The 57671-nt window shown below is 46.0% G+C and carries 45 protein-coding genes (1 of these 45 running past the window's edge); 21 read left to right on the forward strand and 24 right to left on the reverse strand.

What is annotated here, in order from left to right:
- The first annotated feature begins 99 nt into the window (after nt 1-99).
- Entirely contained in the window at nt 100-780 is a 681-nt protein-coding gene (locus AZI85_RS12145; protein ID WP_063244282.1) for a TorF family putative porin, read from the forward strand.
- On the opposite strand, the gene AZI85_RS12150 is transcribed toward AZI85_RS12145, so the two are convergent.
- Both AZI85_RS12150 and motA read right to left on the reverse strand, forming a co-directional pair.
- Nucleotides 752-1714 carry a flagellar motor protein MotB gene (locus AZI85_RS12150; RefSeq protein ID WP_063244283.1) on the reverse strand — a complete coding sequence of 321 codons (963 nt, stop codon included), beginning with the start codon at nt 1712-1714 and terminating at the stop codon, nt 752-754. The two genes, AZI85_RS12145 and AZI85_RS12150, sit on opposite strands and share 29 nt — an antisense overlap.
- A gap of 97 nt (nt 1715-1811) precedes the next feature.
- Nucleotides 1812-2678: a flagellar motor stator protein MotA gene (gene motA / locus AZI85_RS12155; RefSeq protein ID WP_081111000.1), complete on the reverse strand. Its 867-nt coding sequence runs from the start codon at nt 2676-2678 to the stop codon at nt 1812-1814.
- A gap of 104 nt (nt 2679-2782) precedes the next feature.
- Here motA and AZI85_RS12160 point away from each other — a divergent pair, with 104 nt between their 5' ends.
- Nucleotides 2783-4591: a protein-disulfide reductase DsbD family protein gene (locus AZI85_RS12160; RefSeq protein ID WP_063244284.1), complete on the forward strand. Its 1809-nt coding sequence runs from the start codon at nt 2783-2785 to the stop codon at nt 4589-4591.
- A gap of 53 nt (nt 4592-4644) precedes the next feature.
- Here the strand turns inward: AZI85_RS12160 and AZI85_RS12165 are convergent, their stop codons facing one another.
- Nucleotides 4645-5148, reverse strand: coding sequence for a hypothetical protein (locus AZI85_RS12165; RefSeq protein WP_063205063.1), 504 nt, complete (start codon nt 5146-5148; stop codon nt 4645-4647).
- 106 nt (nt 5149-5254) lie between these two features.
- On the opposite strand from AZI85_RS12165, the gene AZI85_RS12170 reads away from it, so the two are divergent.
- The 6 genes from AZI85_RS12170 to AZI85_RS12195 all read left to right on the forward strand — a co-directional run bounded on the left by AZI85_RS12170 (nt 5255) and on the right by AZI85_RS12195 (nt 14801).
- Nucleotides 5255-6304: a hypothetical protein gene (locus AZI85_RS12170; RefSeq protein ID WP_063244375.1), complete on the forward strand. Its 1050-nt coding sequence runs from the start codon at nt 5255-5257 to the stop codon at nt 6302-6304.
- Nucleotides 6259-7125, forward strand: coding sequence for a pseudouridine synthase (locus tag AZI85_RS12175; protein ID WP_063244285.1), 867 nt, complete (start codon nt 6259-6261; stop codon nt 7123-7125). Before AZI85_RS12170 ends, AZI85_RS12175 begins: the two co-directional genes overlap by 46 nt.
- A 3-nt stretch (nt 7126-7128) precedes the next feature.
- Nucleotides 7129-8016: an EamA family transporter gene (locus tag AZI85_RS12180; protein WP_063244286.1), complete on the forward strand. Its 888-nt coding sequence runs from the start codon at nt 7129-7131 to the stop codon at nt 8014-8016.
- Between the two features lie 111 nt (nt 8017-8127).
- Nucleotides 8128-11871 carry a tail fiber domain-containing protein gene (locus AZI85_RS12185; RefSeq protein WP_063244287.1) on the forward strand — a complete coding sequence of 1248 codons (3744 nt, stop codon included), beginning with the start codon at nt 8128-8130 and terminating at the stop codon, nt 11869-11871.
- Between the two features lie 42 nt (nt 11872-11913).
- Nucleotides 11914-12513, forward strand: a complete 600-nt coding sequence (locus AZI85_RS12190; RefSeq protein ID WP_063244288.1) for a pentapeptide repeat-containing protein — start codon at nt 11914-11916, stop codon at nt 12511-12513.
- Complete coding sequence (locus AZI85_RS12195; RefSeq protein ID WP_063244289.1) at nt 12510-14801, forward strand: PQQ-binding-like beta-propeller repeat protein; 2292 nt, start codon at nt 12510-12512, stop codon at nt 14799-14801. The genes AZI85_RS12190 and AZI85_RS12195 overlap by 4 nt, the downstream gene beginning before the upstream one ends.
- Here the strand turns inward: AZI85_RS12195 and AZI85_RS12200 are convergent.
- The 6 genes from AZI85_RS12200 to AZI85_RS12225 all read right to left on the reverse strand — a co-directional run bounded on the left by AZI85_RS12200 (nt 14728) and on the right by AZI85_RS12225 (nt 22390).
- Nucleotides 14728-16566, reverse strand: coding sequence for a hypothetical protein (locus AZI85_RS12200; RefSeq protein ID WP_063244290.1), 1839 nt, complete (start codon nt 16564-16566; stop codon nt 14728-14730). The two genes, AZI85_RS12195 and AZI85_RS12200, sit on opposite strands and share 74 nt — an antisense overlap.
- Before the next feature lie 86 nt (nt 16567-16652).
- Nucleotides 16653-17207, reverse strand: coding sequence for a hypothetical protein (locus AZI85_RS12205; RefSeq protein ID WP_155724010.1), 555 nt, complete (start codon nt 17205-17207; stop codon nt 16653-16655).
- A 46-nt stretch (nt 17208-17253) separates the two neighbouring features.
- A complete protein-coding gene (locus AZI85_RS12210; RefSeq protein ID WP_063244292.1) occupies nt 17254-17643 on the reverse strand; it encodes a PulJ/GspJ family protein in 390 nt (129 codons plus the stop codon).
- Between the two features lie 2 nt (nt 17644-17645).
- The gene (locus AZI85_RS12215; RefSeq protein ID WP_063244293.1) at nt 17646-20507 is read right to left on the reverse strand and encodes a hypothetical protein; all 2862 of its coding nucleotides are present in this window, start codon (nt 20505-20507) and stop codon (nt 17646-17648) included.
- 34 nt (nt 20508-20541) lie between these two features.
- Nucleotides 20542-21837: a hypothetical protein gene (locus AZI85_RS12220; RefSeq protein WP_063244294.1), complete on the reverse strand. Its 1296-nt coding sequence runs from the start codon at nt 21835-21837 to the stop codon at nt 20542-20544.
- Between the two features lie 217 nt (nt 21838-22054).
- Nucleotides 22055-22390, reverse strand: a complete 336-nt coding sequence (locus AZI85_RS12225; protein WP_063244295.1) for a KH domain-containing protein — start codon at nt 22388-22390, stop codon at nt 22055-22057.
- Between the two features lie 125 nt (nt 22391-22515).
- Between AZI85_RS12225 and AZI85_RS12230 the strand changes: the two genes are divergently transcribed.
- From AZI85_RS12230 to rfaE2, 10 genes are all read left to right on the forward strand, one after another.
- Nucleotides 22516-23268, forward strand: coding sequence for a TIGR02147 family protein (locus AZI85_RS12230; protein ID WP_063244296.1), 753 nt, complete (start codon nt 22516-22518; stop codon nt 23266-23268).
- Nucleotides 23269-23369: 101 nt separating this feature from the next.
- Nucleotides 23370-26957 carry a tail fiber domain-containing protein gene (locus AZI85_RS12235; protein ID WP_063244297.1) on the forward strand — a complete coding sequence of 1196 codons (3588 nt, stop codon included), beginning with the start codon at nt 23370-23372 and terminating at the stop codon, nt 26955-26957.
- 121 nt (nt 26958-27078) lie between these two features.
- The gene (locus AZI85_RS12240) at nt 27079-31209 is read left to right on the forward strand and encodes a tail fiber domain-containing protein (protein WP_063244298.1); all 4131 of its coding nucleotides are present in this window, start codon (nt 27079-27081) and stop codon (nt 31207-31209) included.
- A gap of 54 nt (nt 31210-31263) precedes the next feature.
- Complete coding sequence (locus AZI85_RS12245; protein WP_253720972.1) at nt 31264-31554, forward strand: hypothetical protein; 291 nt, start codon at nt 31264-31266, stop codon at nt 31552-31554.
- Nucleotides 31555-31665: 111 nt separating this feature from the next.
- Nucleotides 31666-34050 (forward strand): hypothetical protein, encoded by a 2385-nt coding sequence (locus AZI85_RS12250; protein WP_063244299.1) that lies wholly within the window; start codon nt 31666-31668, stop codon nt 34048-34050.
- 99 nt (nt 34051-34149) lie between these two features.
- The gene (locus tag AZI85_RS12255; protein WP_063244300.1) at nt 34150-34863 is read left to right on the forward strand and encodes a hypothetical protein; all 714 of its coding nucleotides are present in this window, start codon (nt 34150-34152) and stop codon (nt 34861-34863) included.
- Nucleotides 34820-35758 carry a 50S ribosomal protein L11 methyltransferase gene (locus tag AZI85_RS12260; protein WP_253720973.1) on the forward strand — a complete coding sequence of 313 codons (939 nt, stop codon included), beginning with the start codon at nt 34820-34822 and terminating at the stop codon, nt 35756-35758. The genes AZI85_RS12255 and AZI85_RS12260 overlap by 44 nt, the downstream gene beginning before the upstream one ends.
- Complete coding sequence (locus tag AZI85_RS12265; RefSeq protein ID WP_063244302.1) at nt 35755-36516, forward strand: RsmE family RNA methyltransferase; 762 nt, start codon at nt 35755-35757, stop codon at nt 36514-36516. Before AZI85_RS12260 ends, AZI85_RS12265 begins: the two co-directional genes overlap by 4 nt.
- A gap of 11 nt (nt 36517-36527) precedes the next feature.
- Complete coding sequence (locus AZI85_RS12270) at nt 36528-37307, forward strand: RDD family protein (RefSeq protein WP_063244303.1); 780 nt, start codon at nt 36528-36530, stop codon at nt 37305-37307.
- Nucleotides 37308-37311: 4 nt separating this feature from the next.
- Nucleotides 37312-37779 (forward strand): D-glycero-beta-D-manno-heptose 1-phosphate adenylyltransferase, encoded by a 468-nt coding sequence (gene rfaE2 / locus AZI85_RS12275; RefSeq protein WP_063244304.1) that lies wholly within the window; start codon nt 37312-37314, stop codon nt 37777-37779.
- Between the two features lie 59 nt (nt 37780-37838).
- Here rfaE2 and AZI85_RS12280 read toward each other — a convergent pair whose 3' ends face one another.
- Complete coding sequence (locus AZI85_RS12280; protein ID WP_063244305.1) at nt 37839-38681, reverse strand: hypothetical protein; 843 nt, start codon at nt 38679-38681, stop codon at nt 37839-37841.
- A gap of 204 nt (nt 38682-38885) precedes the next feature.
- Here AZI85_RS12280 and AZI85_RS12285 point away from each other — a divergent pair, with 204 nt between their 5' ends.
- Nucleotides 38886-40241: a hypothetical protein gene (locus AZI85_RS12285; RefSeq protein WP_063244306.1), complete on the forward strand. Its 1356-nt coding sequence runs from the start codon at nt 38886-38888 to the stop codon at nt 40239-40241.
- 1 nt (nt 40242) lies between these two features.
- On the opposite strand, the gene AZI85_RS12290 is transcribed toward AZI85_RS12285, so the two are convergent.
- The 11 genes from AZI85_RS12290 to AZI85_RS12340 form a co-directional block, all read right to left on the reverse strand.
- The gene (locus AZI85_RS12290) at nt 40243-41028 is read right to left on the reverse strand and encodes a polyphosphate polymerase domain-containing protein (RefSeq protein WP_063244307.1); all 786 of its coding nucleotides are present in this window, start codon (nt 41026-41028) and stop codon (nt 40243-40245) included.
- Nucleotides 41025-42176: a hypothetical protein gene (locus AZI85_RS12295; RefSeq protein WP_155724016.1), complete on the reverse strand. Its 1152-nt coding sequence runs from the start codon at nt 42174-42176 to the stop codon at nt 41025-41027. The genes AZI85_RS12290 and AZI85_RS12295 overlap by 4 nt, the downstream gene beginning before the upstream one ends.
- Nucleotides 42173-43954: a biotin/lipoyl-binding protein gene (locus AZI85_RS12300; protein ID WP_253720974.1), complete on the reverse strand. Its 1782-nt coding sequence runs from the start codon at nt 43952-43954 to the stop codon at nt 42173-42175. Before AZI85_RS12300 ends, AZI85_RS12295 begins: the two co-directional genes overlap by 4 nt.
- Nucleotides 43954-44637, reverse strand: coding sequence for a DUF4956 domain-containing protein (locus AZI85_RS12305; protein WP_063205088.1), 684 nt, complete (start codon nt 44635-44637; stop codon nt 43954-43956). Before AZI85_RS12305 ends, AZI85_RS12300 begins: the two co-directional genes overlap by 1 nt.
- A 161-nt stretch (nt 44638-44798) precedes the next feature.
- The gene (locus tag AZI85_RS12310; protein ID WP_063244309.1) at nt 44799-45527 is read right to left on the reverse strand and encodes a hypothetical protein; all 729 of its coding nucleotides are present in this window, start codon (nt 45525-45527) and stop codon (nt 44799-44801) included.
- A 63-nt stretch (nt 45528-45590) separates the two neighbouring features.
- On the reverse strand, nt 45591-46646 hold the full coding sequence (locus AZI85_RS12315) for a hypothetical protein (protein ID WP_063244310.1): 1056 nt from the start codon (nt 46644-46646) through the stop codon (nt 45591-45593).
- A gap of 148 nt (nt 46647-46794) precedes the next feature.
- Nucleotides 46795-47169 carry a YkgJ family cysteine cluster protein gene (locus AZI85_RS12320; RefSeq protein ID WP_063205091.1) on the reverse strand — a complete coding sequence of 125 codons (375 nt, stop codon included), beginning with the start codon at nt 47167-47169 and terminating at the stop codon, nt 46795-46797.
- A gap of 7 nt (nt 47170-47176) precedes the next feature.
- The gene (locus AZI85_RS12325; protein ID WP_063244311.1) at nt 47177-48307 is read right to left on the reverse strand and encodes a polysaccharide deacetylase family protein; all 1131 of its coding nucleotides are present in this window, start codon (nt 48305-48307) and stop codon (nt 47177-47179) included.
- Between the two features lie 9 nt (nt 48308-48316).
- Nucleotides 48317-49738 carry a hypothetical protein gene (locus AZI85_RS12330; RefSeq protein ID WP_063244312.1) on the reverse strand — a complete coding sequence of 474 codons (1422 nt, stop codon included), beginning with the start codon at nt 49736-49738 and terminating at the stop codon, nt 48317-48319.
- Nucleotides 49739-49999: 261 nt separating this feature from the next.
- A complete protein-coding gene (locus tag AZI85_RS12335; RefSeq protein ID WP_063244313.1) occupies nt 50000-51295 on the reverse strand; it encodes an O-antigen ligase family protein in 1296 nt (431 codons plus the stop codon).
- Nucleotides 51296-51297: 2 nt separating this feature from the next.
- Nucleotides 51298-51849, reverse strand: a complete 552-nt coding sequence (locus AZI85_RS12340) for an SLBB domain-containing protein (protein ID WP_063205095.1) — start codon at nt 51847-51849, stop codon at nt 51298-51300.
- 198 nt (nt 51850-52047) lie between these two features.
- On the opposite strand from AZI85_RS12340, the gene AZI85_RS12345 reads away from it, so the two are divergent.
- Nucleotides 52048-52992, forward strand: a complete 945-nt coding sequence (locus tag AZI85_RS12345; protein WP_253720975.1) for a hypothetical protein — start codon at nt 52048-52050, stop codon at nt 52990-52992.
- Nucleotides 52993-53050: 58 nt separating this feature from the next.
- Here AZI85_RS12345 and AZI85_RS12350 read toward each other — a convergent pair whose 3' ends face one another.
- Complete coding sequence (locus AZI85_RS12350; protein ID WP_063244315.1) at nt 53051-54043, reverse strand: 3D domain-containing protein; 993 nt, start codon at nt 54041-54043, stop codon at nt 53051-53053.
- A gap of 284 nt (nt 54044-54327) precedes the next feature.
- On the opposite strand from AZI85_RS12350, the gene AZI85_RS12355 reads away from it, so the two are divergent.
- Nucleotides 54328-55497 carry an Hsp70 family protein gene (locus tag AZI85_RS12355; RefSeq protein ID WP_253720976.1) on the forward strand — a complete coding sequence of 390 codons (1170 nt, stop codon included), beginning with the start codon at nt 54328-54330 and terminating at the stop codon, nt 55495-55497.
- 1 nt (nt 55498) lies between these two features.
- On the opposite strand, the gene AZI85_RS12360 is transcribed toward AZI85_RS12355, so the two are convergent.
- Both AZI85_RS12360 and AZI85_RS12365 read right to left on the reverse strand, forming a co-directional pair.
- Nucleotides 55499-56800, reverse strand: a complete 1302-nt coding sequence (locus tag AZI85_RS12360) for a class I SAM-dependent rRNA methyltransferase (RefSeq protein ID WP_063244317.1) — start codon at nt 56798-56800, stop codon at nt 55499-55501.
- Nucleotides 56800-57671, reverse strand: the 3' portion of a protein-coding gene (locus AZI85_RS12365) for an esterase-like activity of phytase family protein (RefSeq protein WP_063244318.1). Its footprint extends 235 nt past the window's final position; only the last 872 of its 1107 coding nucleotides appear in the window; the start codon falls outside the window, past its right edge; the stop codon is at nt 56800-56802. The genes AZI85_RS12360 and AZI85_RS12365 overlap by 1 nt, the downstream gene beginning before the upstream one ends.

Here is a 57671-nt window from a genome sequence, read left to right on the forward strand (position 1 = left end):
TGTGTCAGCGACCAGAGCCAAAAGTCCAGTCCCCGAAATCCCTGCAAGTGAAGTCTTTGTTTTTCAATCGCGATTAGTTCAGAATGAAAGCACTTATCTATGCGAAGATACATTGCTTTTATAACTATTCTTATCAGTTCGTGGACAGCTCAAGCCGCCGATGGAACATCGCCGACGTTTGATCTTTCCGGAGACATCAGCCTGTTATCTCATTACGTGGAAAATGGTTTGTCCCAATCGGACAGATCCCCTGCTCTGCAAGGCGCTTTTTGGTTTAACTTCGGTTCCCAATTTCGCTTGGGTGTTTGGGGTTCCAATACGAACTTTGAAAATAGTGACGATCACTTTAATTTAAGACTTCTGGGCGATATCAAGGTCAGTTTTTCTCAGAACACCAACTTGATTATCAGCTACGCGCAAAGCCAGTACTATAACGGTGGCGATCGTAACGGAAATATCATCGGCCTGCGCCTGAATATGTTTGATTACCGCATTATGTACGACAGCTTTAGCAACTGGGAAGGCACGGACGAAAACTCCAAGCGCTTTGCTTTCGGAAAGTTCTTTAATGTTTTCAACGGTTGGAAGTGGGATAACGAAGTTGGATATAACACACCCAATATCGATGAAATAAATCCTTACTTCGATGCGCGGACGGGATTGGGAACAAAATGGGGAGTGATCTTTTTTGAAGGAGCTCTCACTGGTACCAGCGAAAGCTCCCAATTTAATGGTGCCGGAGATTTGTTTTTTATTCTGTCGGCGTCGACGGAGTTGTAATTCCCGCCGCTTCATTCAGCTCTTGATCCACTTGTTCTTTCAAGTTCTTCGGAGCTTCTTGTTCTTTTTTACGATTGCTGATCTGATTCACGAAGTTGTCATACACAGACATATCCACACGTGAAGGACCAAACAAGGCTTCTAACTTACGTGGCTTACGACCGTCCGAAGTGATTTCTTTCTGCGCGATCTTCACGCGGATGAAACCCACAAGCTTCGCTGGATCAATCTCGCCTCGTTTTTCTTTCACACTGATTCCACCGGTGACAGAAACGGTGTTTGTTTCCAAAGAAGCTAAGATTTTATTACGAACTATATCAAATCTTTCTGCCGCCACTTTGTTTGCCGTCATCACGTTGCCATCGGCAACCGCTTGAACAAACAATCCTGACGTCAACTTGATATCCGCATCTTTCAAACCTGTCGTGATGCCTTTGATTTTATCCATGACCTTCACGAAACTTGCGTTTGGTGTCGCCGTGCCTCTTTCAAAAAGCATGTAGTCTGGAATATCAAAGTCATAACCTTCCGGAGTGACTTGTACGTTTTTCGCAACATCATTCATCTGGTCTGCCAAATAAGCAGCCACCACTTTTGTTGAACCCATATCCAAAAGATTTGGAGTTTGATCCGCTGGCTCCATAAAACTTTGGAACGCCTTCAAAGGTTCATTCAAAATATCTAAGAATAACTTTTCAAGAGTGATCTCGGCACCGAAGTTCTGGAAATTGTATTCAATCACAGACGGCGTTGAGAAATAATCTGAAACGGCTTTCTTCGTTTCTTCGGATTGACCTAAAAGCCACATCACCAGGAAGAAAGCCATAAGGGCCGTCATGAAGTCGGCCAAAGCCACCTTCCAGGAACCGCCATGATGGCCGCCTCCTGAAACGATGATCTTTTTGATGACAATGGTTTGCTTTTTTTCTGCCATTTCCTATCCAATTTTCTTGAGGTTCCGTCCTCAGTACTTATTTCTCAATCTGTTCAGCTACGCGGGCTGAAGCCCGCTTCGCCCGTTTGACAGTCGATTACGCTGCCTTCTTAATTTCTTTAGTTGCTTTATCAACTTCGTCAAATGAAGGACGCTCTTCCGGCATGATTGTACGACGAGCGTACTCTACACACACAATCGGAGGCGCGCCTCTTTGCAGAGCGATCATTGCCGCTTTAATACAAGCTAGGTAACGACCTTCAGCTTCAATATCCGCACCCATTTTTGATGCTGTTGGAGCAATCAAACCGTAGGCACAGAAAACCCCTAACATCGTTCCGACCAGGGCGCCGGCAACCAAGGAACCGATCTTTTCAACCCCTTCAGTCAAGTGGGCCATGGTTTTAACGATACCAAGAACGGCGGCAACGATACCCAATCCAGGGAAACCGTCGGCGACTGTTTGCACCGCGTGCGCGGCCATGTGTTCTTCGTGGTGAATCGCTTTGATATCGGCATCAAGAAGATCATCCACGTCATACGGAGACATCTCTGCTGACAACGTGATTTTCATCGTGTCACACAGGAAGTGAACGGCGTGGTGATTGTGCATGAAACTTGGATAAGCTTTGAAGATGTCGCTTTTCTCTGGTTCCTCGATGTGTTTCTCAATCCCTTGCGGTCCTTCTTTTCTGAACGCTTGGAAAAGTTGGAACATCATCTGCAACAATTCGACATATTCCTGCTTCTGAGGACCTTTTGCCGTCATCGCCTTGATACTCAATTTGATACCAGATTTAATAATTTTCATCGGGTTCGCAATAATATACGCACCGAGTGCGGCTCCCCCGATAATCATCATTTCGATAGGCGCTGCTTTCAAGATAACGGACATGTGACCGCCGGCTATAATGAAGCCCCCGAACACCATCACGAATACGACTATGATACCTACAAATCCCATAAGATATGACCTCTTCAGTTTCTCTATCGGAGACAGTTGTGGTAATATTGAGTCATTGCCGAATAAACTTGCCCATGGTCCGGACTGGGACTAAGAGGAAAAGCATGAAACGCAGCCTGAAGCACATTTTAGTATTCACACTTTTGCTTTTGACGAGTCCTTGGTCTTGGGCACAGCTGAACACCAACGACACCGATCCTCTTCTGGTTGAAACGAAAGTCATTCCTTTTGAGTGGAACCCCGGCCAGGGTGGAACTCTTGAAATTAAAATGAAACTTCCAGCGGGATATCACGCTTACGATGATCAATTCAAAGTCGTTATCTTGGAGCCCGATGGATTTCAGGTGGCGCCACTGAATGTTGCACCCTTAAAAAAATGGTTCGATAAGTTTTCAAAAAAAGAGCGTCTGGGAATTGAAAATGAAGCGACCTTGCAAGCGCACATTGAAGCTCCGAATCGTTTCTTGAAAAAACATGACAAGATGAAACTTGAGCTGACTTATCAAGCTTGCTCTGAACAGTTTTGTCTTTTCCCAACAACGAAACTGATTGAAGTTCCAATCACTGTTACCGTTGTTGAAGGTTCTCCGCAAATCGTGGAACAAGAAACCACGCCGGCAATGACCTCCCCTTCTTTCTTTGACTCTGGAAGTTTTCAAAAACTTCTAGGCGCAAGTATGTTCACCGGGCTTCTCTTTGTTTTCTTAGCGGGTGTATTCACGAGCTTCACACCTTGTATCTTCCCAATGATTCCAATCACCTTGGCGGTGTTGGGCAATCACGCCAATGAAAAAACTCGCCTGCAAAACTTTATCACTTCGTGTGTTTACGTTTTAGGTATTGCCACGACTTACTCTGTCTTAGGACTTGTGGCTGCATCGACCGGCGGTGTTTTCGGAGCGACCTTAGGAAATCCTTATGTCTTAGCCGTTATCTGCTTGATCTTCCTAGCGATGGCTTTAAGCATGTATGGTCTTTATGAGATTCAAGTGCCGGCGGCGATTCGCAATCGTTTCGGTGCGGGCCAACAGAAAAAAGGTTTAGGCGGTGCTTATCTTACGGGGCTCTTTGCTGGTATCGTAGCCAGCCCTTGCGTGGGTCCTGTGCTGGTTGCAATTTTGACTTACGTCGCTTCCACACAAAACAAAGTGATGGGATTTCTTTTCCTATTTACTTACGCCGTCGGTTTGGGATTGATCTTTATCGCGATGGGAGTGTTCACCGAACTCAGCCGGGCACTGCCTCGCTCGGGTCCATGGATGAACGCATTCAAGTTCATTCTTGGAACTTTGATGTTAAGTGCTTTCTATTATTACTTAGAACTTCTTCTGCCAGAGCGTTGGTTTGACCTAGCGCTGGGTGTGGGCCTGATTATTTTAGCCAGCGTTTACGGTGCCTTCCTGGCAGCAGATCAAGTGGCTTCGCCTTTGAACAAAATCCGCAAAGGTCTTATGCAAGCCGTGCTTTTGGTCGGCGTGGGTTACATCGCTTTAGCAGCTTTTGAACTTCGTCCTTATATCCGCGGTCGCATCATGGCGAACGACAGCTTAAATCAAATCCAAAAACTTCAGTGGCAAGTTTACTCGGAAGATCTTTTGGCAGAGGCTGCAAAAAACGGAAAACCTGTGATCATCGACTTCTGGGCAGAATGGTGCGCGGCTTGCCACGAACTTGAAGAGAATACGTTTTCAGACGCTCGCGTGCGCGCGATGGGACAAAACTTTGTCTTCTTAAAATTTGATGCAACAAAAGACTCGGATAAGTTGCGCGAACTAAAAAAGAAATATGGGATTCAAGGACTGCCAACCGTGATCTTTATTAATCCTAACGGCGTTTGGATTGATGCCCTTACACTGACGATGTTTGAAAAACCGGATGCGTTTTTAAAACGCATGGAAAAAGCAGCCCAATAAAAAAAGCCGGTGTAAAAACCGGCTTTTTTATTTTGAAAAGCTGCGCGTTTCTTTTACAGACGTTTCAAACGCGCGATTTCCATTTTGGCTTCATTCAAAGCGGCTTGTGAAGAAATCATCTGCGCTTCTTTTTCCGCCAAAAGTTTTTGCAAGTGGTTCATGCGAACTTCAAAACTTTTGATCACGTTGTTGTGGCGATCGACCATCTCTTGAACTTTCAGATCCAGGCTTTTGCGCTCGTTCACACGTTGCGCTAGTTGCGTGATCTTCTGACCGGCTTCGGTAGCAAGCCCATTATGGCTTTGCTCTAGACGACCCAAAAGCTGACTTTGTTTTTCAAATTTGATGTTGGAAGATTTAATCAATTCATTCACCGTCGCCACCACCTTGTTCAGCTGGTCTGCCAAGGCTTGATTCTGAGCTTTCAGCTCGAAAATCTGACGATCTGTGTTCAAATAGTTGTTTCCTACTGTGCTCATGTTCGTAGGAATTTCCATTGTAGGACTCTTGGCGACTTTCTTTTCCCCAAATAGTTCCGGATTTAGTTCTTTCTGCATAAGACGCCCCTCCTAGGACTTAAAAAAAATCTACGTCTTCTATCATATTTTTTCTGGACTAAAATTTCAAATGTTCATACTTTATGCGCGAAGGGGGAACCGCATTTTGCTTAAGGTTGGACAACTTTTAAAATTCGTATCTGATCTAAATCCGCAAAATACGCCCACGCGTCTGTCATTCTTCAATTTTTTGCGTGGTTTTCCTCATCCTGACGACGTTTTGACCCCAGAATTGATCGAAATGTTTTTTAACTACTGCATGGATTATCCGCACTGGGCGTCCAACAAACAGCAGCTGGGTCACGAAGTTCAGTTTTTGTTAGAGAATTTCAATAGCTTCTACCAGCAGAAGTTTGACTTGAGTCCAATCCGTTTCCCGCAAAATATGCAGCTGATCGAAATCGAGCATTTCCATGACTTGATTGACGCGGTTGGTACTTATGTTAAGACGCTTTGCGGCGAAAATGACAAGTTCCGCGTTCTTCCAGATCAGAACAAACGCGTGATCGTGATTCTTCTTCGTGAAGATAAATCTTTGGAAGTTCGTAGCTTCGATCGCAAATTCACACTTCGCAATGGTCAGTTGGAGCCTCTTCGTAAAGATTTGGTTCTTTACTACAATTCTGAATTGGAATTGAGCAGCCAGCACACCCACAAAATCGAGGTGGCTCCTTACATTACGGCACAGTTCCGTGTGATGGGCGAAAAGGTCACAGGTTCTTTGCTTCGCGGGTATGTTTTTCAAAAACTTCAAGAAATGAAAAGCGAGCCTCTGGCAGAACAGACGCGCGTTTTATTCCCAATTAAGCGCCTAGAGCAGTTCTTTGTCGATCGCCGAACAGATCCTTACTATCAAGATTTGGTCAGCCAACTTGAAAGAACTTGTGCTTTAATCCAACAGGGTGACTCTGAGGCATTAAAATGGTCTTCGATCGTCTTGAACAAAGCCGAAACCGCTCTGGATAATATCTTTATGGGAGACAAGCTCATGACTCTTCTAGTACGTGACCTCCGTCACGCCATCGGAGAGTACGGCCGTAAGAATATCTCCTCTTCTGACCTCACTGGTGGTATATTGTCTTCACAACAATTACCCGAGGCCGATGAAGAATGTCTGAAAATAACTCCGCTCAAAGAGTTCGACTTAATAAACTAATAGCTGATTCAGGATTAGCATCCCGTCGTCATGCCGACCGCATGATCGAAGAGGGACAAGTCACTGTAAACGGAAAGCGCGTTTACGAGTTGGGTATCAAAGTTGATCCTACTGCAGACCGCATCATGATTGACGGTAAACCTCTTCGCAAACCTTTGTCGCAAAAGTACTACCTTGTCTTTAATAAACCTCGAGGTGTCTTGACGACAATGGACGATCCTCATGGTCGCCCGACAGTGGCGGACTATTTGGGTGAAGTGCCAGCACGTGTCTTCCCTGTGGGTCGTCTGGACTGGGACTCTGAGGGTATGCTGCTTCTGACGAACGATGGTGATTTTGCTAATAAAGTCATGCATCCGAAAGCTGAAGTAACAAAAACTTATCTTGTAAAACTAGATGGTCAACCGCAACCTCACCAAATCGAAAAGCTTAAAAAAGGTGTTTCGATTGTGGGTGGTCGCGTGTCGGCTCGTCATATTGAAAAAATCAAAAAATCCGGCGACAACAAATCTGATAAATACGAGTGGTACAAAATCGTGATCACTGAAGGTAAAAACCGTCAGATTCGTCAAATGTTTGCCAAAGTGGGCTTCGACGTTTTGAAACTTCAACGTGTGGCGATCGGTCGTTTGCGTATGGGAGCTTTGAAATCCGGCGAACTTATTTTCCTTAACGAAGTGGCTGTCGAGCGCGTCTTCTTGGCGGATGATCCGGAAGAAGTAAAACAAAAGCGCACCTACAAAGGGCGCGCGGCTTCTCCTAAAAAGACGGCGAAACCCGCTTCTCGTATCCGCGTAAAAAAAGAATCCAAAGGCAGATAGTCCATGGCTTCCATAAACCCACGCTTAAGAGGCACGATCGAGATCTCTATTGCCAGCGTGGGTTTTGGATTTTTAGGCATCTTCGGTAAGTGGGCTTTTGCTTCCGGTCTTTCGGTCGGAGAATTCCTTTCTTACCGATTTACTTTAGCCGCCCTTCTGATTTGGATTTTTCTTCTTTTATTTAAACCTCAGTGGATCAAGCTTACTCGTCGCCAGACGATGATTGCCGGCCTTTTAGGGGTTTTCGGTTACGCTTTATTCTCGACTCTTTATTTCGAAGCCATCGATGGCCTGAGTGTCACACTCGCGGCTTTGTTGTTATACACTTACCCGTTTTGGGTGAATGTGTTTTCTCACTTTTTCACCCACGACAAAATTTCGAAGAAAGAAGCATTCTGCCTGGTGGGAGCTTCTTTGGGACTGGTGCTTTTACTTTGGGGTCATATCGAGGTTCGTAACATCTGGGCAATTGCGGCAGGATTAGGTTCGGCCATCAGTTACGCGATCTATGTGATGTTATCTGGACGATTGCAACAAGGTGTGCGACCGATTTCTTCAAGTCTTTATGTGATCACCTTTGGTGCGATCACGCTTTCGTTGTTTCATCGCACGGATTATTCGCACGTACAAAGTCTAACAAGCTTTCAAGCCAGCTGCATTTTTGGTATTGCGGTTATCTGCACGATCTTGCCTTTAACCTTAGAACTCGCGGCCCTTCAAAAGTTGCGCAGCAAAGAAGTCGCGCTGCTGATGATGATTGAACCTCTGACCGCGGCTATTATGGGTGCGATGATCTTTCACGAAAGCCTTAGTCTTCGTCAACTTTGTGGGGCTCTTTTAATCGCCGGTTCTTTAGTCATCAATACTTTTAGCAAGCAAGACTCACCTTAGGCCCCCCAGAAATCTTTAACAGTCGTTTCAGTTTGAGACGAAATACTTATAGTGACGCAATATCACGTCTTTTCTCTTACAAACTGTTGTTAAGAATCCGATAAGAAACACATGAGATCCGGAACGTCCATCATATTCATTCTCATGATTTTCTTTGTTTTTTCGGCCCACTCTTCGCCGAGAACCTTCACGTATCAAGGACGTATTCTTAAATCCGACGGAACTCCTCTTGAATACAATAATGTTAGCTTTGCCTTTGAAATTACAAACGCCTCTGGAAATTGCGTTATCTATAAAGAGCAAAGAAACAATATCAATATGCAAGGTTCCGGTGGGGTCTTTGATGTTCCCATCGGCTCGGGAGTAAAGCTTTATCCGACGACAGCCGGTTATGATTTAAGAACTGCTTTTAACAATGCGGTTTCTCATAATTGTGAAGGCGGATCGACTTACCTTCCGCAAGAAGATGACATTCGTATCCTGCGCGTGCAGTTTCATGATGGAGTCGGCTGGAAAGCGATCACTCCCAATAATGAAATTCGTGCCGTGCCATTTGCTTCCTTTGCAACATCGGCCTCTAAATTAGGCGATAAAATCGCCGATGATTTCGTTTTAAAAACATCCGTTGGTGCGTGCGCCATTGGACAGTATCTGACTTATGATGGCACAAGCTTTTCTTGTCAGAACGATGCCGGTGGCGCGGGAATGGTCAGCGACGTGAACGTGACAGCCCCGCTGACAAAGGGCGGAACGGCTTCTATTCCAAGTATTGGCATTTCTGTAGGCACAACCGCGGGAACTGTTGCCGCTGGAAATGATTCGCGCTTTTTGAATGCCGAACGTCTGCGTGGAGTGAATGTATCGTCAACACTTCCGTCCTCGGGGGGACAAGTTCTTCAATATGATGGCAGTCAATGGGGTCCGGCAGCTTTAGGAATTTCGAGTATCACGGGATTGCAAACGGCTTTAAATGACAAAGTCGCCGTCACAATGTTTCCAACATCTTGTTCGGCGGGACAATCTTTGGTGTTCGTCACACCGGCAAATAAATTTGATTGCTACAATATTCAAATCTCTGAATCGCAAATAACGGGAACGATTTCGGGCGCAAAAATTTCTGGAAATATCACGGGAAATGCGGCGGGCTTTACTGGGAGTTTGAACGGCGATGTCACCGGAGCTCAAGCTGCAACGGTTGTTGGAAAAATTCAAGGTGTCGACATTGATACGACGACACCAACCGCTGGTCAGGTTTTAAAATTTGTTGGTGGCAAGTGGACTCCCGCTGCCGACATTGGTACCTCCAATGCGGTTACTAACAGCGGCAACGCTACAAATATTAAAGTCGACACCAATGCCAACAGACCTGCAACAGGTGCTGTCGGCGATATTTACATGGCTTCAGATATCAACACCACTTTCGTGGGTTCCGGCACCGGTTGGTATACTGTCGGGACCTCAAACTTAGCTTACACTTCAGGAACACTGCCTGTTGCACGCGGTGGAACGAATAGCACTACGGCTTTGAATAACAATCGCGTGATGATGTCCTCGGGTGGTGCCATTGTTGAAGCGCCTGCCTTAACAGATGGACAGCTTCTCGTCGGTCGAACCGGAAATTCTCCAGTCGCCGCGAATCTTGTCGCCGGCACTGGTGTGACGGTGACGAATGCTGCGGGTTCAATCACTATTTCTGCAAATGGAGGACTGGCTCCAGGTGGAACTGCTGGCGGAGATCTGAGTGGCACTTATCCAAACCCGACCGTCGCCAAAATCCAGGGAACTTCCGTTTCAGCGACCGCTCCTTCAGGGACGGGACAAGTCTTACGTTACAATGGAACGAACTATGCAGCGAACTTTTTAAGTCTTGCGGATATTCGTTCGACGGTAACACCCGCGAATACTATTTTTCCTTCTTCTCCATGTGCCGCTGATAAAACTTTGAACTGGTCGGTTCTAACGGATACTTTTACCTGTCAGAATATTGGAATCGCCGATTCGCAAATCACCTATTCTTCTAAATCCGCAAAAACTTTTTTAGCCGCGCCCACGGGTGCTGCGGGGGCTCCAACATTTAGAACCTTGGCGTCCACAGACTTACCAACAAGTGGCGTGACTGCCGGAACTTACACATCAGTTACCGTAGATACATATGGTCGTGTGACGGCCGCAACGAATCCAACAACCGCTTCAGGTTATGGCATCACTGACACCTTCGTTCAGAACGGAAATTCATTCGGTGCAGCGGCGGTCTTAGGGACTAATAATGCACAGCCCTTAAGTTTTGAAACGAACGGAACGACTCGCATGAATATCCTTTCGACAGGAAATATTGGTGTGAATGTCGCAACTCCCCTGTCGCCTTTGCATGTCGACGGAATATTCATGGCCGGTGAAAATAGCGAACGCGCTATTTCATTACAACCTGATGTGAGTTCAGGATTAACCGGGGCCGCTTCTGCCGCCCAAATTCGTATTTCCGAACCCAACTTTGATGAAGGGACCGCGGGTTCCACGTTTCTGACTCACGAGTCCGATGGATCCACCATTTTGGGAAATACAAGAAACAATGCAGGCCTCTCGAGCGTACGTTTTGTGACGACGCCAGATGCGGGTTCGCCCACGGAAAGAATGCGCATTCACTCGGATGGTTCTGTGAGCGTGGGCTCAACAGCCGCTCCGGTATTTATGACGGTGAATGCCGGTGGAACTGTGGCTCCTTATGTTCCAGCAACAGATCGCTTAGCTGTGATCGGTAATGCCAACACGGTCATCCAAGTAACAAGTCCCAATACGGCGGCAGGTGGAATTTATTTCTCGGATCCCGAGGATCGCGATCCGGGTGGAATTGCTTATTCACATCTTTCAAATGCTATGTCATTCAGAGTGAATGATGCCACAAGCATGTACATTGATTCCAGCGGCAACGTCGGAGTTGGTACCACAAGCCCTGGTTTTAAGTTTGAAGTCAAAGGCGGCAATGCTCAGATCACCTCGAACACCACGATGGCCAATACGGGTGCGCTTGGCGGACTTCGTATTTTTAACTCTCAATCTTCCAATTCTGCGGACTACATCAATATTGGTTGGATCGGTGAAAACAAGTACGGAATTCAATCGGCTGACGAGTTGACCAATCGCGACCTCTTTCTAAATCCCTACGGTGGAAAAGTCGGTATCAACACCACGGCCTCAAGCCATGCGTTGACCGTCGCGGGACAAGCTTATGTCACTGATGGCGCCGGATTTGTAGAAATTCTGTCTCGCGCAGATTCTGCACTTAATGTCACTAATGACAATGGATCTAAGCGTGGCTTCACTGTCCATCACAATGCCACGACACTGTTATCCCAGTTTTACTATTGTCCCGGTGGGGCCTGCTCTTCAAAGATGACTTTTGATTACAACGGAAATATGTGGATCGCGGGAACTTTAACTCAGGCTTCGGACCTGCGACTTAAAACCAATGTCGCACCTCTAGAAAATAGCTTGGATAAAATTCTTTCTTTGCAAGGTGTGAGTTACGACTGGAAAGATCCGCAAGGGCGTGGACACCAGATCGGTCTTATCGCTCAAGATGTCGAAAAGGTTTTTCCCGAAGCCGTCGAGACCAATAAAGAAGGCTGGAAGGCCGTCGCCTATCAAAACCTAGTGGCTCCTTTGATTAATGCTATCAAAGAACTTCATGCCTTGGTTATGACTCAAAATGAGAATCAAGATCGCGCTATTGCATCCTTGCAGGAATCTAACGAGATTCTGAAAACCGAAGTTCAAAACCTTTCAGAACAAAATCGCCTGCTGAAAGAGGCCCTGTGTGAATCTCATCCTCAGTCCAAGATCTGTCAAAAGAAGTAAATTGCTTTGCTTCACGATACCAACAGCTTAAAATAGAGATATATGCACGTTCTCACTGTGACCTTGCTCTTAATAACCTCTGTAGCAGCGGCGGATGTTTGTCCCGACGGTCGCAAAAGTTCCGACTTTATCCAAGGCCCCTTGCAGTTTGTTCGCTGCCAGAACATTCAAAATGCTTACTTTGAAAAAGATCTTTTAAAGGGAGCGGACGCTTCTGGAAGCCATTTCTATAAAGTCGGATTTAACAAAGTAAATTTTGATCACGTTCAAATGACATCGGTAGAGTTCCGGGAAAACACTTTTGAAAAAGTAACGGGACTGAACTGGAATATTCAAAATTCTCGATGGATGGGTGGAATAATAAAAGACAGCCATCTATCCAAGAATCGCCTCGACGCTTCCAAGTTGGGTGGAGTTAAAATCTATCGTACGAATTTAAGCGAAACCTCCTTAAAGGACACAACCTGGAGCAACTGTTATTTCGAAGACGTAAATCTGGAAGGCGCGGATCTGCGCGGAGCACGCTTCGACATGTGTGTCTTTTTAAATGTACGTATGAAGGGAGCTTTATTTAACAAATACACGAAGCTTCCCATTTCTGACGCTCAAAGATCGCTTCAAGGCATGGTGTATTCACCATGAACAAGACACAACGGCTTTACGGCTTCTTTTTGTCTTTGACCCACATTGTGACCCTTTGGTTTTGGCGGGCCTTTGATTTCAACTACGGACTGTCGTACAAGCTTCAGAATTTAGAATGGAATCCTTGGCCATTTATTCCTGAAGGGCACGTCTTATTTATTCAGGAACATGCGGTGGCGGTTACCAGTGTCTATATACTTTTGTCCCTTCTGACACCTTTACTATTTCTGTTTGAAAAGCCTAAAGACCCCGTTCGTCTTGGCGCATTCACACTGACCCTATTCGCTAAGCTTGCGATCTTTTTTTCCTCTTATGATTTTATGGGTAACTATCACTATATGGGCAACTTGTTGTTAGCCCTTTATGTGGTCTCTGGCGCCCATCTGCTTTTTTTACAAATATCATTAGCGCTTTTTTATTTCGGCGCCGGACTTTTAAAGTTCAATGCCGAATGGATCACGGGTTCGGCTCTTCTTCGTGAAACATTTTTGCAAGGATTCTGGTTACAGGCGGCCTGCGTTTACGTCATCTTGCTGGAAACAGTCTTGATCTGGTTTTTATTTGCCAAAAAAAAATATCTTCGGCTCATTACTTTGGCTCAACTGGTTGTCTTTCATATTTTTAGCTGGCACATCGTCGGATTTTATTATCCGTCGGTGATGTTTCTATTACTGACTGTATTTCTTCTTTATCGGCCAACGGATTTTAATTTCAAGAACAACCTTCCGAAGTGGGCTCCTGTCTATTTTGCCCTTTTCTTAGCGGCTCAGCTTTATCCAAAGCTGCTTAATAAGAATGAAGCTTTGACCGCCGAGGGACGAATGCTTTCTTTGAATATGCTTGATGCCAAAACAGAATGCCTGGCATCGTTTGAGCTTCCAACCCAAGACGGATATTTGTACCTGGATCAACCGCTTTCTTATGCGATTCGCATCCGCTGTGATCCGTTGGTTTATTTTAATTATGCAAAAAAACTGTGCGCGCAATCTTCACATGTCACTGTCCCGAGTGTTAAGATAAATCTGAAATCACGCAAACAGACCGATTATCAAGACACCTGGGTCATTCGTGACCAAGAAATGTGTGACAAAGAACTTACCTATTCGATCTTCCTGAATGATTGGGTTCACGCAAGTCGCGAACTTTCGGCGCCGACATCAGCACCGGAAAAAGCTTACTCTCATTGGCGGGAAAATCCGCAACGGACCGGAGAATCTCGTCATCTGATGAAGGCCTCGTTTACCACTTCCTTGCTGCCCTTTCCTTTTCAGGAAAACATTCACTCTGCCGGTAAATCCAGTCCTATAGCTTTTAAAAACCTTTGGTTCGTAGGAAGCGACAGCGGTTCCTTGTACGCCTTTGATAATTCTTCTTTTCTTTGGAGAGACTATTTCCCTAAGCCTATCTTTGGCTTTCATGGGTCCGGTGTGACCACCGAAGATGGAGATCTCTATCTAGGTGCTTACGACGGAATTCTGCATAAGATCCGCAGTAAAGATGGAAAAAGAATCTGGTCCGTTAAATTGGGAAGTGCGATTGGATCTTCTCCCCTATTGGTAAATGGTTTGCTGTATGTCGCGGTCGAAAATCTGCCTGATAGCAGCACTTTCTTTGCGCTGGATCCGCGCAGTGGGGCTATTCGCTGGAGCTCAAATAAAATCAAGGGACTTGCTCACGCTTCGCTGAGCTATCACGCCAAAAGCGAGCAGGTATTCGGGGCTACGGGTACCGGTGAAGTGATTTCCTTTCACTCGCGGTCCGGGAAGGAAATGTGGCGTATAAACGTCTCGGGAAAGATTATTTCTACGCCTTTAGTCACTGACGAATCCGTGGTCATTGTCAGTACAGAGGGAGATGTCCAAGCACTGAATGTCCGTAACGGAACCTTGCGCTGGCATCATCAGTTAGGCTCGGGATCTCGGGCCTCCCCTTCTTATCATTCTAAAGAAAATATCTTGATAGTTCCCTCTGAAAATGGCGACATCACGGCTTTGCAAGCCGCCGATGGGGCCGAGCTTTGGCGGAAGATGAATGCCCACCTTCACGTATCGAGCGGAATCATTGCCCGTTACGGTAAGGCCGATGTTTATATAGATCAGTGCCAGGAAAAAACTTTGTGTTTTCTAAATGTGAAAACTGGCACCGTGCTAGAAACTTATTCCCTGCCAGACAGTTTTTCATCAACGCCTATGCTGAAAGAAGACGGTCTTTATATCACTCTTGATGGGTCAGCGGGCTTATGGCGCTTGGGTGAGAACGTAAAGACTGCAAAACAGTCTGCAAAGTAGCCCGGTTAATTTCTTGTGCCTTTTGCGAAGGCTCCGCCTTTTGCAAATTCTCGACGACCGTGCCTAAGTATTCTGCGCGATTTAAAGTTGTCCGATGTTGATACTGCGTAAGTTGATAAAGTAAGGATTCGTAGCTTTCAGGTATCGCCTCTGTCATGTTCGCTTGCAAAGCCAAATCTGCATGCAAAAGCTGCCCCGCTATGGCCACAAGAGGATGATTATTTTCTACTCCACCCGGCAAAGGGGAAGGCTTTTGAATAACATCCAATGGAAAATGAATCTGAAAATGATCGCGAATGTAGGTCATCGTCAGATTTCGACAGAACAGCTCTTCTTCTGTCATCGGTTGGCTGTTGACCTCTCGGTAAGCCTTTATAAGATTTTTTTCTTCACAGTTATTGGACGTTTCAAGGCAGTTTAAAATCTTTGGAAGAACGTCTTTACAGACGCCCGGTGTTGTCCACACCAAGTGATCCGCAGACCTGGCGGAAACAAAGTTCAAGCGGGTTTCCAGCTCCGTTAGTTTTTCGTCCATGGATTTAGACGAAAAAAGATTTCGTTCAAAATTTCGAATCAACGTGTCTGAGGACGGAATCATCAAAAGCAGCGCGGTCAGAACAGCACCCAGCGAAAGAGGTCTTTGCAACTTAGAAAGGTTTTGGTTCGCGATGTATGCAAAGTTAATGGCTAATACCGGAAGGAAAGAATAGATAAAGCGAGCTTCTCCGGGGTTCGAGAAGAAAACGGCCGCGCACTGACAAAGAATAAATAATAAGAAAAGGCGGGTTATCGGGTTCGAAAGAATCTGCGATATATAGAAAAGTGTACAAAGAAATATTAAAAGATAAAGACCGCTGAAGATCTTACTGAGGGTCGTCATTCTTCCTTTCATTGGATCAGGATAGAAAGGCCCGTCAAAGATGTTCAGCAAGCTGCGCGATTGCAAGGCCGCCACCCACGGTCGTTCTTGCACACAGGCCTTCGCCGTTTGCACATAGTAAAACGTATCGCGAAAGTCATTTTCTAAAAATAAAGACCGCGTTTCTCTAAGAGACCAAAATGATGGCGGTCGAAACCAGAATGAATTCTGCTCATTTTTAAAATCCAGCGTGGGTGCTTGACACCAGGCCTGAGCGATATTGGCGCCGCGGTTTAAATTCAAAGATGCTGTTCCTTGCCGATCAAATCGACTGTTCAAAAGCGAAAGACCCGCTAACAGAAACACCATGAGCGCAAAGCCAACCAGACTCTGCTTCCGAGACATTCTTTTTGCCTCAATCGGAAAAGTGAGCGCGTAGAACGAAAAAAGCAAAAGGAATGGCAGAATAATATTTCTTAACGCAAACGAGATACCTAATAAAACGAAAATGCCTAAATGGCGTGTCCACGATGACACTTTGAAAACTTCAAAGTAAAGCCCCAAAGCCAACACCGTCAGGAACTGAAAAAGGCTTTCGCTTATGTTTAACGAATTCAAATAAATCTGCATGGGATTAAGCAACAAAAAGAGCCCTAAAACCCAGTTTTGCCATGGCGAAGCGACATGAAGATGACGCAGGAATCGATAGACTAGATAGGCGGTGCCCAGCCCGAAACTCTGATTCAGCCAATAAAGAAGACTCAAGCGATATTCTAAAAGACCAATAGTATCTAAGATTTTATAAATAAGGGCCAGCCAAACCGGATAAGAACCCCATGCCGCAAAATTTCCGAAAACTTCGCCAGAAACCACGGCCAACGCTCGCTCATCGAAGCGAAAGGCCATGTGAATGTTCCACGCCTCGCTTTTATAAAAAAATACGAAGAAAGCGAATCGAAGAAGAATGCTAAGAAGAAAAAGTCCCCGTAAGGTTAAAGAGATATCACACCCGTCCTAAGAATGTCGTTACTGATCGTCGTGGAAATACTTTTCGAAGTGATACGAACCAGATCTGTGTAAGTATCAATCATTTTCAGAAATTGTTTTAACTCAATTTGATTTTCACAGGCACCGGGAAAGGCATTCTTCCTTAAGTAACAGTTGTTTTGCACAGTGAAAGTTTCAATGGCAACGTTCGTTCCCTCGACATTTTTAAAGAACATTCCAAACCCCGCGCCTACGACAGGGTTTCCAGTATTGGATTTAGGAAATTCTTGAACGGAAATCACTCTTTCATTGTTATCAAGGTCGATGGAATAAGCCTTAAAGAAAAATTTAGAAACTGATCCTTCCGTGCAATTGGGCGAGTTCGGAAGACAACAGGTAACACTTATCGTGCCATCACTGCGATGAGTGATGAATGGACGACGTTTCATCGCACCTAAAACATACAGTGCCGTGATACCGGGGAACTTATTGTCCATCTCAAAAGCATTATCCGCCTCATCACATCGAGCGACCATAAGGCGTTTGGTTCTTTTCTGCATTCCACCCTGGCTTCCGGTCAGACGATGTTCTTCCAACAAAAAGGAATCAAGAATAATCTCGTATGCCGTCTTCTGCTATGGCTTCCGTGGCTTTTTCATACAGGTGACTTCCCTGGGCATTCTTAGCCCATTCTTGAGGATTTATAATCATTGAAGGCGCAGGTGAAACTGCATTGCTACCTAGACTCGTTGCCCCCGTATTGAGGGTTTGATAAAAAGTTGTCGGCATATTCAAACGGCTCATGTTTAAGTTTCTTGCCGAACGACGAATAAACATATCCATTTCTTGAATTTCACTGACCACTTCTTGCTTTTTTTCAATGCGCTTCATCTCTTTTACAAAGACAATCGTCGCCTGACTTGATGCCAAAAGCAGAATGGCCATGATGGCACTAACCACCATGACCTCAACCAATGTGAATCCCTTCTTATCCATAATCACGGTTTCACCTTAATAAACTCCTGATACCCCAGTTCAAAATTCGACTTCTTCATTACCCACAACATTGAAATCAAAGGCTTTTGTAAATCGGCTTCTAGCAGGCGGTCTTCATCCGTACTGCAGCCTTGCGCTACGTCCTTAATGGCAATGTTTCTATTTCTGCTTGAATAACATGCGACCTTGATTTTAACCGAAGGATCTGGAACCCATTCAAACTCCTCTTGCTGTTGCGCTTGAGGCGAACTTTGCGGTCCTTGGTTACTCTTATCCACTTTGACTTTTTTCAGCAGTCGGCGCGCTTCAATAAAAGAACCGTCTCTATCGACAAGCTCCTGGCTGAGCTCCTCAAATCCCGGTTTTTTAAACGCCAGCTTAGAAAACTCTCCTTGAAGCGCAGGGGCTAGATGCGCCCCTTGCAGAGCGACCCATACAGCACGCGGTTCGGAAGCTAACTCTGGAAACGGATAATAGTTTCCATGAGGTGCCACCGCCATGAGCGAACTCAACCAACCCGAAGAAGAATGAGGCGCAACGAAAAATCCATTCGAAGACTCACAGGCGTTACCACCATCCGCAAAGTTTGGCGATGACTTGCCGCGAGTGATGAAGAATCCTCCGCCCTTATTCTGACAGAGGAATTCATGCGAGCTTGTTTGTTCAGAAGCCACGGGAACAACGCCGCGGAATTTAACGTGATTGAAAAGCACGTAGGCAGTCCCGCCACCGGCAGGCGCACGCACGTAAGAATAAGGTGTTTCCGAAATAACCGTATGGGTCTGTACACCTGCAGGACTATAATAAAGCATGTGACGTTGATCGACGTCATTTGAAAGCATTGCTCTAGGCACGTCTGCCACGATGCCGGCGTCTTCAACTTTGAGCGCCGTCCAGAATTCGCTAGAAACTTTATTTCCAAAAGATTTTTTCAAATCACTTGCAGCCCGAGAACTTTCTTCTTCTCCTTGTGGAGAAACGAAGAAGCCCATTTTTGCTAGATTCAGTAACTGATAACGATTGGACGCTTTAGGAATCTCATCTAAGCGGGCCACAGACCCGCCCTGTTGCAAAATACCTTCGCGCAACTGAGTCACCGGATGTGATTCGCGTCCCATATTTCGGCAGGCCTCCGGAGCCTCGGCAAAACTCACGGAAGGAATCGTCGAAGTTCCCAGAGTTCGCGCCAAAGTATACTCACCGAAAGCAAAACACATCGCAGGAAGCTTATCGTTGCAGTTTCGCGACTGATAGATCAGTTTTCCATTTTCAACTTTAGCCGAAATACAACGGCCTCCTCCCGCCAAGGCAATGTTTTGTTCGGCGTAAGGCAGGATTCTTTCGGCTTCGTCTTTATTTTCAGCTGCACACTCAGGAATCTGCGCATCTAAAGGTTCTGGTGGTAACTCGTTCAACGGACCAAAGGTTTCTAGTCCCATGCGAGTGCATCCTTTAACAAAACACATCGTACAGTGGAGTGGCATTGAAGCGGCGCCGATTTCTGCCGCCCACTTATCTTCGTTATCTAGGAAGTCTGGAGTCGACACGGTTAAAGAAGGCCGCGCCGAAATAGGATTGGTTTCCGAACACACTTTGCGACAAAGCGGCTCTGCATTATTCACTTTCACCTTCAGGCCATTGCCGCCCGGACTGAACGACATAGGAGCACTTGTATCCATTCCGCCTTGAGCATCTATCGGGTAAAAAAGCTGGTTGGAGTGTTGACGATAAGAAGTCGTCGCCGAGTTTGTGTACTCTATCGACGTTCCCGAATTGTTCAAAATATTCTTCCCGTTGGTATCTAAGAATTCCAGCTTAGGACTGACTCGGACTCGTTCTCTATAACCATACTTGTTTTTAGAAAAATAATTCGCAAAAGCGGTGACGTTTATAAACGGCTTGTAGTCGCGTGTGTGATTTCGGGCCGGGCAACGAAAACGGGTTTCTGTACAAGCAGCCACGACGTTTTTAGTTCGATCTGCGGAAAGACGACCATCAATGTACCGCCCTTGAACCACTTCCGTAGCAGAAAATGAAATTTCAAAAGGACTGACACCGGACTCTTCAAAAATAGTATTATTATAAATAGTCCGTCCCGAAGGATCTCCAACACCGGTGCCTGCGGGTGACATTGACAGAATCACCCCATTAGCATCACGAACATCACACGAGCCCACGTCCAAAACTGAAATAAGATCTTTTGAATCTGCGGAACGCTTAGAGCGCTCTCCGTTGTCTAGAATACGGTCATAGTTCGTGACCGCCTCAACCATGAAGACGGCGGTTTTTGAATCGACTCTCTGCAAACCCATAGGTAACAGAGAAAATACGGCGCTGGATTTCGTCGGATCCATTGTACGAATGCTAATACTTAAATCGACTTGTAAAGTTTTGAAATCAATAGCTTGGCTGGTCGCTAACGTATTCTTGCCCTGAACGGGTGCCAATGAAATTTTGATTTCGCCTCGATCTGAAACTTTATAATCTGATACTGACCACTCCGGTGCAAAAACCTTTTTCCACACGGTCAAAGAAAACGCCGTGTTAAGTCGCGCCTTTGTTGTCACAAGATCAATGGGTTGAATTCCAGGTTTAATCTGCTTTGGCTCTAATAAAGAACAAATGCCTTTTGTTTTAAGTCCTCCGGAAGTTTCAGCAGTTTCTAAAAGAGCCGCCCGCGTGCGGTTTAAAACGTCCGTTCCGATTCCAGGTAGTTCCTGTTTCGCAACAGAACTTTTCGCCATCGTCGAATGCTGAGTGACGATCGCGGCGATTGAAAGTATCGACAGGGCCACGATGCCCGCGGCGATCACGCCTTCTATCACGGAAAAACCCTGTATAGATTTGATGTTCTGAGTTTTCATAGATCTCCCGCAAAAAAACGTTCAAAAAAAGAGACTAGTTGTCGCCGTCACCATCGCCGCTGGACTGCATGACTTCAACAGGGCGTGGTCGCACCACCATCGTAGTGACCGTTGTCGTTTCCGTGACGGACTCCTGTGGAGACGTCACTTCGATTTCAGGAAGCTGAACGCCCAATCGCTTGGGTTCGATCACAGACAAAGTGGGATTCTTCACGAAGGTACTTGCGACGTAAGGATTATAAGTGTTTCTAAACTGGGGCTTCGTGGCTTCCATCGGCGAATATCGAGAGACGCTGATATCAAACTTTTCATAGGAAAGACTTTTAAAGCTACTAGCCACAGTCACAGACGTCGACGTAGAACTGCTTGCGGAATCCCCTTCCACTTCGCGGCTGAGTCTTTGAGTTTGAAAGACGCGAACCGGTGAATAACACTTACGCTCGACTTCGGCGTTGAGTTTTTCCCCTGGCATGAAGACTTCCTGCTTACCCATCGCATCGACCAACATAACGTCTTTTTGGCGATTGGGGTAAATTTCGTTATTGTATGTCGTTGTTCTTTCATACTTAAGCTTATAGATCGCTCCCGGTCCCAAATTCGTGATGCGCACCCCGATCATAGCCGAAGCGCCGTCTTGAGGTGCTCCCAAGGGACCACGACATTCTGGGTTGTTCGTTAGCACGCTGCCGGCTTCACATTCGAAAATGCAGGACTCTCTTCCGGTATTACTAATAACCTGCACGTCGGGAGTACCGATAGGACGGCGGATCGCACCGCTTTTACTGACCTCTTTAGCTCGGCCGTCGGTTCCCATGAACTGGGTTACCGCCGTCATCACGACCATAAATCGATCGTCATCGGAAAGAGAGTTGATAAAGGGAATTTCACCCACCAGAGACCGAAATGAACTTTGTTTTGACCAGTCCACGAGGTCCATCTTTAATTCCGTAGTATAGACCTTCTTATTATCATCTTTGTTTTCTACGACAAGAACCAAAACATCGTCCTCATGACGAACAGATTTGATATTGTACTTACTTTCAGGAATGCGCGGAGTATGGTATCCGCCGCCCCAGCGACATTTTTTATTACTTCCTAAATCTTCCCACCCATCTTCGCGACACAATACCAAGTTATGAGCGACAAAATAGCCGCCCAAGCCCAAGGCTTTTTGATTACCCAGATTTGTTTCCCATTCGGAATAGGCGTAAGACGATCTTCTAAAGATATCCAGTCCCATTTGAGACATGGCAGCGACACCTAATACGGAAATAACCGATATCCCTGCGACCATTGGCAGAATGCCTGCGCCAGAGTGATTCAACTTCACAAAAACCTCCGACCGAAACGCACAAATGAAGCATTTTACTGTTGATTCCCTGAATTTATCGGCAACTTTAGGCCGTGAATAAACCCTGGGCTCATTACGATGTGTGGCTTAAACTTTTTTTGACTTCTCGGTTTGCTTCAAAAGTAGACGTCACTTCAGACTCTTTTAAGAGTTCGTAATGTAACTGTCTCACTCATAAAAATGATTTGTTTCTAACTTAGTAAAACTGATCTTCATTCTCTACTTGCAAGATGGCCCGAAACCCATGGCGTCCCGCTATGGCTGTCACAAGATGGCGAAGACAATTGATAGTCCTTCCTCCACTCCCCAGAACTCTGCCGAAATTATCTTGATTCGTTTTTATGTAATAGACAGTCGTCTGCTCCCCGACGGAGTAACGGAGACCTACACAATCCGGATCAGTTGCAATTTCTTTGAGAGCCAGTTCAATAATGCGCTGGATATTTTCTCGCGCGATATTGAATCTTTCTGAAGCTCCATCTTCCATCTTTCGCACTTTAATCACTGCCACTTGCTTTCTTAGCGAACTCATTCCTTGGCCCCTTTCGTGACATAGTTCTTCATCTCTTGTGAAAAGTCGTTAGGCACGCTTAAGTTACTGTGTCGGACTCGACTGTATGCCCACAGATTCAAAAACTGCGATCATGCGAGGAACGGATGAACGAACTTTCAAAAATCTTGATTCGCGAATTTGAAGTAAAACGCCAACGAAATTTAAAGTTCTCTTTGAGAGCCTTTGCTAAATTTTTAAAAACAGACGCCAGCAATCTTTCAAAGATAATCCGCGGTGAAAGAATTCCTTCGGCCAGCTTTGCCTTGGAGCTTCTTCAACGATTAAGTATTGAGGCGGATGAAAAAAACGCCGTTTTAAAATCCCTTGTCGAAATCAAAAGTCATCTTAAAGAAGAAAGAAAAGAAAAATCTAAAAACCTGGAAGACAAAGTCGTAGCATCGTGCCATTGGCTTCACCTTATTTTGCTGGAAATCTCGCAATTAATGACTTTAACGCCAAAACAGTTAGAAAAGATCAGCCACATTTTGAATGTCTCATCGTATGAACTCCAAATGGCTTATGATGAATTGGCAAGATGGGACTTATTAAATGAAGACGGAATTGATAACTACAGCACCATGTGCGCGCCGATCACTGCTGAAAATCTTCGCGCCATTCAACGGCAATTTTTAAAGATGGCCGTAGAGGCGATGGAAACTTACGATCTTTCGGAACGAGAAAATACGACCCTGACTTTCTCAATCCCTAAAGCTCACATCCCCGAAGTTAAAGAGATCTTAAAAAAGACTCGCGATCGCATCAATCGTTTATCCAACGTGAATAAGAATCAGAAAAGCTGCATCTACAACGTCTCTATGGCTCTTTATCCGGTTTGCGATAGTGCCGATTTGACTTAGACTTGTATCAAGTTGAGACAAGATTTATAGGAATTATTACGTTTTCTCTATAATTCGCGTTCGCTCTCCGACTTTCCTGTTAAGAATCCGATAAGAAGAATATGAAACACGGAACGTATCTTGTCTTGGTTCATATTCTTCTGGCCTCCTTAGGAAGCTTCGCCGCTCCTAATCTGCTGACTTATCAAGGCCGCATTGTGAAAGCCGACGGTACGGCACTAGAATATAACAACGTTAGCTTTCTTTTTGAAATTACGAATAATACCGGTGCCTGTGTCATCTATCGTGAACAGAAGAACGGAATCAATATGACTAACAGTCATGGGGTTTTCGACGTTCCCATCGGTGCAGGTACGAAGCTTTTCCCGTCTTCTCCGACGAAAACTCTTTTAAATGCTTTCAATAACAGCACGACGCATGATTGCGCCGATGCGGATAACAATGTTGCTGGCAACTACACTCCTGCGGTAGGTCACACGCGTTTGCTTCGTGTGCAATTCCACGATGGTACGGGATGGAAGGTTATTAGCCCGGACAATGAAATTCGTTCTGTTCCTTTTGCCGCCTATTCGCAATCTGCAGAGAAACTGGGAGATCTAGGCGCAAATGATTTCATCGTGAAAACCGGAATTCCTTCTTGTAATGCCGGAGAGTTTTTAACTTGGAATGGAACGGCCCTTACTTGCGCAGCGGTGTCAGGTGCAAGTGGCGGCACGGTGACTAATGTCACTTCCGCCAACTCTTATCTTACGGTCGCTAGTAATACATCGACTCCAGTTCTAACTTTGAATGTGGGTTCTACGGCAAACACCGTTGCTGCCGGCAATGACCCGCGTTTATCAGACTCTCGTCCGCCGAATGGCGCCGCTTCCGGCGATTTAAGTGGAACTTATCCAAATCCAACTGTGGCAAAGATTCAGAATGTCGCAGTTGCTACGGCGGTTCCGACAACGGGGCAGTTTTTTAAGTTCGATGGTTCCCAATGGGCGGCTTCAGCCATTGCGATTTCGGATGTGACAAACTTGAATTCCACATTCTCTAATTATCACACCACCGCGGCCTTCAATGCCGCTGTAGGAAGTGCGAATTGCGCCGCTTACCAAACTCCTTACTGGAATTCGGTTTCGGGCTCTTTTCAGTGCCAAGCGATCAACGTATCCGTCGCCGGCGATGTCAGTGGAAGTATTGGTGCCGTATCGGTTAATAAAATTAAAGGTGTCGATGTTGATACGACCGGATTATCTTCAGGACAAGTTTTGAAATACGATGGAACGAAGTGGGCGCCTGCGAATGACAGTAATGCCGGTGGTACAGTTACAAATATTGCAACCGGCACGGGTCTTAGCGGCGGCCCGATCACTTCGACGGGAACTATTTCTTTGGCAAATACGACAGTCACCGCGGGTTCTTATACGCGAGCCAATATTACGGTGGACGCTCAGGGTCGTTTAACTGCAGCGAGCAATGGATCGGCCGTGAATCTTGCCACGGATATCACAGGAACTCTTCCAATAGCGAACGGCGGTACTGGCCAAACAAATGCGACAGACGCCTTCAACGCGCTTTCTCCTCTGACAACTAAAGGTGATATTGTCGTGAATGACGGAACCAATGACATTCGTCTTCCAGTAGGTATAAATGGCCAAGTTCTTTCCGCGAACTCGGCCCAGGCCTCGGGCTTACAATGGGTGACTCCCACTAATGGAACTGTCACCAATGTTTCAGGCACGGCACCTATTTCGGTTTCATCCGGTTCAACAACTCCTTCAATTTCAATCGTGGACGCGACGACCTCAGCAAAAGGAGCTGTGCAAGTAGGCGCTGGTATCGCGGTCTCTGCGGGAACTATCAGTGCGGACCCTGCTAACTTCCCTTCGGCTGTTCCGGTTTCTAAAGGTGGTACGGGCGCAACCTCTTTGACTGCAAATAGACTTCTTGCTTCCAATGGAAGTGGCAGTGCGATCACAGCATTTAACTGTGCGACGGGACAGCTTCTTACTTTTGATGCCACAGGTATGATGACCTGTACATCTTTCGCAAATGCTTCGGTTTTTGTGAATGGCGGAAACTCTTTCGCAGCGGCAGGAACTTTAGGAACAAATGATTCCAATGCATTGAATTTAGAAACAAACAACACGGTTCGACTTACGATCAGCGCGGCAGGTGACCTCGCCGTCAATACGACGGTCGACACAAATGCAAAACTCAAGATCCGTTCTGGTTCGGCGACTCAAGCACCTCTGAGTTTAGACAGTCCGGCCTCAGGTATTCCTAGTATTGATTTTCTTCGCAATGGAACTTGGAAGGGAACTTTTGGATTCACAAATGGTGCTGGGGATGAACTTTATGTCTCTAACGGCGTGAATGGCCCTGTGATTTTTGATACCAATAACGACGAAAAAATGCGCATTCAAGCTGATGGTAAAGTGGGCATCGGTTCAAGTGGTCCAGGGGCCTTGTTACAAGTCGGTGCTTGGGATGCCCAAGCGACTTACAATAGCATTTTCGTAGGAAGTTATCACAACACTTTAGGACAAGCTCAGTTCGTTGGTAACTGGAACAGCACTGGATATTGGGGTATTGGCCCTGCGACAAATCCAGCTAACGGTGTCGTGCGCATTGGTAATGCAAATACGGCTGGTGATTGGAGAGCTACGCAGGATTTGGCGCTTCAAGTTCCAGGAAGAATCGGTATCGGCCCGACGGTCACAGCTCCCGAAAGAGTGTTGCACATCAAAGGAACTGGCGGGCTTGATGATGATCTTTATATTCAATCGCAGCACAGTGCGAGTGGCGAAGGTTCCGTGATTATCACGCGTGCGCGTGATTCTGCCGGAACGCCCGCCGCTGTTCTTACTAATGACAGTTTAGGATTTCTTGCCTTCCGTGGATATGACGGCTCAGCCTTTGTAAATGCCGCAAGCATTAACTCCTATGCCGCATCTGACTTTGCGACTTCAAAATCATCAACGATGATATTCAGTACAATAGCGTCGGGAACATCTGCTGAACGAATGAGAATTCATTCTGACGGGAATGTCGGGATCGGAACAACGGCACCTCCGGGACACCTTACAGTCTCATCTGCGGCGGCGTATACGATGATCTATAATACCAACACTTCCGCCGGCGGTCAGGCTTGGCGTTGGTTATCTTCATCAACAGCAGCGCCTCTTGGTGCGAACGCAATGTGTTTTGCTTTGAATGTTTGTTACTTCAGTCTCTACTCTACGGGTAATGCCACCCTCTCTGGCACTCTCACTCAAGCTTCGGATGTCCGTCTTAAGAATGATATTAAACCCATCCTGAATGCGCTGGACCGAATCACAAATATCCAAGGTGTGACTTATCAATGGATCGACAAAAATAAAGACCAGACAAAACAAATGGGTCTTATCGCCCAAGAAGTTGAAGCTGTTTTCCCTGAAGTCGTGAAAACGGATAGCAACGGCTTTAAGTCTGTCGCTTATCAAAATCTTGTAGCTCCGATCATCGAAGCCATTAAAGAGTTGAACCATAGATGGTCTTCAGATTCGGAAGTCATTCACAAAGAATTAGTCTCACAAAAAAGAGAGATCGCTTCACTGAAGGAAGAAAACGAAAAGCTGAAAACCCAGGTTCAAGAAATTTCTTCTATCAAAAAGGCGTTGTGCAAACAGGATAAGAGTCTCGACTTCTGTATAAAGTGATTTTCTAAAGACTCATAACCCCTCGTCTTATTTCGAGACACATATCTTAGACTCTCTTACGTTCGAATAATTCTGGCCCTAAGACCTTCGAAAAAGTTGTCAAGATTCCGATAAGATAAGTATGAGAGCCGGTACGTCACTTATTCTATGTCTCGTTTTTTTTGCCATGTCTGCGGTCCATGCGGCGCCGGCCTTATTCACCTATCAAGGGCGTATCTTAAAAGCAGATGGTCAGGCCTTAGAACACAGCTCTGTCAGTTTTATTTTTGAAGTCACAAACCCTAACGGCACTTGTGTAATTTATCGTGAACAAAAAGACGGCATTAACATGGTGAACTCCAAGGGCGTCTTTGATGTGCCTATTGGTTCAGGCACAAAACTTTTTCCTGCCGATCCTTTCTATTCTCTCTTAGACGCTTTCAACAACGCCAAGACACATGATTGCGTCGGCGGGGCAACTTATTCGGCGTTATCCGGGGACATTCGCCTTCTTAAAGTTCAGTTTCATGATGGCAGTGGCTGGAAAGTCATTTCACCGTCGAATGAAATCCGCACAGTTCCTTTTTCCGCGTATGCTCATTCCTCTGAAAGATTGGGTACTAAAACGGAAAATGATTTCTTCGTCAAAACGGGATTGCCAGCCTGTTCTGCAGGTGAGTTCTTAAGCTGGGATGGAACGGCTTTAGGATGTGCACCCGTCTCAGGAGCCAGCGGTGGCACCGTCACCAACGTGACTTCTGCTAACTCTTACATCACTGTTACCAGCGGAACTTCCACACCCCAACTGACGTTGAATGTGGGCACGGGAGCGGGCACTGTCGCTGCCGGAAATGATTCACGCTTGAGCGATGCTCGTACGCCCACGGGAACTGCGAGTGGGGATCTTAGTGGCACTTATCCCAATCCTTCTGTTGCAAAAATTCAAAATGTGGCAGTTGCAAATGCGGCCCCTTCTGCAAATCAGTTTTTTAAATTTGATGGGTCTCAGTGGACTGGCTCTTCTATTGCAATTTCAGATGTTACGAACTTAAGTGCAACGCTCGCGACCTATAAAACGACGGCTTCGTTTAATACCGCCGTCGGCAGTGCGAACTGTGCGGCTCACCAAACTCCTTACTGGAATTCAGTGTCTGGTTCATTTCAGTGTCAGGCGATCAATGTTTCTGTTGCTGGAGACGTCAGCGGAACAATCGGCGCCGTTTCGGTTAATAAAATCAAAGGTGTCGACGTCGATACGACAGGCTTAACTTCGGGACAAGTTTTAAAATATGATGGAACTAAGTGGGCTCCGGCTAATGACAGCAATGCTGGCGGCACCGTTACTAATATTGCAACGGGAACAGGTCTTAGTGGCGGACCTATTACTGCAACTGGAACTATTTCGTTAGCGAATACGGCTGTGACTGCTGGATCTTATGGCTCGACGACCCAGGTGGGAACTTTTACGGTGGATGCTCAAGGACGCTTAACGGCGGCAAGCAACACCGCGATCGCATTCCCCGTCACTTCGGTGGCAACAAAAACCGGAGCCGTCACTCTTGATTATGGTGATATCACTAGCGCTGCTTCAAAATATCTGACTTATCGTCCTAACAATGTCGCCTGTACCGACGGTCAAACTTTGAAATGGGTGACGGCGAATTTACGCTGGGAATGTGCGAACGATACGGATACATCAAGTGGCGGAACCGTCACCAATATCGCCACAGGTACGGGCCTGAGTGGTGGTCCGATTACTTCCACCGGAACTATTTCGCTTGCAAACACCGCAGTAACGGCGGGCTCCTATACTCGCGCAAATATCACTGTCGATGCCCAAGGCCGTTTAACTTCGGCAACAAATGGCGGCGCAATCAATCTTGCTACTGAAGTCACCGGCACCCTCCCTATTGCTAACGGCGGTACGGGACAAACTTCAGCAACAGCCGCTTTTAACGCTCTTTCTCCTCTGACAACCAAGGGTGATCTTGTTGTTAACGATGGCACAAATGACATTCGTCTGCCAGTGGGCACCAATGGACAAGTTCTTTCTGCAAACTCGGCACAAGCATCAGGCTTACAATGGGTGACACCTCCTAATGGAACTGTGACCAGCGTTTCAGGAACAGCTCCTATCGCCGTCGCAACGGGAACTTCAACGCCTGTTATTTCTATTAGTGATGCAACAACGAGTGCAAAAGGTGCCGTGCAAGTAGGCGCTGGTATTGCGGTCACTAGCGGTACTATCAGTGCCGATCCAGCCAATTTTCCAACGACAGTTCCCGTTTCTAAAGGTGGTACGGGAGCTACATCACTGACTGCAAACAGACTTCTCGCATCGAATGGAACCGGGTCCGCGGTCACGGCATTTAACTGCGCGGTCGGACAGCTTTTAACGTTTGATGGCACGGGAATGATGACATGTACGTCGTTTGCTAATGGTTCCGTTTTTGTAAACGGTGGTAATTCATTCGCAGGCACAGCAACGTTGGGTACAAACGATGCGAATTCACTTGTTCTAGAAACTAACAACTCCGCTCGCATAACAATTCTTTCGGGCGGCAACGTCGGTATTAAAGAAGCTTCTCCGGCCGGCAACTTGCATATCACTGACGCCGCCGGCGCAGATATTCGCTTACAAGACAACAACGCAACAACTCCTGCGGCTCTTCGCATTCTTTCTGAAGGCGGTGTTAACTACATCGAATCCGGTGCAAACTTCACCTCGGGTTCCGCGGCGGATCTTCACTTCACGGATATGATGGGACAAAAGCGCTGGATGACGGTGAAAGCCAATGGTTGGGTGGGTATCGGTGATACAACACCGTCCTCTCAACTAGAGGTCACAAGTCTGAGTACTAGTCCGACCGTCGTTGCACGATTTAATATGCTCCCGGTTCCAACAGCCGATGTCGCAGGAAACCTTCACGGCTCTTGGTCTACGATCACTCCTAACAATGGCTTCAACTATTCGGGATCTATTTATGGAGCCGTAAACCGAATCGAAACTGGAGCCAGTCAGACAGGTTCCATTAATGCCGCAGTAGGTACTACAGCTGACGTGTATAACAAATCGTCTTCCGCTATTGGCACTGCATCTGGTGTGTACGGAGCCGTCTTAAATACTTCAACCGGTTCCGTATCAGCGGCAAGAGCCGGCTACTTTACAGTTACTAACTCCGGAGGCGGGACCGTCAATAACGCCTATGGTATTTACATTGACGGCATCGCAGGTACATCCAAATACGGGCTTTATCAGGCTGATGCCGCTGCCAACAATTACTTTGCTGGAAGATTAGGTGTGAACACGAATGCCCCTCTCGGCAACCTCCATATCGGAAGTAGCGGAACTGGCGCTTTCGCTTACTCTTCCTTTCAGATGGGAAGTGACGCCACAGCAACTCATAACTTCCATTGGGCAAACGAATATACGAATGGCGCGCGGTCACTACGTCTTTATAACGGCAACTTGGGTTCAGGCACTCCTTTAATGTCCGTGAATGCGGCTGGTGGAGTCACGATGGGTGAAGGAACAGGCGGAGCCGGACTTCTTTCATTGAAACCAGGAAACATCGACCACGTTTACTTGCAGTTATTCGCGCGAACGGCTTCTCCCAACACACGTTCTGCCTGGATAGGTTTTGGCGCCAATGCGACCATTGACCTTTCTGTGACCAATGAACTTGAAGGTGGCCAAATTTATTTCAATACAAAATCCGGTGGAGCTCAAAGTGCTCGCATCATCTTCGCGGCAGATGGAACCGCTTACAAACCAGGCGGAGGCTCTTGGGCCGCCACTTCCGACGCTCGCCTTAAAACCGACATCAAAGATTTTAATCCGGGCCTTGACGAACTTCTTAAGGTTCATCCCGTGAGCTTCCGCTATAACGGTAAAGGTGGAACTGTTGACGATGGAAAACACTATATCGGGGTTATCGCACAAGAGTTAGCTCCGATTGCGCCTTACATGATTCAAAAAGAAAAGACGAAGATCAATAAGACGGACAAAGAAGAATCTGAAATTTACAAAGTGGATCCTTCGGCCTTCACTTATATGTTGATCAATTCAATCAAACAACTGACTCAGAAGTTTTCGTCCTTCGAAAGCAAAGTGAAATCCTTGTTTAACAATCATGAAGACCGCTTGGAAAACCTCGAAAAACAAATGGTTTTATTGCAAAAGCAAAATGAAGAACTGAAAAGACAGAACGAAGAACTTATAAAGCATTTGAAGTCTCAAGGTGAGACGCGTGCTCCGGCTTCTTCTAAGTAAAGTGCTTAGGAAAACATCAAATTCAACCGATAAGTATTATGTCGGAGGTGGTACGTGAAAAATCTGATTCTCCTGACACTCTTGGTGTCTACAACTGTCGGTTGTTCGATGGAAGCTTCCTTAGAACAATTAGCGAAAGAAATTCCGACAATTAAATTTCAAGATCCTGCAAAAACAACGGGCTTAGTCTCTGGTTCTACGCAAACAGGTACAGCTTCCGGTGGTGGCGTGACCTATCACGTACAAAGCACCGTCGGTAACTATATGTCGGGAATTGAACAAACCACTTCAGACAACACTTATAAAGTCTATAGCTCCGTTCAAGGGGCTATCGTCTCTAACTAACTTAAAGTCCTTCTTGTTAAATTCATTTAAAGACAATAGATTCGTTCTCTTAGAGTCGTTACCCGGTTGTAATATATAGAATCCCTCATAATAAACCGATAAGTCTTTAATATGAAAATCTTGAACGTTTCGGTTTTTTTCATGTCTCTAGTAGGGACTGCAACGACCTTCGCAGTTCCAGGTTCTCTAACCTATCAAGGAAGAATTAAAAATTCCGACGGACTTCCACTTGAAGTTAACGGCGTTCGCTTTGAATTTTCCATTACCAATCCCTCGGGCTCTTGCGTTCTCTATAAAGAAATATCTTCGGCGATTGATATGCGCAATTCTTCCGGCGTCTTTGACGTCCCTATCGGCACAGGCACAAAAAATTATCCCGTCGACCCAGGCTTCAAGCTGTTGAATGCCTTTAACAATGCCGTCACGTTAAATTGTGAAGGCGGAGGCACCTACGTCCCTATCGCTGATGACAAAAGACTTTTAAGAGTTCAATTCTATGATGGCACAGGTTGGAAGCTCATCAGTCCCGACAGTGAGATCCGCAGTGTTCCTTTTGCCGGTCACGCACAGTATGCTGAGACCGCGCAAAAACTTGGCTCAAATACAGTCGCCGACTTTATTTTAAAATCCAGTGTGCCTCTTTGTGGTGCTGGTGAGTATCTTCGACATATTGCTCCCGCCGGCACATTTCAATGCACAGTTCCCGTTGTGAATGGAAATGACGTCAGCGGAAATATTTCCGGTAGCTCTGCGGGCTTTACTGGAAATTTAAGCGGTGATGTTTCGGGAACTCAAAGTGCGACAAGCGTTGATAAAATCAAAGGCGTCGCCGTTAATATGACGGGCCTTGCTTCTGGAAAAGTTCTTAAATACAACGGAACAAATTGGGCACCTGCAGATGATACGGATACCAATACCGATGATAAAATCCGCGGTGTCGATGTTTCTGCAACCACGCCGGTCAGTGGACAAGTTTTAGTTCACAACGGATCGGCTTGGGCTCCCCAATATTTTGGCATGGGACAATTGCGATCGACAGTCACGGGCACAGCTCAAGTTCCCGCTTCGTGTTCTACTGCCGATAAAACTTTGACTTGGAATTCAATCACGGACTCATTTGCTTGCACCACGATTGCGATCGCGAACACTCAAGTAACAGGCCTTGGAACAGCGGCTACGAAAAACTTCGGAACCTCTTCAGGAAATCTTGTAGAGCTTGATGGCACCGGAAGGATTCCGGCTTCACTTCTCCCCGCTTCTAGCGGAAACATTCTAGACGGCGGCAACAGCACTGGCGCCACCGTGAACGTCGGAACCAACGACGGACAGGCGCTAAGTTTCGAGACCAACAATTCGGCGCGAATGACTATCACCAGTGCCGGAGATATTGGAATTGGCACGGCATCTCCCGGATATAGACTGCAAGTCAATAAAACTTCCAATGCTACGGCCGCTGGCAATATCGCCGCTTCTTTTAATTTCATGTGGGCGGCACCAACAAGTTCCAGCGCAAGCACTTTTGTCGGTCAATACAACGGCGCTGAAAGCGATGGAACATCCGCCGCTATCACCGGTGGCATTTTAGCGCAGATCAACTACACACATCACAACGGCTCAAACGCTTTAGATAAACTTGTTGCTTCATGGTCCGGTACTTACAATAAATCCTCAGCGACGGTGGGATCCTCACTAGCAGTTCAGGGTGAAGTGAATAACGATGCCTCGGGAATAATTTCGCAAGCGATAGGACTTCACTCACGCGTTAGAAATAACGGCAGTGGCTCAATCACAAATGCTTATGGCGTCTATGTCGATGGCGTGCAAGGAACAAACAAGTGGTCCATCTACACGAATGATCCTACAGTGCCGTCGTACTTTGCCGGTTATGTGGGTATCGGAACGAACTCTCCAACAGCTCCACTGGATGTCGTCGGTGGCTCCGCTTATTTTACGCGCTCTCAGAATGACGCCTGGGGAAGTAACTTTGTTGTTCGCAAAGATCGAGCTGGCGCCATAGTTCAAAACGCAGATGAAGTGGGATACGTGAACTTTGCAGCGCATGACGGATCTACCTACAGAACCGGAGCTTCGATTGCCGCATTAGTTGACGGCGTTCCTGGCCTTAACGATATGCCGACCCGTCTTATCTTCGCCACAACTTCAGATGGTTTCAATGCTCCTGTCGAACGCATGCGAATCACCAGTGGCGGTAACGTCGGCATTGGAACGACGAATCCTACAGAACGGTTGGACCTTGGCGGAGGTAATATCAAAATTGGCCACGAAATCGTCAGTGTAGCCCAGCCTGCGGGGGCCGCAGTAGGTTGGTATTTCGCCAGTTGCCCTGCGGGAAAATATGTGACCGGCGGTGCCTGTACGAGCGGATCTGGATCTATGGTTTTAAATTCGGACCTCACCCAGACTACTTACGGCTGTTATAAGCCGGATACTAGTTCCAACATCGTCGTTAAAGCGATTTGTATGAACGTTCGCTAAACTCAAGTCGAGTCGGGGCCGGCATTTCAGCAACGAGCCTTAAGTTTCATTTTAAGACAGCCGATAAAGCTTTTAGACAAACCATGGAAGGGTTTTCTTATGAAGTTATTAACTCTTGTTCTGCTTCTTGCCGGTTTCACGATGAAATCACAAGCCGCCGATATCGCCATCGTGGATGTTCGCCGCAATATCACGATGTCTGAAGATGACACCGTCTACAAAGACTTCTACATCAACGCGGGTCCCTCTTCAGGATTGAAAAAGAATCTGGTGGTGACAGCCGTTCGTAAACTCAATATTCGTGATGCCAGTGGTGCCAACGCTGTTGGTGAAATCACGGTGCCGGTGGGACAGCTAAAAATCATCGCTGTTTACGACAAAGTCGCCGTGGCTCGCGAGTACACTCTTTTATCTCGTGATGAACTTCCGATGTTAGAGCAAATAGGAATAATGACTGGGGACCGCATCGACCTTCAGGGCTCGTTCATTGATAATTCTAAGCCCAAAGCAAAACGCAAAGTGGCAGAGTCCTCGGGTGAAGGGCCTACAGCATCGGCAACGGTGGTCGCGGTCACTGTCGCTCCTTCAGCAACGGCTTTACCCACAGTGACGGGAGCTCTTTCCCCTGCCACGGCGGCCCCTACTGGAACAAACCCTGTAGTTTCTGCCAACACGAAAGCGAATAGTCTCCTTTCTGCCGCAACTAATAGCAGTTCAGCCTCTGCTGCCCCTGCGGCCGCGGCATCCTCGGCTCCGGCCGGGGAAACCCTTGAAAAAACGGCGGATTCTGGTAACAACACTCTTCATGAGTGACAATTCTTATTTCCGCGTTCGTCTAAGCCAAGTTCCAGCAGAGCTGGAAGACATCATCACCACACATAGTTTTGAATGTGGAGCCTCTGGAGTGACAGAGGCTTTGGCTTTTATTCAGCCAGATCTTACCTACGATCCTAAACTTCTTCACGTCCGCTCTCACGAAGTGGATGTGTTCTTCCCCGAAAAACCAGCACAGAATTTCTTTGATGGCCTTCTTGAAATCAACGGCGGCATCAAATGGAATATCTTTGAAGAAGAAAACAAAGACTGGCTTGAGGAATGGAAAAAAGGTTTTAAACCTTTCAAGCTCGTCGGTGATTTCTGGGTTGTTCCAAGCTGGTTGCAGCCTCCTGAAGAATGCAAACACGCGATCTTTATCGATCCGGGCATGGCATTTGGAACCGGCACTCATGCGACCACACAGATGATGGCTTTCTTTATTCATAAACTCGCTGAAAAATATAAAAACGACGTGAAAGAGTGGGCTCTTCTTGATGTCGGGACAGGCACCGCGATTTTGGCGATGCTTGCGCAAATGAGCGGCATGGGTCTTGTTACTGGAATCGAGATTGATCCGGAAGCACGCCGTGTGGCTCGTGAAAATGTGAAGTTGAATAAACTTGAACAAATCGACATTCCCGAAACACAGATTGAAGATATGCGCTCTCAATACGATGTCGTGGTTGCGAACATCATCGATGGTGTTCTGATCAACATCAAATCGGATCTTCTTCGTGTGCTAAAACCAGGTGGTCATATTCTTCTGACAGGTATTTTAGAAGAACGTGATAACCACTTCTTTGAAAAGTTCATGGAAAACTCAGGCCTCACCGTTCTTCGCCGTTTAGAAAAAGACGAGTGGGTTGGATACTGGGCGCAGTCAAAAGCATGAGACGTTATTGGATAGAGAAAAAAGATTTATTCCAAGATCAGGTGAACTTCACTGGGGACGTCTTTCATCATATTTTCGATGTCTGTCGCCAAGAAGTAGGTTCAAAGTTTGAAGTCCTTACTGAAGACAGTAAAGCCTACTTCGTTGAAGTCACGCAAGTCTCAAAGAAAAATGCCACGGCAAGAATTCTCGAAGAGCGGACGATTCCTCCTTTGAAGGAACCGCATATTCATTTAGCACTTTCTATTTCGCGCTTCCCCGTGATGGATGCCATCATGGAAAAAGCCGTGGAGATGGGTGTGAAAAGCATTCAGCCTTTCTTTTCTGAATTCAGCTTCCTGCGCTCGGGCGAAAAACTTTCTGATAACAAGGTCGAGCGTTGGGATAAGATCGTCCGCTCCGCCACCCAACAATCTGGCCGCGGCGACCTCATGAAAGTTCAACCGGCAATCTCGTTTGAGAAAGTATCAGGTTTGATTAACCGGGACGCTGGTCATGTGGGTCTATTTGCTTATGAGGGTCCGTCGACTCTTAGCATCAAGGATTATGTTCAACAGGTGAAGTCTCTAAACCCTCAAGGCGTCAAAGCCATCTGGATTATCGTGGGTTCTGAAGGGGGATTTTCTCACAATGAAGTCGAAAAATTCCAGGAACTAGGCCTTCGCCCAGTCACCTTGGGACCCCAGGTTTTGCGAGTTGAAACGGCTTGCATGGCTCTGGTATCAGTCCTAAAGTATGACTTTGATCTGATGTGTTGAAAGGAGAGGGAATGGATCCCTTCGAGGAATTTGAGTTTAAGCCGCTCACGGACGGTCTAGGTTTTCACAAAAAGAAAACAGCCGGCGCAGCCAAAGACGAAGCTCAGACAGAAACGTTTTCTAAAAACCGTATGATGGATCAAGGCTTGGAATTGATCGAGGAATCCTCTGTCGATCCTTTGCGTCCTCCTCTTCCACGCAAAAACCGCAACTCTTCAACACAAATCCAACCAACTCCGGGTGCTACGGAAGTGGGTGGTGATGGCTCTGCGGCCGTTGATGAAATTCTTAAGACGCTTCAAAAGAACCGCCGGTTGGATTTCGACAACAGCAAACAAAAAATCTCTCAAACGGCTGTTAAAGAAGAGTACAAAAAAGCGACTTGGAGTTTTTCAGCTGCCATGCTTGATGGCATGCTTGTCGTAGCTTCGAGCCTTCTTTGCATGATCATTCTTTTGGTTATCACCAAAGTCGATTTGATCGGCAACCTTACAAACCCAGACTCTCAGGGTATGATCTATCTTGCGACACTGTCTTTGTTCGCGATGGTGAGTTTTGCTTACCTGACAGTGAATCGTCTGTTCATGGGCTGCACTCCGGGTGAATGGGCTTTCGATCAACGCGTGGGTCAGCCTGCAGAGTTGAACAAAGCTTCCTACTCCTTGCGTGTGGTTGCTCGTTCATTCTTAGTGATTACGACAGGATTTATTGTATTCCCGCTTCTTTCGACTGTTCTGGGACAGGACCTTGCGGGTTCTATCACAGGCGCTCGCCTGTATAAAAAGGCATAGTTTTATGGGCCAAGTTCGTAAATTTGATGATATTGAAACCAGCTTGGCTCCGCTTCGCACTCAAGGAAAAAAAGTCGTCTTCACAAATGGATGCTTCGACCTTTTGCACGTCGGCCACGTTCGTTATCTTCAAGAGGCCAAAGCCTTGGGTGACGTCTTGGTTGTTGGTGTAAACTCCGATGCCAGCGTTAAAAAACTTAAAGGCCCTACTCGCCCCGTGCAAATTGAAAATGACCGTGCCGAGATCTTAGCGGCTTTAGGAGCTGTGGATTTCACGGTGATCTTCACTGAGGAAACGCCGGAAAACCTGATTCACAAAGTTCGTCCCGATATCTTAGTAAAAGGCGGCGACTGGAGTATTGAATCCATCGTCGGTGCTCCTTTTGTGATGTCCTATGGCGGGAAAGTGATGTCACTTCAATTCGTTGATGGCAAATCAACAACAAAACTGATCGAAAAAGCGCAAAAATAGTTTTTAAAAATTAAAGACATAAAAAAAGGGAATACAGATTTTGTATTCCCTTTTTTATTTTAGTTCGTAGGACAGATAGCCGCGCGTTCAGCCGCGGTGATTGAAAACTTCACGTAAGGTTTGAAAGACTTTAAGCGATTGCGAATCGTTGTGAATCCCGAAGAATTTCCGTCCGTGTTTTTCACCCAATAGGCATCCACTTTTTCATTGCTCCAGCCACAGAACTGTTTCAAGGCCATGCCCGAAATCAGGCCGGAGGAATGCCAGCCGTTCCAGCAATGCGCATAGATCGGACCATTCATTTTTCCTTTGATACGGTTGTAAACCATTTGCAGGATGGCTTCGTTTTCTCCCGCCGCCGCGTACTGTTTGTACTGCATGGTGTGGCTTTGGTGAGACGTGTTTTGACAAGACACACTTCGAGGTGCTGTTTCGTAGTTTTCTGAATAAAGATAAACGGAAGCTCCGAAATCTTCTTTACAAAGATTATTCAGACCGACAGTTGGCAAAGGGTTTACATTGTTTCTTGGCGTGCTGAGATACTTATTATTAGCTCCTCCGCGGTACATCACACCGTGAAGAACTACACGGAAATTGCGAGTGCCCCAAAGTTCGTCAACACCATCACCTCTGTTATCAGTGAGTTTTGCGAAAGTGTCAGACAGCTCATAACGGTCTTTGTACTTCTGAGCTTCTCTTTGAATGCTAAAGGCATTTGCACCAGTATCAGGCGTAGATCCGGATGAATTGGAATCGTCAGGTATTTGATTGGGCTCCTCTTGACCCACATTTCCTGAAGCGGCGTCTTGCACGCCTTTCATGAGCGCAGCTTCCATACATCCAGTAAGTTGAGTAACGGCAGCGAATAAAATGATTGCGGTTTTGAAATATCCTGTTTTCATTCTCTTGATCATGCTGAAGTTTTGTCGAAACACACAATCAGACTAGACCCACTTTTCTCTGAATACGAGGGCTTCGCAGATTTCCCTGTCCCTTTGTAAAGCCTGCGACTATGTAGATAAGAATATTCTCTTTTTTGTAAGGTGCCGTTGCTGCCGTTCCTCTTTATAAATGGCTCATCACCCTAATCAGAAAAGAGCTTTAATATGAGTAAGAAATGGATTTCCGTCCTATGTGTGACTGCGTGCGCGTCTTCTTCCTTCGCCTTGAATCTCTCCGAGCTGCAAGGTGAGCGCCGTGTAGAGTTTAGATCGCCTCAAGGTTTGGCAGAGGTTTGTGTTGTTCCAAAAAAATGGCCAGGAGCTTCTTATCGCGCCGATGACGTAGAAAAAGAAAATGATCTTTGCAGCTACGACTTTCACACGAATATGGGAATTTGTCCGAAGTACACCTCAACAAATCCCGCAATCCTTTTATTAAAACCAAATGCCTCTTATTCTAAGGCGGCGATTGATGCCTCCAACTGCGACGTTAAAAAGATGAATGTGAAAACGGAAGCGAAGTTTAAACAATCTGTGACCTGCTCCTACACTCCAGCCATTCTTGCTTACTATCCTGTTTCCAGAATTCTAGGTAATGTCGGTCGCGTCCCTGTAGCCGTTATTCGCTCCATGGATCGTGACGTCCACTCTCGTCAAACTGACAAGGCTATTGCTCACTTTCAAAATAGCGCGGATGACATTAAATACTCCTGGAATGCCATGGGAAAAGTTCATAAAAATCCCGCGAACTATCCAACTGTGATTGATGGAACTTTGAGCCAGATTTACGGAGCTCTTTCCGATAATATTAAGAACGAAGAGCAATATGTTGAAGTCAGTGGCAAAGGTTCGTATGACACGCGCTATGAGCGTTTTTTGCAGCAGCCTCCATTTTTAAAAGTTTCCGGCTCTCAAACAGTGGAACAAATGTTGGGAACAAAAGACTTTGCAGCCGTGGCGCAGACGGTGACGCAGATGAAAGATGTGTCGGATTTAGTTCTTTTAGACACTCTTATGAATCAACAAGATCGTATTGGAAACATTCACTATAAATTCTATTGGTATGCCGCCCACCCATCGACCCAGAAGATCGAACGCATGAAATCCGAAGCAAAATGGGTGGGAAATCAATTGCAAGTCCCGCAAGCGGAAAGAGACTTGATGACTGGCAAGCAGGCGGCTCTTATCAAAGAAATGGTTCTTAAGGACAATGACTGCGGCATCGTTAAAACAAACATGATGAGACGAGTGAGCGCTCTGGAAAAAGTCCGCCACATGAGCTACAACACCTACCGTCGCTTTATGGCTTTTGAACGCACTTTGAAAGATGCCTACACCAAAGATTATTTCATGAAAGAGATGCTTTTCACGTCGAGCGACTATGGTGTGCTAGTAGGAAATGCGACGAAAGCAAAACAAATCCTGCTTTCAAAATGCCAAGCGGGCGAATTGATCTTCGACGTGGATCTTGAAACATACATCCCCGGTGCGACGAAACCTTCTTATCGCTGTGACCTTTAGTTTATCGATAAAGGATTCCTGACGAGACCACGTCAGGAATCCCTAAGTGAGTCGCCATAGAGTTGCCAAACTTAGAAAACGACCCACCGACCAACCCGAACTTACGAATCAGATCAATCATCCAAAGCGGAATTTTCTTTTCGCACTTCAGTTCTAAAACTACGCACTTTCCCGGTTCTTCAAAAGATTCCGGGTGATCGTAATGCGACAAAAGCTTTTCGTTGGGCGTAACAGTCCAAGTGTTCGCTTCGTGAAAACGCAGGTCGCGGTCAAAGGTCACACGGGCATAGTCGTCGACGTGGGATATGTACGCCTTGCGACGATACTGAGTCAGTATGACAGGGCCGACGTTGTAAGTGATTTTTTGTCTTAGAAAATCCTCAAGATTGCCTTTGGATCCTTCCTCGACATTATCCGGGATAGTGTCGTATTCCAAAATATCCGACCAGTTGGGAATAGACACCTTTGCTCGTTTCTTTTTAACGAACTCTCGCACCTTGTACTTCACCTCAAAAAAATACGGTGGCGCTGTTCCAGCTCCATAAGACCTGATTCGCATATTAAAACTAAAGGCATTAGCGCGTTCTTTAAAATGAAGAATAAAATAAGACGGCGAATCCAGATAAAGACTGTTGATCGTATAATACTTGTCGTCCGCGATCTCAGAAAAATGATCCATGTAGCAATAGGCTTCAACAAACCGGGAGATAGGTTCGACCATATCGGGAGAGATCAGGTACTTCAATTCATACCGCTCTAAGTTTAAAGGCGAAACCTGAATGCTCATAAAAGGGCTTTCAACGACTTATCCAGATAGTTTTTCTCTGGCGAGTTGTTTAAAATCTCTGACTCTAGTAAGTACTCAAGATACAAACTTAAGATTTCTTGCTGCTGATTTAATAGGTCTAGTTCCTCTTGCTGTTCAACGATTTTTCGCTCGATATTTGCCAATGGATCCAAACTGCTCGCTTGAATTTTACTGAGCTTCCGTGTATCTTTATAAATTTCAATCAGATTTAAAACCTGCACCCGCAAAGTTTCTAAGCGATTCCCGGTCTCTTCAATATCTCGTTGTTTTAAGGCACGCTTTAAAATCAGCTCGTTCTGTTTTTGTTTTGCCAGGTCGTCCGAGAAAAGAAATGGCAATTGCACCGTTACTTCAACTTCGTAAGAAATATCATCATTCTTGCGGTTCTGACTGACATCCAATCCCTTAAACCACTGCTTTTCTCGTCCCTTAACAATGGTCAACTCTTGGCTGATCTGCTCGATTTCTTCATTAGCTATTTTCTTTGTCAGTGAATCACCTTTCACGGCAGTTTCTTTCAGGCTCTGCTCAACATCGTCGATGCTGATCAGATTTAGATTGTCGAGCTCGCCTTCTTTCCAAGAAGGCACCCATACTTGAATCTTCGTTTCTAGCATCTGTTTTTCCTGTTGCAACAAAGCCAGCGTGCGCTTGAGTTTCACCAGCTCACTGCGTGCCGAAACAAAAGACTTGGAAGTCACCCTGCCCGCACGTAACGACAAGGTCTGAGCTTGCACATTTCGTTCTGCAAGTTTGATCACGTCTTTTAATTTCTCGGACTTCTGACGGTTTAATTCATAAAGCAAAAGAGTGTTGTAACGGTTCTTCAAAGCCCATCCCAATGAAGTGTTTCGCAGAAGCTTTTGCTCCGTCCCTTTAGGACGACCCGTCTTCCATTCGGGCCAGGATTTAAATTGAAACTTAAGACCTATTTTAGACTTGGTATCACCGTCATCATCTTCGGTTGAAACAAAACCGTCGACACTGCGCAAAGGATTTTTAGAATCCGTGGCCTGCACTTCTTCGAAAGACAGATATGTCTTATCATTCCAGGCCGTTTTAAGAACCTGTTCTGGCGTAATAGCCAACGCCGAAGTAGCAAACAGCCAAGGAATCAAAAACATCATTGCTGCCCCTGAGCCGCCGCAAAAGGTATGGTGATGAACTTGCCACCTTTTTTATTGTCAAAAACTCCGAAGATCTGGTGGTGAGAAGGCCCCAATGAAATGCCCTCTAATTTCTTCACATCGAATTCTTGCACAAGCTCTGCCTGCGAAGTTTGCGGGTTGATTTTCCAAACCGCACTGCACTTTTCACTCACGCAGGAGGTTGAAATATAAATGTGATCCTCGGTATGAATCATGTCAGAAAGATAGAGGCTGGTTGTCTTATGCGGCAGTCGCAAGGGAAAACGGAAAGCGACGCTGACATTCTTTTCAAGAATGCGACCCGTTTCAAATAGGGCCTCCATATTTTTAACTTTTAAAATCAAGCCTTCCCCAGCGAAGATCATCGGACGTTTTAATGCTAAGTACAGATCCCCGTCCTTAACAAAATGACCTTCGACCTCAAGATCGTTCAATTTCGTACCCTGACTTTGCCGGGCAATCTCTTGCAGTGTTGGATCTTTAGCCGCCGCCAAGGTTGGCAAAAGGGCTTTTCTTAAATCCACCTGTTTATCTAAAGAGAATCGGATGCCATTGCGTTTTACTTTCACAAAAAGCTGACGGGCCTCTTTAAGATTTTCTTTCTTTGTCGCCGAAAGAGAACTTAAAAGATAGATATCGCTTCCGTCAGCAGATATAGATTCGATATCTTCCATTTTGTCCAATCCCTCGACGGGAAGCATTTGTTCGGCGACTTCACCTTTGGCATTCATCAATAAGATCCAAGGGTGATCTTCTGGATAGTCGTCAGAGATCATCGCAAACTGGCGAATCTCGGGAATATAGGTCAGACCAGAAATTTCCGGCTGAAACTGCTCAGTGATGCGAGTCGGAAAATAAATTTCTTCAAGACTTTGAAAGCTGTCCGTACCGGCATCGGCTTGTTCGGCCTGAGCCGTACTGAACAGAGTAATTCCCCAAGACTTTTTAACCGTCACTTTTTCGCCGACCAAGAAACCGTTGGCATTGGGAATCTTAATAACGACTTCGCGTCCCCAGGCCGGAAGGGTCTGAATACGCATCACACGATCAGGAATCTGTACAATACGAGTTCCCACGCTGACAACCCGTCCTTGAATCTTGTGGCCACTGGCGGAAACCACATCCACCAGCTGACCCACATTGATCGTCGCATGAAGATTTTCATTCACATAGCCATTGATATAGCTCGGATTCACAGGGACCAGAGTTAAAAGCGGAGCAAATGCGGGAGCCTTTTCGCCGTTTTTAAAATTCACGGCTCCGACCGCACCATCCACTTCCGCAAATACGAAAAGGTTGCGCAATCGATTTTCAATCAGATCCATTTCTTTTTTTGTATCGTTAAGGTCTACCAGTAATGGATCCGCACCCTCGGGCATCTTCGCATAATCTTTTGTAAGATGAGAGATCTCTTGACGCAATTTAAGCTCTGCCAGCAGACGGTCGTGACGAGACCGAAGAATGCGCAATTGATTGTCCAATTCTTTTTGACCCAGCTCCAAAAGAAGGTCGCCTTTTTTCACAACTTGGCTAGGCATCACATGAATTTGCTTAATTTCGACAGCCGTATCAAAGTTGACTTGGAACTCTCGTGATTCTGCGATTCCCAAGATGCTGACAGTCTCTGAGTTTAGAACAAATCCAAAACTAAGTATGATTAGCACCGCCACACACCAGGTCCCCGCCAGGAACTTATTGTCCGAGCCTACAAAATCTTCCATAAAAGTCTTAAGAAATGAGCGTGCGGCTTTCATCATCACACCTCGATCACGGACTCTTGGTTCATAAAGTTCAATCCACGGACTGAATCCACTTTGCCAAGGTCTTCAATGAGTTGAGAAGACGTCGTTTGAGGCTTTAAACGCACTTGATAAGAAAAATCCAGGCGGTCCCCTTGCCCCATTTCTCGGATTGTCGCTAAGGCGAAGTGACGGCATTTGCCTTCAAGCACATTTTCAATCTGTCTTTGCTGTTCGGGGTTGCGTGCTAGGTTAAAACGCAAAAGTCCGTCAAATTGAGGGCCTGCTGCGAACGAAGACCCCTGCAGCACCAAAAGGGCAATTACAAAACAACCCGTACCTAAGATCGCAATTCCATAGGCATGCACCCCAGACGCAAGGCCCACGGCTAGAGAGGCAAAGATGAAAAACATATCGCGCGGGTCTTTGACATTCGTTCTAAAGCGCAACAAGGACAAAGCACCGATCATCCCGATACCACGGGCTACATTGTCGCCAATCGCCTGCATAGCGATCGCAATTACGATCGGCAGTAAGACCAAGCCATGCAGGAAGTTCAATGAATAGGACAGCCCTCGGAAAGTTTTAACGTAAATAACGGCCAAGACCGTACCTAATACAAAACTCAACAGGAATGCGTATACGATTGAGATCCACGTCGGATTTGAAAATGATGAATTCAGAATAGAAAAGTCCAACATATAAAGCCCCTAGAAAAACAGGCTTCATCCAAATCACTATTCGGGACAATCAAATTGAATGGCGTTTGTGGATAGACAAGGCAGTCTTGCAGACTTGTAGATAAAGGACACCGACTTGCTTACTAAACAGAAAGGAGAATTGCGGAATTGACAGGAATCTTTTAAAAACGATAACCCAATTTTCCAGAATAAACCGAGTCCGCATAACGATCGATCTGCAAAGCCAAAAAGAATTTTGCGATATCGACGTTGATACCGAACACCGTGTGATTTTCCACGATGTCTTCTTCGACCGTATTTTGATCGTCAGTGATTCCGTCAGTACCACCGATGAATGTTCCAATCGCACGAACACGCCCACCACCGAAGTAGATAGCGACGTTATCCATCGCGACAGACGCAATCACATCCGCTCCTAAGGTTTTCACGTTAATCAAATTGGAAAAATTCGCGCCTCCGCCTGAAATCATCGCCGTCAAGGTCAGAGGAAAAAATGAAGCCTCATAAAAACCCCAGCGCACTTGCCCACCGAAAGTTTGAATTCCGTCACCTAAAGCCGGAGTGAAGTACACATGAGTGTCGACGTTGTAGTAAAGACCTTTTCCAAATGTCAGTGTAAGATAATTGATCTCTCCCGTATCCGTAGTTTCTGAACCGAGGGTCGCCAGATCCTCTGTAGGAATATACTCTGAAGCTATTCCCACCTCGATCCCTGCGTAACCACCGAGCGGATAAGGGTTATCCAAAATTTTAGACGCCGAACCAAATCCCAGGATTTCCAAAGCCCGGATTCGATCCCCTGAATTTAGATTTTTAGGTAAGTCATAAGCTGCCGTCGCCGAGCACACGGTGAAAAAAGTAAGAATAAAAATAAGACGGCTTAAACGCATAATATCCCTAGGACTTAAAAGTTCTAGGGATATTCTTGTCAGAAAATGGAATGCTGTCCAGTTTTAAAGAGAAGCGACTGCAGTTTGCAATTGCCCTAGGCCCGTCGCCGCTAAATTAGCGATTGTTGCATCCGAACTTTGTGCAAGTTGTTGAAACAAAGGTACGAATTGAGAGTAACCTGCCACCGCATTCGTCGTAACATCTCCGCGCGAGTTGCGTGGATCCGTATTCGGCGTTACGCCACCTTTTGCACCTTGATATCCTTCAATAACAACCTGCAACGCAGTTTCCACGACGGAAGAATCGTTAGATTGCAAAACAGATTTCAAAATGCCCAAGCGCGCTGTCACGGCATAACCCGCAAGATACTTATCGGCTTTCGATTTCAGTTCAGGTGTCATTTGCTCATAATACTTCGCTGTCACGGCAAAGCTTCTAGAGTTATAAAGAGATTTGACCGCCTCAAGACCCAACGCCTGTGTCTCTGCTTTATTGGAGCTGTAAAGATCTGCAACGATTGAATAGAAGATACTTTCACTCACTTCACTGCGGCTGAACGCAGCTACCAGTTGCGCGACATTTTCAGCTGTTGGCTGCGCTCTTAGACGAGCTTGCCATTGGTCACCCGTTAAAGTTTCTTTGTCAGCGCCTGTTTGTTCATTCTTTGGATTGTTATTTCCAGAGTTATCCACAAACTGTTGCCCAGAACCTGTACCCGAATTCATGAATCCGTCGTCGCCAAATCCTGTCGGCTCATCCGCACCCACGATCTGCACATCTACGGTCTTTTTCGGAGCTTCATCAGCCTTCTTCTTAGCCTCCGCCTTCTTCTGTGCAACCGGTTTTACGGGAACGGCAGCATTCTTAGTATCCGCCGTTTTTTTAGCGTCTTCTTTTTTCTTTGCGTAAGGATTTACATATTTACGAGAGATTTCGCGGTCTCCCAAGTCAAAAAGGGCCGCCAAGAAGGACGTCTTAGGACGTGGCATTTCGTAAATCACTTCCATCTCAGCAATCGCTGATTGAACAGGAGTTTTTAGAACGTATCCCAGAGCTCCCACCATCACGATGGACAACCCGATAATCGCCGTTTCTAGTTTATTGTCTTTGAAGCCCATTGTAGCCTCCTGTTCTTACTTGGTAGTAAGAGCAGCGCTTGTGCCACCTGGGCTCGCATATAGGACACTTGGCATAGATCACTCTGAGACTGGGACGTGCAGCGCGCACCCCTGTCAAAGAATCAGGCAATCTCAAAATGAGACAGGCTTAAGTGCTTCCTGGACAGAACCCAGGACGAGGCCCTATAGAGGGAAATCCGCGACAGGTGTCAGGACGCTTTTCATAGACTGTGCAAAGACGGGTTTTGGAATCTAAAAACCAGCAGTCGCGATTGGCTTTTTGCGAGAGCATAAAGAACTCAGTCCCTTGACGGTACGAGGTGATATAGCCCTCTTTCATTAAACGTTTTGCTAATTTTTTGATGGAGCCTGCGGCCTCATCTTCCGTCGTCAGACCTAAACGAATCAGGTCCGAAATTTTGATTTCCACAGGCATGGTGCAACAGCCGCCCCAGCAGCCTTTGCACATATCGGTGCGATAGGATTTCCAAGTTGAGGGGCGATCGACATCAGGACGTTTCATTTGAAAACTAAGGGACTCTTTTCCTAACCAGTTTGCTGTTGTATTTCGCTGACGGGTCAGCGGATTGAAGTAATACAACACTGTACCCACGAGTGTAAAGCTCGCGCAAGAATGTCGGCATGATCTCCGCCGTTTTCCTTTGGATGTCATGGAAAAGAATAATACCGCGACCCTTCGCTTCCACCTGATTTAAAGTATTGCGAAGTACGTAGTCGTTGGTTTGAGCTTTCCAGTCTTCACTGTCAACCACCCAAGCGAAGTCCGCTGTAGAACTTGTTTTTAAGAAGTTTCTCAGCTCCGGAGATCCCTCAGCATATGGAAAGCGGAAGAAAGGATCAATCCATCCCAGAACGTCGTAAATAGCCTGGTGACCTTTGCGAATCTCTTCAACCGCCTCGCTGAATGTGAAATTGCGCCCGTGCATTTTTCTGCAGGCATTACTATTACCAATACAGCTATGAGATTCCGTATGCGACCCGATTCCGTGTCCTTGAGAAGCTACAAGCTTCAAAGTTTCAGGATTCAAGCGAGAGTTCTTACCCAACGCAAAGAAAATGGCTTTCGCATTCACTTCATTCAATGAACGCAAGATGGATGGAGTATAGATATTATTTGGACCGTCATCAAAAGTAAGAATCACTTCTTTACGAGCCGTATCGCCGTAAGTTGCATAGTACCCGTTTGAAGTATCGCGTTTCTGAATATTTGTTGGGAACTTGAAGTTGTTCGTCGTGCGTGCCGGAACCAAAGCATTTACGCTCACAGACATCTTCTGTCTTTCTGCCGCAAAATAATTTTCGATATTCCCAAGAAGATCTTGTCTGCAGTCTGCAAGCAAAGCTTGGTTTTGCTCATCGCGAATTTCATTTTCAAAAAGAGTCAAAGATTGTGAATCCAATTGCGAAAGACTTTCGCAGATTTCTTTCGGCAAGCCATCACGAGACTTGCCACCATTGGATTCACGCCATTCTGCAAAGAGCGCTTCAGGATTTGCTTCGGATTGTTCCCACTCTAGGTGAGACTTCGCCTCTTGATTATCCGTGATTGCTTGTTGCACTTTTCTGCTAACACTATTTCCGCAACCTACAAGAGTCCCCGCCAAACCAATTGCAAGAGTAGTAACAATCCAATTTTTCATCGCACATCCCTACTGTGAAACGTCTGTTCCCTGTCCCACATTGACGACATTCCAAGCGATCTTTTGCGGATCTTCCGGTTTGTCACCCTCTTCAGGTTTGGGCTCAGGCTTTTTCAGACTGAATTTAATTTTAGAGTTCTCGATAATGACTCGTGGGTCGGCAGAATGGTTATCAAAGATAACCAAGTTGCGTGAAGCCTGTGCCGTAACCACATGTGGATTCCAAAGGTATTTAAAGTAAATCACCAAAGATCCCACGAATTGGCTTAACAACAAAGACAACAGACCCAAACTCAAAAGGCCAATCTGTGGCAACGTATTTTCCCAACGTGCGCGCTCTAAGACTTCAAAACGCGTATCGATAGAAAGCTTTTGTGCCTCAAGTTTCGCAAGATTCGTCGTCAACTCTTTGTAACGAGCAAATTCAAGCTCAGATTTCTTTTTAAGATCGTCGACCATTTGCGCAGCGAATGGCAGTTCTTTAGCATCTCTTTTTAAACGATCAATCGAGGATTGAACCTGACCCAACTTCGTTTGCAGGATGCTATTTTCGATGCGCAAAGCTTCGATCTTACCGCCGACACCGTAAAGAGCAGATTCACGCTGACTTGAACGGCCTCGTTGAAGGTATTCAATCATTTTGTTGTTTTCGGCCATCTTCAATTTGATTTCGTTGGAACGCACTAAAAGATCCGAGATGTAGTCGCCCATTTTATCTTTAGAAGCTAAAGGTAAAAGAGCTCCTTCTTTGTTCTGCATTTCAGCAAGCTGTTTGCTTAATTGCACCAGCTTTTGATCTGCATCGACTTTTTGTTTTGCCATGAAATCTTCAACACGAGCGATTTCATTCATCTCGCGCTTTTTCAGAATCTCTGCCGCTAACTCGGAAGCAGAATTAGATAAGAACAAAGACATAGCTTTGATCGGTGTCACAGCGGACACGCGAATTTCAAAATCCGAATCGATATTGATCTTCGTCCAACTGTCCAATCTTTGCAGAACTTGAACACGTTTTTCAGGCTTATCTAAATCACCAAGATAGTTGGTTTTAAGAATATCGTAGCCGTTGCGCTCTTCCATTGTAATAAGAGGGCTGTTGCCACGAACTTGAATTCGCTGCAGAAGAGCCTCATAAAACTCACGGGTTTTAAGATACTCGATATGCTTAGAAAGCAAACTGCTGCCTTTTTTAGATTCCTGAACTGACTTCGACAAACCAAAAAATTGGTTTGAGAATGCCTGCAATGACGAGTTCTGCGAATCGTTAATAACAATTGTCGAAGAAGCGACAAAAGGAATCTTAACAACGTAAACAAGAACCGCTACCGCAAATAGTCCTGCGGTAAACAAAGCAAACATGCGCCAATGGGACAGATAAAGTTTAATAATTTCGCCCACTGTTAATTCAGGTTCTATATGCTGATCACTCATATATCCCCACCTTCTGTGACATATCCCCGCAAGCATTGGTTGTGCCACTGAATTAATGCCTTGGCCTGTGTTTAATGTGCAATGAGGATTAAGAATTTGAAATTACTTCAGGGGTGTGCACCCAATTGACATCCCTTTAGATAAAAACCGCTCTAGCAAGGGATCAGCCTTTGCAAAAGACAAAAAGCGATTGGAGTAAAAGCTTTAGCATCCTCTCGTGTTTTTTTGGCGTTCGAATTTTTTTATGATCAATAGCAAAGATTAGGACTGCTCAGAAGGTGCTTCCGAGCGAAGAGCCGATGCCGCCGCGACAAAGCCAAACACCATCCAATAAAGACGGTCTGCCATACCACCAATAGATAAATGAATGTGATAGATAACCAGAATAGGAATATGGGAAAGCAAATAAATAGCGACCTGGCGTTTCGCAATACTATGCGACGTCAATGCCTTGAAAGATCCCAGCAACATAAATATCAAAGCCACGATACTTAGGACAATCAAAGGCCAGCCACCGACAACCCCCGCAGAGATAAAGATATTATGCGGGTCCTTCATCGCATTGTAATTGGAAACATCCACGTCGTTTCCAGCGGCGAATTTAGATAGCAATCCATGCCCTAACAAAGGTTGCTCTTGAAAAATCTGAAAACCGCGTTCTACTTCTTCCCAGCGAGAAGCAATACCGTCTTGGGCCTCACGACCTCCCAAAGCCGCCTGGCCTGTAGCGATACCGCGAGCAAAGTCATAAACCTTCGCACCAAAGAACATCGAAAAAGTAATCACGAAAGAAGTGAAGGCAAATTTGAAGATGCGCCCTTGGTTACTCGCGGTCTTGTGTAAAATCATGGTGACTACAAAAGCCAGAACCGCCGCGCCGGCTGATGAACGCGTGCCGGTCAAAACAATCGCTACAAAACTGGCACCAAGAATGATCGCATCTAAAATTTTATGTTTCGCTTTAGTGTCTTTAAGAAAAGTTCCTAAAGAAAAAATAAAGGCCACGGTCGCACAGGTTACCATGTGAGGAATGTGCTTAAACACTCCGATAAAGCGACCACCTTTAAAGACATGCCCGCTTGCCACAACAAGCAAAACCAATGAAATCAGAACTAAAAATCCAGACCAGCGCTGAATAAAGCGCAGAAAATCATCAACACTCCAAAGACTGGGAATCACCAATCCATAAACCACGACCATGAAAAGCGAAACGCCGAGTGCGCCGATTTGCATGATCGCAGACTCATCGGTATTCACGTAATGAGCCTGCAGTAAGGTCTGCACCGTCAAGGTTAACATCAGAACATAGACAAAGAGTTTATAAAACCCGCTTAAATGATTGCGAGTTCTCACACGCAACCACATGAAGATCAAAGGCAGTCCAAAAAGGAAGCATAGAAAAACGTTCAAGAAGGGATGCAACCCTTGTTGAAAAATTAAGAAAGAAAATCTTTGCGGGATCGGAAGAACAGAACCAAAAGAAATCTTTGAAATAAAAATCAAAGCCGCGAGTGCTTTTATTAGAAATAAAATTCGGCCATCGCGAGCTTGCATCATTCTTAGTTGTTTCCTGTGTTCTTGTCGATCAGAACTGCGGTCAAAGCAATACCCAAGATCACGGACACAAGAGTGATACCGCGAGCTGTTTCATTGCTGATCCAAGGAGTGCGCGGAGGAACATAGACGAAGTCATCTTGATGTAGACGAAGCGCGCGAGTGCCACCGAACTTAATCAGCTTTTCCGCATCGACTTCATAAGCACCCTGGTACTCATTGACGGCTTTGGATTTAATCTCTGCCCAAGTTTTAGGCTCCATCTTGCGAACAATCACTTCAGAAAGGTCTCCACCATTCGTTGTACCGCCAGCCAAGGTGATCAACTTCAAAAGATCTGTGCCGGCTGGCACATAATAGATTCCAGGCTTATTGACCGCACCTAAAAGCTGCACCGTCACCAAAGACTCTTTCGGAGAAGACCGGAAGATATATTCTGATGTTTGCTGAGGTGGCTTGATATCACTCAGAAGCCCCATATCGTCTGCGTGCGCGCCAGAACAGGTGATCAATAAAACTACGGCCATTATAAAACGAAGGGGTCTTTGTAAACTCATGGTATCTCCTCCTACAACAACAACCCTGGACCTAAATCGAGAGGCTCGACCTCTGTCAATAAATTTCGATGACTTGACTTCGGTCTGTGCATCACAATGAAGTCTATGACGACTTCCGTTCCTGAGCACGAAAAACTTTTTGACGAAATTTGCAATAAACTAAACGAGTTAAGCACCCAGCATCAGGGAGAGGAACCTATGCCCCCTCAACCAAAGTATGAGCAGATGCAAGTTCAGATGAAAAAATTCCATTCTGAACTCAAGGGTTCCCAAGAAGAGTTGAAAGAAAAAATCAAATCTCTTGAGAACGTTTCTTACGGACCTGAAACACTGGATGCGCAAATCAAACAACTTGCCGACCAGCTTTCTGCCGAAAGAGCGAGCAATACCAAACTCAGTGGCGACTTAGCAAAATCTTTGGAACTCAGCCTGCAACTGCAGTTAGAGATCCAAGGCCTGAAAGCCCGCGCCTTGCAGATGCAAAGCGAAGAGAAAAAGTACAGTCAGGCTCTTTTTGAGAAGAACAAAACTCTGCAAAGAGATTTGGAACTCAACCAAGCGCTTAAAGATGAAACTGCCATGGAACTTGCGAAAGCGAAAAGTGCCTTTGCCAAAGAACAACAACTTTGGGAAGAACAGCGCGATCAGTTCGAAGCCGCGATCCAGGCTTTGAAAACCGAAAAGCACGAGCTAAAGCAAACTGTCGATGAGATGCAGGCGACAATTGAAGAGCGCGACCAAAACATCGCCTCTTTGAATGAAGAAATCGAGAAAATCTCGACGTCTTTCAGCGAAGTGGAAGCTTCGGCGCAGCAACAAAATGATGTTCTCAAAAATTTAATGTCTGTTGCAGAAACAAAAATTATTGAGATGAAGCTCGCTCTGGATAAAAAAGCTTTAGAAGCTCAAGACTACTATAGTCATCTACAACAAGCTTTGACTCAGTTGGGTGTGCTTAAGCAAGAAAACGCTGCGCTTAAAGAGTATGTCGCTAAGTTGAACTACTACCACCAGCAAGCCCAACAGGCGCAAATGGCGGTGGCTCAGATGGCTCAAGTCGCTGCGGCTCAGGTGCAAACACCTCAACAGCAGACAGCACAACCGCAAGTGCAACAAGCGCTTCCGCCTTCAGCTAGAAATTAGAAATTGAAGATGGGATGTTGAAGTTAAAATAAAAAAGGCTCCTGCAAAGGAGCCTTTTTTATTTAGCGCGAGGTAGGTCGGGATAAGCTCTTCTTTCTAAGACCACCTTCGCCGCGTCACCTGTGACTCGGAAATAGGGAATGTTGGTTCTTACGTCACCCAAACCCAATTTTTTGAACGGGTTCGCATTATCCAACCAGCTGTAATAGCCAGTGTAAAAATCAAATCTTCCGCGACCCACGATACCACGGCCCTTGTCGCGAATAACAAAGTAACCATTGTGTTTAGTTCCATCCGGTAATTGCAAACCCACGACAGCGGGAACATAGATCACTTCGCCGGGCTTGTAGATCGTTAAATCCGCCGCCAAAGTATAAAACGGATCCAGACAAGAGCTGTTCACACCATAACCATAGCGACAGCCATCTTCTTCAATTTCAAAGAAGCGCTCCTGTCCTTCAAAACGTCCAATGATATTGAAAGTGTGAGTTTTACCTTTTTGAATAACCGCACAAGAGCCTTGTAAAGAACAGGCAGCCCAAGTTTTCGCACAGACTTTCAATAAGACTTTTCCACCCGCACCGTGCAAATCTCTTTTCGCATCATCCGCGCATTTATTTTTATCTTCGTTAAGAACGGCAAAATAATAAACGGTTGGTTTTAAAACGCCAGGACCACTAAGAACTGGCTTCGGATCCTCCTTAGGACCCTCCGCAGCCACATCAGGTTTTACCTCGGGTTTGACTTCCGGTTTCGGTGTTTCCTTACCAGTCGACTCTTTTGGCTTCGCCGGTGTCTCGGGCGAACTGACTGTGGCCGGACCCACCGGAAGAGTTGTTTTCGGAGCCTGCGATGGAACCTCTTCCGTCACGACCTCTTCTGATTCTTCATTGGCGTAAAGCTCTTGGAGGGGCTTTTCAAATTGCCTTGAGTTTTCATCCCAAGAACCCACGGGATGCTCGATATTGGCTTCCATATTGCCACAGGCAACCATTCCTAATACCGCGCTAAGAAAAATTAAATGTCTTAAAATTTTCTTTTGCATACTCATAAAGCGACCCCTTACGACCGGTCGCCAGAATACCAAGACTTTCTGCTAATCGAGCAAGAATGTGGCCCCGCTGAAAAGATGAAAATAGCGGTGACAAAGATGGGCCCTCTTCTAAAGGTGGGCCAGACATTGTATAACCTGTTGATGTTTGATAGCTTTCTTTAATGAGTTCAGACAGCTTTCTCTCTATTGATTTTGGTACGAGTAATTCTCTGGTCGGCGCCTTTCACAAAGGGCAAAGATATGAAGCCCTCCCTTTAGATTCTAAATCCCAAGATCCCACAATGATGAGAACTCTTCTCTATTTCCCTCATCCTGATCTTTGCTATTACGGCGCGGAAGCTATTGAGCAATACATTGAACAGGACATGGAAGGTCGCCTTTTTCGCTCTTTCAAGTCGCATCTTCCGAATCAAAGTTATTTAGGGACTGTGCTTAACAATCGCATTCTTACCCTTGAAACTTTGATCGGTGTCTTCCTGCTGGAATTGAAAAAAAGAGCTGAAAAAATATTAGACACCTCGATTGAGAGAGCCGTTATCGGTCGTCCCGCGCGTTATTCAATGGATCCGGTGGCTGACGGCTTTGCCCTTCATCGCATGGAAAAAGCGGCCGCTTTCGCTGGTTTTAAAGAAGTGCAGTTCGTTCCGGAACCTTTAGCTGCCGCCTTTGATTATCGCCGTCAGTTGAAAAATGAAAAGATTGTTCTGATCGGTGACTTCGGTGGCGGAACTTCTGACTTTACCTTGATCAAACTTCGTCCCGAAGGTTTTGCTAAAGAAGACGTCTTAGCTATCGATGGCTGCCCTTTAGCAGGGGATGCTTTAGACAGTGTTTTTATGAGCCACCGCTTGAATGAATACTTCGGTGCAAAATCACGTTATCGCCTTCCAATGGGTAGCAATGTCTTAACAATGCCTCCCGCGGTTTCGCAGCGTTTGAATCACCCTGCGCATATCGTGCATCTCAAAGAAAAAGACACTTACGAGTTTATCCGCGAAGTGAAAAAGTGTTCGCTGACTCAGAAAGATGCAGACGCCGTCGAAAGACTTTTCGTTCTTATCGAAGATCAACAGATCTTCCCTTTCTTTGAAAATATCGAAAAGACCAAACGAGCCCTTTCGGGGAACGAGTCCACAGAGTTCTTTTACGACTATCCAGGCTTGGAAATGAAAGAGTCTTTTAGCGTAAAACAATTCATCGATTGGGCTACGGGAACAAAAGAAAAAATCTTTGCCGCATTAGATGAGTGTTTGAAAAATGCAGGTGTCACGTCAGATCAGGTGGATCTTGTATGTCTGACAGGGGGAACGGCGAAAGTCCCCTTCATCCAACAAGAATTAGAAAATCGATTTGGTAAAGAACGTCTGCAAACTCAGGCGCACTTTCACTCGGTGCTATCGGGTTTGACAGAGTCCGCAGGCTTTTGGGCCCACGGACAAAAAGTCACATAGTTTATACGTAGTGCACGTACATCTTAAGATAAAAACCCTCAGGGAACTGCATCAGCGTCGGGTGATCCGCGGCATGTCCCCCCCGCAGAACACTGCGCACTTCGAACGAATTACGAAGTGAGGCTTTACGAATGGCATCGCGGAACTCTTCTTCTTCTAACAACCCCGAACAAGAGCACGAAGCGACAAAACCATTGCGTTTTACCATGCGGAAGGCATGCGTGTTCATTTTCAGATACGCGTGCTTACCGATAGGAATGTCTTTTTTAGATTTGATGAAGGCCGGAGGATCTGCGATCACAATGTCATAGTGAGCACTTGGTAAACTAGTCAGGCCTTCAGATACGTCCATTTCATGAACAACAACTTCAGCGCCTTCGCGTTCCGCATTTTTCTTTGCAAAAGCCAAAGCGGTTTTAGAAACGTCCACCAAAGAAACTTCGACTTCAAACCCCAAGGATTTTAAACCACGAGTGATTTGCGTCGACCAGTGGCCTACATAACAGCACAAATCCAAAACACGAAGCTTGCGCTTAGGTTCTGTCTTTGCCCAATTCTTAAAAAGGTTCACTGCCAAGTGAATATTGTGAGTTTGATCTAAAAAGAAGCCGGTTTTCTGTCCCTCTTTCAAATCACAGCTCATAGCCACAACACCGTCATCGGCAGCAGCGTTCAAAAGAATCTCTACGTCGGTCAGATCAAACTCAGGAAGATCTTTAATGACGTTAGGCTCTTCAACGTTTAAGCCTTCCAATTTACGAATGCCGACGTCGTTACGAATAACAACAGCTGTTTCATTCCATGAAAAATTAGAAAGACCTTGTTCGTGCGCTTTTTGCACTAAACCTTTAAAGAAATCTTGGGCATTCTTCAAAGCTTCATTCATTCCCGCCGTTACCAACTGAGCCGCAAAGACCTGCGCCTTTTTGCCTTTTTGCTCGATAACGTAATAGTCCAAAACCAATCCTGGAATGTAATCAGATTCACCGAAAGCCAAACGGAAACTTCCGCGGAAGCCCGCGGCCTTACGCACTTTCCAAGAATTTAAAATCTTCCCCTGCAGGAATTCAAAACTCGTCGGTTCTTTTTCCTGACTATTGAAGCTGAGGGCGCGAAAAGCGATCAAGGAATGAGGATTGCCGTAACCGCGAGCTAAAAACTGACCCTTGGAATCTTGCAACTCAACTGGAGTTCCCGGCAACAAACCTTTTGGACTTGCTGAAAGTTCATTAGAAAACACCCACGGGTGTCCACTGCGAATACGTTTATCTGCTCCAGGACGGAGTCTCCATACAGTCGTCATCACTCACCTTCAACGGCAAAGACCAAAAGCTCGGTCACTTCTTTCTTCGAAAAATTATCGTCTACCATTACCAGAAGAGAGCGCCGTCCGTCTGCTAATTTCGGTCCCCAGGCCATGGCTTCGAAATTTTCTACACTCTTTCCAGGCCGAGATTTTGTGAGATCGGTTTCAAAATCAATTAATGCGGTTTTGGACGCCCCTTTGAACGGCCCCTCCCCTAGCTGGGCCAGCTTCGAAACATCTGTCGCGGATGTTAAATCAGCCAGATAAAGCTTCGTCGTCTTCGCTATCAGATTTTTCGGGGAAACCCGCACACCTCTTTCCATAACAATCAGTTTATTTTCGGATAAGGCCAGAATCTCTGAAACCCCACGAAAAACTTCGTGCCCTTTGTCCGTACTGCTGACGGCCTCTAAGTTATAGGCATACTCGGCCGCCACTTTATATCCCTCAGATCCTTTATCTTCAAATTTGATAATACGAATCCAGGCACCCGCCGAACTCTTGTCGACGAAAGAGCTCTCCTGAAGCAAAGGCGACTCTGTAGCTGCATAAAGGAATTTTCCGTCGGCAAAAGAAGTAAGGCCTTCAAAGGCGACGTTGTTTTGCGTGCCCTTTTTCTGTTGACCCGTCAGCTCGGGCAAAAACTTATCAGGCAATGGAAGATCATTTTTCCACTTCCCGTCTTTAGACACACGAAAAAGGCGCGGCATCTGTCGAGGTTTCGCGTTATTATTGCCTTCAGAGGAAATAACACAATCTCCGCTAGGCAAAAGCGCCAAGCCCTCGGCATCCAAAGCATCTTCTTTGCCTTCATACTTCGGGAGGTTCTTAATGAACTGCACGTCTTTCGGTTTAAGAGTGACCAATT

This window comes from Bdellovibrio bacteriovorus, from assembly GCF_001592755.1.
GTDB classification, from domain to species: Bacteria; Bdellovibrionota; Bdellovibrionia; order Bdellovibrionales; family Bdellovibrionaceae; genus Bdellovibrio; species Bdellovibrio bacteriovorus_E.

Bases quoted from the DNA above. Each gene is read 5' to 3' on its own strand.
- AZI85_RS12250 (WP_063244299.1), top strand. From the start codon at position 31,666: ATGAAAATCTTGAACGTTTCGGTTTTTTTCATGTCTCTAGTAGGGACT.
- AZI85_RS12240 (WP_063244298.1), top strand. From the start codon at position 27,079: ATGAGAGCCGGTACGTCACTTATTCTATGTCTCGTTTTTTTTGCCATG.
- AZI85_RS12195 (WP_063244289.1), top strand. From the start codon at position 12,510: ATGAACAAGACACAACGGCTTTACGGCTTCTTTTTGTCTTTGACCCAC.
- AZI85_RS12150 (WP_063244283.1), bottom strand. From the start codon at position 1,714: ATGGCAGAAAAAAAGCAAACCATTGTCATCAAAAAGATCATCGTTTCA.
- AZI85_RS12185 (WP_063244287.1), top strand. From the start codon at position 8,128: ATGAGATCCGGAACGTCCATCATATTCATTCTCATGATTTTCTTTGTT.
- AZI85_RS12290 (WP_063244307.1), bottom strand. From the start codon at position 41,028: ATGAGCATTCAGGTTTCGCCTTTAAACTTAGAGCGGTATGAATTGAAG.
- AZI85_RS12180 (WP_063244286.1), top strand. From the start codon at position 7,129: ATGGCTTCCATAAACCCACGCTTAAGAGGCACGATCGAGATCTCTATT.
- AZI85_RS12320 (WP_063205091.1), bottom strand. From the start codon at position 47,169: ATGAAACGTCCTGATGTCGATCGCCCCTCAACTTGGAAATCCTATCGC.
- AZI85_RS12230 (WP_063244296.1), top strand. From the start codon at position 22,516: ATGAACGAACTTTCAAAAATCTTGATTCGCGAATTTGAAGTAAAACGC.
- AZI85_RS12225 (WP_063244295.1), bottom strand. From the start codon at position 22,390: ATGAGTTCGCTAAGAAAGCAAGTGGCAGTGATTAAAGTGCGAAAGATG.
- AZI85_RS12205 (WP_155724010.1), bottom strand. From the start codon at position 17,207: ATGCAGAAAAGAACCAAACGCCTTATGGTCGCTCGATGTGATGAGGCG.
- AZI85_RS12145 (WP_063244282.1), top strand. From the start codon at position 100: ATGCGAAGATACATTGCTTTTATAACTATTCTTATCAGTTCGTGGACA.
- AZI85_RS12355 (WP_253720976.1), top strand. From the start codon at position 54,328: ATGATGAGAACTCTTCTCTATTTCCCTCATCCTGATCTTTGCTATTAC.
- AZI85_RS12350 (WP_063244315.1), bottom strand. From the start codon at position 54,043: ATGAGTATGCAAAAGAAAATTTTAAGACATTTAATTTTTCTTAGCGCG.
- AZI85_RS12335 (WP_063244313.1), bottom strand. From the start codon at position 51,295: ATGATGCAAGCTCGCGATGGCCGAATTTTATTTCTAATAAAAGCACTC.
- AZI85_RS12175 (WP_063244285.1), top strand. From the start codon at position 6,259: ATGTCTGAAAATAACTCCGCTCAAAGAGTTCGACTTAATAAACTAATA.
- AZI85_RS12310 (WP_063244309.1), bottom strand. From the start codon at position 45,527: ATGCGTTTAAGCCGTCTTATTTTTATTCTTACTTTTTTCACCGTGTGC.
- AZI85_RS12295 (WP_155724016.1), bottom strand. From the start codon at position 42,176: ATGATGTTTTTGATTCCTTGGCTGTTTGCTACTTCGGCGTTGGCTATT.
- motA (WP_081111000.1), bottom strand. From the start codon at position 2,678: ATGGGATTTGTAGGTATCATAGTCGTATTCGTGATGGTGTTCGGGGGC.
- AZI85_RS12345 (WP_253720975.1), top strand. From the start codon at position 52,048: ATGCCCCCTCAACCAAAGTATGAGCAGATGCAAGTTCAGATGAAAAAA.
- AZI85_RS12235 (WP_063244297.1), top strand. From the start codon at position 23,370: ATGAAACACGGAACGTATCTTGTCTTGGTTCATATTCTTCTGGCCTCC.
- AZI85_RS12215 (WP_063244293.1), bottom strand. From the start codon at position 20,507: ATGAAAACTCAGAACATCAAATCTATACAGGGTTTTTCCGTGATAGAA.
- AZI85_RS12360 (WP_063244317.1), bottom strand. From the start codon at position 56,800: ATGACGACTGTATGGAGACTCCGTCCTGGAGCAGATAAACGTATTCGC.
- AZI85_RS12265 (WP_063244302.1), top strand. From the start codon at position 35,755: ATGAGACGTTATTGGATAGAGAAAAAAGATTTATTCCAAGATCAGGTG.
- AZI85_RS12200 (WP_063244290.1), bottom strand. From the start codon at position 16,566: ATGGCCTTTCGCTTCGATGAGCGAGCGTTGGCCGTGGTTTCTGGCGAA.
- AZI85_RS12160 (WP_063244284.1), top strand. From the start codon at position 2,783: ATGAAACGCAGCCTGAAGCACATTTTAGTATTCACACTTTTGCTTTTG.
- AZI85_RS12190 (WP_063244288.1), top strand. From the start codon at position 11,914: ATGCACGTTCTCACTGTGACCTTGCTCTTAATAACCTCTGTAGCAGCG.
- AZI85_RS12255 (WP_063244300.1), top strand. From the start codon at position 34,150: ATGAAGTTATTAACTCTTGTTCTGCTTCTTGCCGGTTTCACGATGAAA.
- rfaE2 (WP_063244304.1), top strand. From the start codon at position 37,312: ATGGGCCAAGTTCGTAAATTTGATGATATTGAAACCAGCTTGGCTCCG.
- AZI85_RS12330 (WP_063244312.1), bottom strand. From the start codon at position 49,738: ATGAGTGATCAGCATATAGAACCTGAATTAACAGTGGGCGAAATTATT.
- AZI85_RS12325 (WP_063244311.1), bottom strand. From the start codon at position 48,307: ATGAAAAATTGGATTGTTACTACTCTTGCAATTGGTTTGGCGGGGACT.
- AZI85_RS12165 (WP_063205063.1), bottom strand. From the start codon at position 5,148: ATGCAGAAAGAACTAAATCCGGAACTATTTGGGGAAAAGAAAGTCGCC.
- AZI85_RS12285 (WP_063244306.1), top strand. From the start codon at position 38,886: ATGAGTAAGAAATGGATTTCCGTCCTATGTGTGACTGCGTGCGCGTCT.
- AZI85_RS12280 (WP_063244305.1), bottom strand. From the start codon at position 38,681: ATGAAAACAGGATATTTCAAAACCGCAATCATTTTATTCGCTGCCGTT.
- AZI85_RS12305 (WP_063205088.1), bottom strand. From the start codon at position 44,637: ATGTTGGACTTTTCTATTCTGAATTCATCATTTTCAAATCCGACGTGG.
- AZI85_RS12210 (WP_063244292.1), bottom strand. From the start codon at position 17,643: ATGGATAAGAAGGGATTCACATTGGTTGAGGTCATGGTGGTTAGTGCC.
- AZI85_RS12315 (WP_063244310.1), bottom strand. From the start codon at position 46,646: ATGGGCTTCAAAGACAATAAACTAGAAACGGCGATTATCGGGTTGTCC.
- AZI85_RS12300 (WP_253720974.1), bottom strand. From the start codon at position 43,954: ATGATGAAAGCCGCACGCTCATTTCTTAAGACTTTTATGGAAGATTTT.
- AZI85_RS12340 (WP_063205095.1), bottom strand. From the start codon at position 51,849: ATGAGTTTACAAAGACCCCTTCGTTTTATAATGGCCGTAGTTTTATTG.
- AZI85_RS12270 (WP_063244303.1), top strand. From the start codon at position 36,528: ATGGATCCCTTCGAGGAATTTGAGTTTAAGCCGCTCACGGACGGTCTA.